The organism is Neobacillus sp., assembly GCF_031988165.1.
In the GTDB taxonomy this organism is placed as follows: domain Bacteria; phylum Bacillota; class Bacilli; order Bacillales; family Cytobacillaceae; genus Neobacillus; species Neobacillus rhizosphaerae.
The window spans coordinates 57672-98085 of record NZ_DALZYO010000018.1 but is presented as its reverse complement, the minus strand read 5'-3'; the positions used below and the strand labels follow the sequence as shown (position 1 = coordinate 98085).

The following is a 40414-nucleotide window of genomic DNA, read 5'->3' as shown; positions in this document are numbered from 1 at the left end:
TCGGTTCAGTCCAGCCCTTACGTCGCTGACCAGGGCGCTTGCGCTTTTCTTATTACTTCCCAACTGTTTGAGTTACCTGAGCTTTTAAGGCACGTCTTAAAATTTTCCCGGTAGTATTCTTTGGGAGCTCTTCAATAAACTCAATCGATGATGGAACTTTATATTTAGCTAAGTGCTCTTTACAATATTCAAGCAATTGCTCCTTGTTTAGTTCAGGGTTTTTACTGACTACATAGGCACTTACAGCCTCTCCTTGGTTAGGGTCTGGAACACCAACAACGGCCACTTCAACAACATCCGGATGTTCGTAGATAACTTCTTCCACTTCACGTGGATAAACGTTGTAACCACCAACGATGATTAAATCTTTTTTTCGATCAACAATATAGAAATATTCCTCTTCATCCATTTTAGCGATATCACCAGTATAAAGCCATCCATCCCGGATAGCTGCCGCGGATTCTTCAGGCATATTATAATAACCCTTCATAACGTTCGGGCCGCGGACGATAAGTTCGCCCGCCTCCCCAACCGGGACTACCTCACCAAGTTCATTAACGATTTTGTTTTCAACATTTAGAATTGAGGTTCCGATTGAACCGGGTTTGCGCGGACGGTCGAGCGGGTTAAAGCATGTAACGGGTGATGCTTCAGATAACCCGTATCCTTCGGAAATCATAACATTAAATTTTTGTTCAAAGTTCTTTAATAAGGCCACCGGAAGTGATGCCCCTCCTGAAATGCATAACCGCAAGGATTTTAGATCATCAGGATTTCCTTCTGGAAATTGATAGAGAAAATTATACATGGTTGGAACGCCGGCAAAAACAGTAGCCTCATATTCTTTTATTAGCGCAAAAATTTCCTTTGGACTAAATTTAGGTACAATTAACATGGTTGCTCCAGATACCAACGGTGCATTTAAGGAAACTGTTAAGCAAAAAACGTGGAACATCGGCAAAGCCGTAACAACTCTGTCATCATTATTCATTTTTAAATATACGCCGACATCCTTGGCATTACTGTATAAATTCTTATGAGTTAACATTGCACCCTTTGGTTTTCCCGTTGTTCCGGAGGTATAGAGGATAATGGCTGTATCATCCTCCTGCAGCTCAGGACCATGGAAAGGTAACACTCCTAAAGAAACTACTTCTGAAAACGATTTCATTTTTGGATAGACCGTAAGATTTTCAATTTCTGCTTGTACGATGCTATTTGGCTTCGTTTCACAAAAAACATAATGCTCAATTTTCGGCAGGAAGGCGTGCATTTTTTCAACTAATGGAATCGCTAAGTCAAGTGCTACGACCGCTTTAACGTCACCATTATTTAGAATATAGCCAATTTCATCTGCTGTATAAATCGGATTAATGGGAATGGCGGTTACCCCTAGCCGCAGTGCCCCATATAAGCTAATCACAAAATGTGGCGAGTTCCCTAGCAATAAGGCAACATGATCCCCTTGTTTGATCCCTAATTTTTCAAGACCTGAAGCAAATTTAGAAATCGCCCCATCCAATTCTGCATACGTACTTGACTGACCCATAAAATAATACGCTGGTTTTTCGGCAAATTTCTTCGCTGTTTCATGGAACTGTTCTGATAGATTCATAATTCCCCTCCCCTAGTGAATGAATCTTCATTCACTGATTCGTAAAAATTTTCTAAATATATTATATTGCTAGAATCTTAAGTATTCAAGCGATATAACAAAAAACACGATGATTTTTATCATCGCGCTTTGGTTGCCTCTTAGTAAATTAAGTTAATCAATTCTTCTTTTGAAATATTTCCGAAATAATAAGTCGTGTCAATATCCTTAAGTGCTGCTTCTAGCTCACTTTTTTCATAACGAGTATTTGTCAACTTATTCTCAAGTTCACTAACATCGCCTACACCAAAAAAATCACCGAATATTTTACAGTTTTCAATCAATCCTTTGTTAACCTCTAAGCAGACATCAATGAAACCAACTGGGAAACGGTGGGTGTGCCGTAGATTGAATTTCGGCGATTTTCCGTAGTTCCATTCCCAATTTTGATAACGCTCTTTTGATAGCTGTTGAATCTTTTCCCAATCGTCTTCTGTTAGCACATATTCTGGAATTTCTTCCTGACCTTCAAAAATGTATTTAAGAATCAGCGACCGGAATTCCTCGATTGTTATTTTCTCGGTCAGAAACTCAGAAATATTAGCAACTCGACTGCGGACTGATTTAATTCCTTTTGACTCGATTTTATCCTTCTTGACCTTCAAGGCTGATACAACATGATCCATTTCAGAATTTAACAGCAGGGTACCATGGCTAAACATTCGTCCCTTTGTTGAAAATTGCGCATTTCCGGAAATTTTCCTTCCCTCTACCTCGATATCATTCCTGCCACTGAGTTCTGCATTGACACATAATTTTTTCAGTGCTGCAATCACCGGTTCAGTGAATTTGCGGAAATTATGAAAGCTTTCCCCGTCATCTTTCGTAATAAAACTAAAGTTCAAATTGCCAAGGTCATGGTATACCGCTCCACCACCAGACAACCTGCGAACAACGTGAATCCCATTAGCCTCTACATACTCTGTATTAATTTCTTCAATCGTGTTTTGGTTTTTTCCAATGATAATCGAAGGCTCATTTATGTAAAATAATAAATATGTTTCATTAATATCAAGATTTTTCAATGCATACTCTTCGATTGCAAGATTCATGCGCGGATCGGTAATCCCTTTATTATCGATAAATAACATACGATTCTTTCCCTTCTTATAGTGAAATAGATTGAAATTCATCTGCAAGCTTAATTATACCAGTAAATTCACTGGATGCCTCGCTGATTAAATCAGATAAATTTCCGTAATGAGGCAGATGGGTAAGAATCAACTGTTTTACAACGGCAATTTTCGCAAGCCGTCCTGCCTCAATACTATTCATATGACCTGCCGACTTGCCGTTTTGATGTCCGTAAAAATTGCATTCACATAATAAAATATCAGCCCCTTTACTAAATTCTATTAATTCTTCTTTAAAGGAGCCGTCAGCAGTGTAGACAATCGTTTTACCTCCTACTTCGATTCTCATTGCATAGCAGGGGACAGGATGGTCTGTTTTGAGAAATGTTACTTGAAAAGGACCTACAGATAAAATGCTATTGGTATCATAAGCGATCCCTTTTGTGATAGTTTTATAAGTTAATTTAGTAAATTCATGTTGGTCATATTCATGGCCATAAAGTGGCAGTGTAGGGAATTCCTTTCCTAAAAATCCTTGAATTAATCTGGCATGCTGCAGGACACCAATATCGGCAAAATGATCGGGATGATAGTGAGAGATAATCACTGCATCCAGTTCTTCAGGTTGGATGATAGTTTGCAGCTTAGAAAGAACACCACTCCCACAATCGATTAATAATTGAAATCCTTCATGATCAAGTAAATAGCCAGAACTTGCCGCATTCTGCTTCGGATAACCACCCCAAAATCCTATAACAGTTAGTTTCATGTAAATACCTCCAAAATTTTTAAACATCTATTCCTAATATACGCAAAAATTGCTATCTTTTCATGATTCAATAAAAAATATGAAAAAAACCAGCCGAAATCAGGACGGCTGGTAATAAACTTATTCATTAACTAAATTATTATTTTGTAGTTTATATTGATGTTTGTGTTTCATTGTAAAATACGCTATTGTTCCAAGGGCGAATACAAGTAAGAAAGATAATAGAATCATGAAATTTTGCCACATGAAGCTAAAGTCACCACTCGAAATAACTGCCTTAAAGCCTTGAACCGAATAAGTCATCGGCAAGAATGCATTAAAATGCTGTAAGAAGTTTGGTATTAATTCAAGTGGGAAGGTTCCAGCACTTGTTGTTAATTGGAAGATTAAAATGATAATTGCAAGAAAACGTCCTGCATCAGCAAATACCGAAACAAGGAGCTGAATTAACGCAATAAACGTTAAACTTGTAATCACCGAAAACAGAATAAATTCCGGTATACTTTGTACATCAAGACCTAATCCTGCAAGGAGAATGATATCAGCAACTATGGCTTGGATAATCCCTACACCGGCCATAATGGAAAATTTGCTAAGAAACCAGTTAAATCCACTTGAAGGAACAACTGCCGTATCGCGAAGCGGGAAGACAATCGATAGAAGTAGTGCACCAACGAACAAACCTAAAGAAAGGAAGTATGGTGCAAATCCGGTTCCATAGTTTGGTACATGATTAATTTTTTCATTATCGAGTTTTACTGGATCAGCCATCATATTGTAAGTTTTTTCATCTGAATGAACTTTTGAAGCATCTTTTGCCCCATCTGCAAGCTTATCTGCCAGTTCCTTGGCACCTTCTGAAAGCTTTGTGGTACCGTCTTTTAGTTGGTCTGAACCAGCTGCTAACTGACCAGCCCCGCCTGTTAATTGGTTGGATCCATCAGACAATTGATTCATCCCAGCTGAAAGATCTTGAGAACCGGCAGTTAATTGAGTTGAACCTACATATAAGTCATGGATTCCTTGTTGTAAGGTTTTCTGACCATTATTAATAGTCCCAATACCGCCAATTAATTTATCAAAATAAGGGTTTGTTTGCGTTTTTATTTTTTCTTCTAGACCATTTGCTGCTCCAGATAATTTTTCATTCACCCCTGATTTAAATTGTTTGAAACCAGCATCCAGTTTTGGACTAAGCTCAGAGGAGATTTGTTGTTGAAGCTGTTCCTTCGTTGGTGCCTTTTGTTGTTCCGCCGTCATAATTCCGTTTACTAGCTGTGGCGAAACACCATTAGCCACTAATGTACTAGCAAGCTCTTTCATTTTAGCTGTTTGCTCGGCGATTGTTTGCTTAGCAATTTGGTCGGATAATGTTGCTGTTAATTGGGATTGGAAATAATCGATTCCAGTATTAAGTTCTCCCACACTTCCGTTCAATTGTTTACCAATTTCTGATGCTATTCCTGCAGGAAGGTCACGTTTCAACTGTTCAGCACCCGAAAATGCTTCCTGTGTACCTGCAATAAGCAATGGAATGTTGGAATCAGCTTTTGCTAATCCGTTTTTAAGATCCTTCGAGCCAGCAGCAAGTTTGTTTGCACCTGTGCCTGCTGATTTCATTCCATTATCAAATTCAATCGATTTCTTAGCCAATGTTGAAAGACCGTCATTTAATTCCTTGGAGCCTTTATTTAAATCTACTGAGCCATCACTTAGCTGACCTGCACCGTCGCTTGCTTTTACTACCCCATCAGCAACCTCGGAAATTTTGGTAAACATCGTTTCAGCGTAAGTCTCGGTTACTTTTTCAGCAACAGCCGTTTTGATTTTCTCTACAGCTGAGCCGCCGATTTGTGCTGAAAGGAAGTTAAAGCTTTCGTTTGGAGTATAGATCAGTTCCAGTTTTTTCGGCTTTTCATCCAATAATGTAGTTGCATTTTTGGAAAAGTCTTTTGGAATTTCGATGACCATATAATATTTTTCGTCTTTTAACTTTTTATAACCTTCATTCTTGTCTACAAATTCATAACCAAAATCTTTACTTTCCTTTAAGTTAGAAACTAAATCATCACCTAGCTTTAGGTGAATCCCATCAAGTGTTGCACCCGTATCATTATTAACGACCGCAACCGGCAGTTCGTTAAGCTTGTCATATGGATCCCAGAAAGCCCATAAAAACATCCCAGCATACAAAACAGGGACAAACATAACGGCGATAATGGGAATCAGCACTTTTTTATTTTTGAAAATCGTAAATAGCTCTTCTTTTAACAAGATGTTTTTCACCTCATTTGCCTCCTTTTTAATTATTGACCGTTTTGTTCATTTGGTCATTCGTGTTCTAAAAATAAGGATTATCTTGAGGGACAATCCAATTAACAAACCATTTATCTAGACTTAAAGCGCCTAATAATGACCATTTGAACAATTTGGTCAGTTAATACTTTAAGAGTATACATCTAATTTTATTTGATGGCAAGTAAAAAAAAGCGGAAAGCCCACGAAATCAAATTTTTAATTCTCTTATTTATAAAAAAACTATCATGAGCCTCAACTCCCAACCCTACCATGGATATAAATTTAGAGAACAAGACGTAGTCACCTAATAAAGGCGGTGAGAGCAGAGCTAGACTTCACATCTTTCGTCTAGTGAAATGGGTATTTCACTTTAACATTCATTTTTGCGGCGCTCCGCCCCTTTCCACAGAAAAGAAGCTGACATTAATGAACAGCTTCCTTAGATAAATCATTCAATTTTAAAAACTTTAACACAGATTGGACGGCGTCCTCTCCTTGATCAATGCAATCAGGAACACCAACACCACCGTATGAGGAACCTGCTAAGAATACCCCTGGTAACTCCGTATTTACTTGTTCCAGAATAGCTGCCAGCCGCTGTTTGTGCCCTACTGTATATTGCGGCATAGAATTATTCCAACGGGAAACAATCGAGAATTCTGGATTCATCGTTATATCCATGGTTTTCTTTAAGTCATCAAGCACAATCTTGATGATTTGATCATCAGAAAGGTCGACAATTGTCTCATCACCTGCTCGACCTACATAACAACGGAGCAATACTTTTCCTTTAGGAGTAGAATGAGCCCATTTTTTATGTGTCCAAGTGCAAGCAGTGATGGAATAATCGCTGTTTCTTGAAACAACAAATCCCGTTCCGTCTATATCTTTCTTTATTGCTTCCTGAGGAAAGGCTAAAGCTACAGTTGCAACGGAGGTTGAAGGAACTGTTTTAAATGGATCAAAAAAACTATATTCTGAAAACATCATTTGCGTTACTTTGTGAGGGGTGGCAGCAATAATACAATCTGCCTTTACCGTTTCCCCATTATTAAGGTAAATTTCGTATTTTTGATTTACCTTTGTAATTTTTTCAACTCGGTGTCCCTTTAATATAGACTTAGGATCCAGTTTTGCTTCAATCGCTTCAGCAAATGATTGAAGCCCGGTTTTGAAGGTTAAGAAACCCCCATTTGTTTTTTCCTTTTGATCGACTTTTTTTGGTTTGGAAGGACTAGATTTTTTCATGCCTATGATCAGGCTTCGGTATTTCTGTTCAACCTCATAAAATTGTGGGAAAGTGGACATTAGGCTTAATTGATCAATATCTCCAGCATAAATACCTGATAATAATGGTTCAATTAAATTTTCAACCACTTCATCGCCTAGTCTTCTTCTAAAAAACTCACCTAATGATTGGTCTTTTCCACTTTCTGACCGAGGTAGAATAAAATCAGCCGCAGCTCTTAGTTTACCGGGAATGGAAAAAAGACCTGTTGTTATAAATGGTCTTATCTCCGTTGGAATTCCCATGATCGAACCACCGGGCATTGAGTGAAGTTGCTCGTTAACGAGAACATACGATTTACCCGTGGAATTAGGAACTAATTTATCATCCATTCCGACTTCCTTTGCCAGTCTTATCATGCTTGTTTTCCGAGCCAGAAAGGAATCTGGGCCTCTCTCTATCGTGTAGCCATCCCGGACAACGGTTTGCATCTTACCTCCGAGACGGTGCGATGCTTCGATGAGTTCAATTTCGATGGGGAGTGAATGCTCTTGAACAGTTTTTTGAAGATAAAAAGCTGACGTGAGCCCAGTTATTCCTCCCCCAATAATGACAACCTTCTGTTTGCCTTCCGTCACGGACGTCACCTTCTTCCATTTAATTCCTTATGAAAACTCATTCCATTGTCATTTTGAGGACGACAGCTGCCAAGCACTCAACAAACTCTTCCTTGGCATTCGGCATTTCTGGACGATAATAGCTTGCTCCTATTTCGTCCGTTACATTTTTACATTCGAAATCATTATCATATAGCACTTCAAGGTGGTCACAGACAAACCCTACAGGTGCATAAACGAATGCTTTATAATGATGCTCTCTAAATAAATCCCTTGTTAAATCCTGCACATCGGGACCTAACCAAGGTTCTGGAGTATTTCCGGCGCTTTGCCAGCCAATTTGGTAATTTTTGATTCCAGCAAGTTCGGCAATTAAATCAGCCGTTTCCTGTAACTGTTTTGGATAAGGGTCTTGGAATTGTAAAATCTTCTCTGGCAAGCTGTGTGCCGAAACAATAAGTACAGCATCATCTTTTTCTTCTTCCGGCATCTGTTCGAAGATTTGTTTTACTTTCTCCGCCCAGTATCCAATAAATTTGGGTTCCTGATACCAGCTCTCAATCGTTCTTATTTTTAATTCGCCGCCCAACTTTTCTGCTTTCTCTAGAGCTCGTCCGTTATACGATTTTACGCTGAAGGTAGAAAAATGCGGTGCAAGAACTATACTTACAGCCTCTTTGATACCGTCATCATGCATTTTTTGAACAGCATCTTCAATAAATGGTTCAATGTGTTTTAACCCTAAATACATTTTGAATTCAATTTGATCTTGAATATTATTTAAATATTCTTCAAGCTTTTCTGCCTGTTCTAGGGTGGTTTTTGCTAGAGGAGATATCCCGCCTATCGCTTCATATCGATTACGAAGCTCTTCAATCATCTCAGGAGTTGGCTTTCTGCCATGACGAATATGCGTGTAATATCTCTCTAAATCATCTAATTTATATGGGGTACCGTATGCCATTACCAACAGTCCCATTTTCTTTTTTGTCATATTTCGCACCTCATTATAAGTCTCTTCGTGTTTGCCTTTTCCTTTTCAGTTAAAAAAGGGCCATTAATCCACAATCAGTAAATCTACTTCATTTATCCTAATGACCCATAAAAAGCAACTCATATTATTGTGCCAAAAAATTGGACTACTTACCAATTAAAACACTTATGAATGAGAACTTAACGACTTAATTTGGAAGCGGAATACTCATGAATAAATGAAGCTAATTTTTTCAATGTTTCTGGATTAACGGAAGGGAATACACCGTGACCTAAATTAAAGATGTAGCCATCCTGAGCCATTCCTTGATCTAAAATTGCTTTGGCTCTTTCCTCAATGACCTCCCAAGGAGCTAAAAGAATCGCTGGATCCAGGTTACCTTGAACCGTTTTATGAATGCCCATTGCTCTTGCTTGATGAATCGGCAGGCGCCAGTCTAAACCTACAACATCAAGCGGAAGGTCATTCCATTCTAATGCAAGATGGCTTGCTCCAACTCCGAACATGATTAACGGAACATTTTCTTCTTTTAGCGCAGTAAAGATTCGATTCATAACAGGCTTGATGAAATAACGGTAATCCTCTACATTCAATGCCCCTACCCAAGAATCAAAAATTTGGATTGCCTTTGCTCCTGCGCCTATTTGCGACTTCACGTATGTAATGATCATATCGCCTAGTTTATCCATTAATGCAAACCATGCTTTTGGCTCTGTGTACATGAAGGCTTTTGTCTTATTATAGTTTTTCGAAGGTCCGCCTTCGATCATATAGCTGGCAAGGGTAAATGGTGCACCTGAAAAGCCAATAAGCGGCACAGACAATTGCTCTTTAGTTAATAACTTGATTGTATCCAAAACATAGGGAACATCTTCTTCAGGATGAATTTCACTAAGTTTTTCAACATCGGCAAGAGAACGGATGGGATTATCAATAACGGGCCCAATTCCACCCTTAATTTCAACATGCATCCCCATGGCTGGAAGAGGCGTCATAATATCTTTGTATAAAATCGCTGCGTCAACGTTATACTGTTCAACAGGTAAACGAGTGACATAAGCGCAAAGTTCGGGCTGATGCGTGATTTCAAATAATGAATACTTTTCTTTAATCTCTCTGTACTCCGGTTGTGAACGCCCTGCTTGGCGCATATACCAGACAGGTACGTGATCTGTTTTCTCTCCTCTTGCTGCTTTTAAAAATGTTTCATTAATAGGTCTTGTCATGAATAAAGTCCACCTTTCAAAGACATGTCTGTTTTCTATTTTAATATATAAAACCTAAATTTAAAAACTCTGGTTATATGTAGACTGTCTCCACTATATCTATTAATCCTATTTGTGTATAGCAAACGATAATAACTGTCAAAAAAAAGTCGTTTTTAGCGTTATTAATTTGTTTGATTTAACAGTAAGCATACTGGAAAATAATTAGTATAGACTAGTAGAAAATCAAATATTAAGGGGGAATTTTCATATGAATGTCTATATGACCGCTGGAACGTTCGATTTTTTAAAAAGGATGGAAACCACCTATCCAAGTGAAATAATGGTGACAATGGTCAATGAAAATGGAGCGTTATTACTTCATGAAACAAAAGGGAAAACCTTATTTAAAGAACCACGTCGCTATGAATTGCTGGAAGGAAGCGGTGAAATTAAAAAAGATGGCTTTGTGGTCATACAAAATATTCCCGTGGCAGAAGAAGGTCGCCCCGTATTTGAACATCAGATGAAAAATTGCGTAAACAAAGTGGAGAATGAGTCAGGCTTTAAATTTTTCCGAGTCCTCCGCCCATTATCCTCCAATACATACGTCATCATGACTGTGTGGGACAATGAATTATCTTATCAAAAATGGCAAAATTCCAAGACTTTTTTTGTAGCCCAACAAACGAAAGATTTCGTGAAAAACCAGCAGCCAAAAATTTTCGAAAGCGCTTCATACGTAAGTAAATATTCGATCACTGAATAGGCGTTCGTACACCTCTGGTAAGACCAGATCTTGTTCCAGTTATGATAAGCCTCCTTGTAACCACGATAGCGTCGATGTTATTGATATAAATGATAAGAGGCTGAAAGTGTCAGCCTCTTTTTATAGGACAGTTGCGTTCTAACATACTTTTAAAAATAAAGACATAAAATAATCAAATGAATAGCAGAAAGTGTTAAAATAGTTTGAAAAAACAATTAAATGGATTGGAGGATAACAAATGCTAGACATGTTGTTTACTAAATTAGAAGCTTCTTATGAAGATATGGTCGCTATCCGGAGATACCTGCATCAGCATCCGGAATTATCCTTTCAGGAATATGAAACGGCAAAATATATCCAATCCTTTTACGAAAAATTGAATATAGAAGTAAGAGGTAGTGTAGGTGGCAATGGTGTTGTTGCAAGGGTATATGGCCGCAAGCCAGGTAAAACAGTTGCGTTGCGTGCAGACTTTGACGCATTGCCCATCCAAGATGAAAAGGATGTTCCCTATAAATCATTAGTCCCCGGTGTCATGCATGCCTGTGGGCATGACGGCCATACCGCAACTCTTCTTCTTCTGGCAAAAGCATTAAATGAACTTAAAGACCAGCTTGAAGGAACGTATGTCTTTATTCATCAACACGCAGAAGAATATGCACCGGGCGGGGCAGCAGCAATGATTGAGGATGGCTGTTTAGATGGCGTCGATGTTATTTTCGGCACCCATTTATGGGCCAGTGAACCAACCGGAACCATCCAATATCGGACAGGTCCGATCATGGCAGCGGCAGACCGATTTGAGATTGAAATCCAAGGAAAAGGGGGACACGGTGCCGAACCCCATAAAACGAAGGATGCGATTGTAACAGCTGCTCAGTTAGTAGTTAATCTCCAACAAATCGTCAGCCGCAGAGTCAATCCCGTAGAAGCTGCTGTCGTCACGGTTGCCTCCTTTACAGCCCAAAATGCCTTCAATGTGATTGCTGATAAAGCAAAACTTGTAGGGACCGTTCGTACCTTTAATGAAGAAATTCGAACATTCATTGAGGAAGAAATAGATAGGGTCATCCATGGTACTTGTTATTCGTCCGACAGTACCTATATTTATGATTTTGTAAGAGGTTACCCAGCTGTGGTCAATCATGAAAAGGAAACGGAGTTTCTGATTGGCTGTGCCAAACACGTGACCGAGGTAAAAGCAATCACAGAAACTGAAATGCACATGGGCGGGGAGGATTTCGCTTTCTATTTACAAAATGTTCCGGGGACATTTTTTTTCACCGGTGCGAAACCGCTTGGTGACGCAGGAGGATATCCACATCACCGCCCTAAATTTGATATTGATGAAAAGGCGATGCTAATTGCCGCAAAAACCCTTGGAACAGCAGCGATAAAAATCCACTCTTAAAATTTTAAAAACCCCTGAACTTTAGTCTTGTTCAGGGGCTTTTTGCAGCAATCTTAGGCGATAGGCATTCATAGCCGTTTCACCTAAATGCTTTAAAAGATTATTATTAGCATAGGCACCTACAAATGCGCCAATACCAGGGACAAGTTGGAGCATTTTTGCAAAATCAATATAATCCCGGTACTCTTGCTGGAACTTACGCCAATCCATTTCAACAAGAACCTGCTTGCGGCTTTCCCAATTTTCAATATCGGATAATGTTTTCCGCCGAATTTCATCACTGGAAAAAGCAAGCTGAAAAACATGAAGAATAAATAACCGTTCTCCATAATCCTTAGTATCGAAACCGTAAACGGATGCTGCTTCAAAAAGAAATTTCATCTTAATCGAAAGCAGTAACGGAAAGTCAGCAAGACCAAGTAAAATTCCCCCTGCTCCCGTACCTGCTCCCTCGACCACTGCTGTTTTCTGATAGGTAGAAATTTTTTTGCGCGCCAATTCATCTCTTTCTGCAAGCGTTAACCCACGAGCTTGATCTTTATTTGTAGTAGCCTGGGAACCGAACAATGTGGCTTTTACCATCGCTTTAATACTCTCCGTCATCACCGCATGAACTTTCTCAGGAATCCATTCATTTATTTTCCCTTGTGCTTTTTTCGATAAACGATTCATCATTCCTGAACGTCTCGTTAGTTTCCGTTTCCAATCCACTACTTCCTCGTACACCTTTAATTCATATTCATTCATTGTGCCCCACCTTTCTCAATAATCTATGCTTAATTACACGCTTGGACTCGGCCAATGTTTCAAAAAAATCTCCCTTCAACCTGAAAGGAGATTTTCCACTATACCTTTAACCGATTTTTGCTGTATAGATATACGAATAAATAGCTAAACAAAGCACCTGCCACTAATGCAAGCAGCGCAATGACCATTTCGCCTTTAATAAGGATAAACAAGGCAAATATGACAGTTTGAATGAATAAAATTATTATTAATAGTAAATGGAAAGCAGAAATTTTATACTTTGGGGCAACCGGATATAAGTCAACCCAAAGCTTGTTTTGGTGATGATTCCAAAGCGGTAACAGTTGAAACCCGGTCAAATATAAAAATAAAACGCTAAGCAAGATTTGACCCAAACCAAAGGATATAAAATAAATACCAAGTATCCCAATGATAGTTAAACGAATAAAGAGTCCTAAATAATCAGAAGAGCGCAAAAATGTTCGCGAAAACAAATAAAGATAGGTCTTGTCCTGAGAAAAGGCCATCTGATTAATAAAAATGTCAAGCCATTTTCGCCTTTTGACAGTAGCCTTTAATTGAGGCACATCAGTAAACAAGTTTGCAAGGCGATAAAAGGACGACATTCGTTTCTCTTCCCCATCAATTAATAAATCCCATTTGAGACCCATTTTTCTAGTTCGAACAAAAAATGAACGATAATAAAACGCCATCACAACAATTAACAACAGGATGAGAAGGTTTTCTTGTTTAAATAGAAGGAACGTAAACGTTGCATTAATGAAATAACGTACGACCATGTCCCAGCGGTAAACTGAGGGCTGAACGAAATAATGGATTCTCCAACTAGTAGCCATATTCCAGGATTTAACGATTAACAAGACAAGCAAAAAGAGAAAAAATAATCGAAAACCGCTGCTATTAATATGGGCATACATTGGCATTAGTACCGCTAGAACCATCAATAGAATATACCCTTGAAAGGCCAGACTTATTACACCAGAACGGAGGAAATATCCCTTTAATTTATTTTCCAACGGGATTAAAAATACCTGATCCGGTTCAAGCAGAAAGTTATAAACCGGACTGTATGTTAACAATACCCCGATAAGAATCGCGATAATGATTTCTGCAGGAAAATCTGTTGGGAGTGTTACAATCCATTTTTGATAATAAAAGGCTCCAGCTCCAATTAGAAATAACAACACAATGACAAGATGCCCGTTAAATATGTATCGTAAATATCTCCCTAAATCCTTTACACGACCGCCTGCCCGGTCCTTCCAAAGTTTGTTATCATCAAACATAATTTTCTTCCTTCGTCAATTGAATATACAAATCATCTAATGATGCTGATGGCATTAAGAATTGTTCTCTTAACTCCTCAATTGTCCCTTTAGCGCGGATTTTCCCCTCATGCAAGATAATAAAACGGTCACAATATTTTTCCGCCGTGGCCAGAATATGTGTCGACATTAAAATACCTGCCCCATTTTCTTTCATTTTTTTCATCAAATCGAGGAGCGATTGAATCCCAAGTGGATCAAGGCCAACAAACGGTTCATCGACGATATAAAGCGCGGGCTGAACAAGGAAGGCACACATAATCATCACCTTTTGTTTCATCCCTTTTGAAAAATGTGCAGGGAACCATTTTAATCGTTTTTCCATTCTAAATTCAGATAGTAGGGTAGTAACGCGCTCTTTATAAATGGACTCATCTAAACCGTAAGCCATAGCGGTAAGTCGCAAATGCTCTTCCAATGTCAGTTCCTCATATAAAACAGGTGTTTCCGGAACAAACGTAAACAATTTACGATAGGCTTCTTTGTCTTCGATAAAGGATTTCCCCTTTATTTTTATCACCCCTTGGTGCTGCTCCATTAATCCGATAATATGTTTAATGGTTGTACTTTTCCCCGCCCCATTCAAACCAATGAGTCCGACCAGCTCACCCTCCTGAACTTCAAAGGAAACATCCTTTAAAACAGGATTCCTTGTATAACCTCCAACAAGATTTTCAATTGATAATAAAGACATTTGCAACGTCCTTCCGTAGCATGATTATAATTTTCATTTTATCAAATTGTGGACGATAAAAATAGGAATTCACTTTTTCGATACTTTTTGTATATTTCTTTCACTAGCGGACATCATAATATTCGAAGGGGAAACAACTTACTTCGATGAAGAAATTCATCAAAACTTGAAATGAGGTGTCTGTTAAAGACAATTTCTTTTCAAACAAGTGAGCTTCCAATCGTTTCAGATAAGGGGATGGTTGTTTTGTACAATGTGCATGCTAACCATTTAGAGTTCAAATAACACCAACTGTTTATCTTAAAGTAAACTCGCTGACTGGCGAGCCCCTTAGGGCGAAGACATAGGCGTAGTTGCACTTATGCCTGAAAGGAAAGTGATACTTTCCTATCGGCTAAAAAAATAAACATAATAATGAGGTGTTTACCGCAGATCGCTACCCGTTTTTATAAGTTGGGAAACATATAAAAACTTAAATAGGGGATGGTCAGCTTGAACAATGATGTCTCTTTTATAAAAAACACTCTATGAAAAATGAGGTGTTTATCAAAGAACACTCCTAATTAAACGTACCTTTTGAAGCATTTCCCCTTCGAGAGGGCAGGATTCCATGCGGATCCTGCCTTTTTCTTTTTTACACCATTTTCGAGATGTGTGGTAAAATAATACAAACATTTCTAGAAAGGGTTGTGTATCAAATGAGTGATTGTATTTTTTGTAAAATTGTTAACGGAGAAATACCTGCAGCAAAAGTTTTTGAAAATGAGCATGTCTTAGCCTTTTTAGATATCAGTCAGGTGACCAAAGGACATACCCTTGTTATCCCCAAGATACATAAGGAGAATTTATTTGAATTAACTCCTGAAATTGCGAGAAATGTATTTGAAGTAATACCTACTATTGCCAATGCTTTAAAAAAGGAATTCGAACCTGTCGGATTAAACACAATCAATAATAACGGGGAAAAAGCAGGACAGTCAGTTTTCCATTTCCATTTGCATTTGATTCCACGGTATGGCAATGGCGATGGATTTGGAGCGGTTTGGAAAAATAACCAAAGTGATTATTCACCTCATTTACTGCAAGAAATGGCAGCTAATATTAAAAAGCAGCTATAAATCTTCGATAACAATAAATTATCAGAAAATTATATCTTTATTAAAATAATATTAATATGTTATAATGATTGTAAGTTTTTCGCTGCAGGCATGAGCGCACTGCAGGAGGAACTAAATCGCTTAGAAGAGCAGAGGAGAGATGAGAAATGAATACAAAAAACCTGGTAATTTTATCACTATTAGCGGGGATTGGGGTAGTTCTGCACACAGTAATGCCAGCATTCCTTACCATTAAGCCAGACATGATGTTAGCAATGATGTTTTTAGGGATTATTCTTATTCCAGAAATTAAAAGTGTTATGCTTTTAGCCATTGTGACTGGAGTATTGTCAGGCTTAACAACCGGGTTTCCTGGTGGAACAATTCCGAATATCATTGATAAGCCTGTGACTGCTTTAATCTTTTTCGGTTTGTTTTTAACTCTAAAAAAATACATCAACCCGATTGTTTGTGCTGGTGTATTAACAGCCGTAGGAACATTAGTTTCAGGTTCTGTTTTTTTAACCGCAGCCTATTTCCTAGTTGGTTTACCTGGTCCCTTCGCCGCACTATTTGCAGCAGGTGTTTTACCCGCTATCGCACTTAATACCGTAATTATGGTTATTTTGTATCCAATAGCTCAATCCATTTTTAAAAGAACTAAATTTACATCAGCTTCCGTCATTCAAAAATAATGTACGGGATCCTTTTTAAGAAAAGAACCCCTGGGGTTCTTTTCTTAAATTCAAATAGGATTGATTCTATTAAAAATAGGACAGTATGAAAGCAATTAGTAAGCATATCCCTCCGCCACCCGCTAAAGCTGCAACTCTCTTCTTTAAAACTTGTTTGGGTGGATAAACACCGGGTCTTTTTAGGTCAAAAATATATTTACATGTTCCCAAAAAGAGAGTCGCACTTAAGATAAAAAACATCACAGTTATACTCTTCATTTTTATCCTCCCAGTAGATTCAAAGATTCGAACAACCGTTGTAACTATATATATGTTTTACCGTCCATTCCTATGAGCAAGGTATCTTATACTCCCAGTGATTTACTAATATAAAAAGTACTCGGGATTGAAAGAAACTGTTCAAAAACGGAAGAAGAAATTAAAATATAATAAATATCCTAATGAATTAAGGAGGAATAAGCCATTTAAAGCGTAAGATTTCAAAAAAATTAAAATTTCAATATTAATTTTTACTGATTTCTAAAAATTTTGTGAATTTATATCTTTATTAATTTTTATTTTATTGGCATAATGATAATAGAGAAATAAAAAGTGGGTGAAAATGGGGATGACAGAGAAACAATATTCAATGAAGGAAGCTTTGCTCTTTAGTCAAAGAATTGCACAATTAAGTAAAGCCTTATGGAAATCAATTGAGAAAGACTGGCAGCAATGGATAAAGCCTTTTGATTTAAATATTAATGAACATCATATTCTGTGGATTGCCTATCATTTGAATGGTGCTTCTATCTCGGATGTGGCGAAATTTGGAGTTATGCATGTCTCAACAGCGTTTAATTTTTCAAAAAAGTTAGAAGAAAGGGGTTTATTGAAATTTTCAAAGAAAGAAAATGACAAACGCAATACGTATATCCAACTTACTGAAAAAGGTGAAGATATTTTACTTCAGTTACTGGAAACTTATGAACCAAACGGAAATGCTGTATTTTCGGGTGCTATGCCACTTCGAGAATTGTATGGTAAATTTCCTGATATAATTGAAATGATGGCGATTGTCCGCAACATTTATGGCGACGATTTTATGGAAATCTTCGAGCTGTCATTCCATAATATTGAAAGTGAGCTTGTTGAGGAAAATGGGAAACTAAAAAAAGCTGTAAAAGCCGAACAAGAACTTGCTTAAAGCTTTTTCTCGTATTTTCCTAACTCTTGAAATAGCGGCTCATAAAGATCTTGGATTATGCACGCCTTAATTACTTCTTTGACCGTCAAGTTTGCTGGTATGGACGTAGACAATTCATTGAAAAGCGGATGAAAGTATACATAACCTTCCGCTTTTTGTTCTTCTAATTTCATGCTCAATTCGTCACATTTAGTAAAGAACTTCTCAGTTTCTAGCTCGGTTATGCCGTTTTCAATAATAAGCTTATAAAATTCGAGTTTTGGATTGTTAAGCAACTTTATTATCAGCCTTTGGTGATATTCAAGAAGTTTAATTCTATCTAAAAGCAATTCATGTTCAATCATATATTACCCTCTTTTCACATTACCCTATGTACATTATTAACCTTTTAGAGACATGGGTAAACCCTTATTAAACAGATGTAAAATAAATATTTAATGTCTTGCTCTAATTTATCGATCATGATGGCTTACTAATTCTAAGATTCTTCCATTCTTTATTACTATCTTTTTTTCGAAATATTTGATATTGTATAAAGCATAACCCGAACAACAGGGAGGGAATCGGTGATGATCTCCGTTTTTATTGTCTTTGCTATTTTTATCTTGTTTTATGTAAATAAAATGACCAATTCTCTTTGTATTCAAAAAGAAATACCGGAAGAAAACCAACATAAAGTGTTTCGTACCATTAATGTTCTAATCACTATATTACTGATCTCTTCTTATCTGGAAATTTTATATACATAATCCAACTATTTAGCTAAAATTGAAGTAATGGATTTATGATTTAAGAAGCAATCCACTAAAAATGGAAGCGATGAGGTATATCTCATCGCTTTTAGTTTGCCTTTTTTATTAAAATACAAAAGAAGCGCCAATTATAATTAATAAGATGAAGAGAACCACGACTAATGCAAACCCACCACCATAACCTACTGCACCAGACATATAATCAACCTCCTTTCCTTATTGTAAAATTCCTATTAATAAATCCAGGATGCCCCAACAATAATCAGTAGGATGAAAAGGACTATAATTAGAGCAAAACCAGCTTCATATCCTTCGCTCAACATAATACCTCCTTTTTCATTTACTACGATATCCTATTCAAACCGTATTCATTTCGATTAGGCACTTGGCTTATTTTTTAGCTATTCCGATTTTATATCAAAAAATTCGGAACTTCTTAATACAATTTAGCCGCTGAGTTTTCCCTTTTCGACTTGTGTTTAATTTTGGAATAGTCCCGGATGTTTTTGAGTGATTTTCATTATCCATTCACAGTTTATTTTTTGCAGGAGTTCCCATTTATGTTATAGTTAACTTTGTGGACAAATTAACGCACAAGAAATTTACTATTTAGGAGAGATTCATCATGAAAAAATGGATATTAGCCCTTACATTAGCTGGCGGGGTTCTTGCATTAAGTGCATGTAATCAAAGCGGTTCCACTAAAGTGGCCGAAAGCAAGGTTGGAAATGTTACTCAAGAAGATCTTTACAACACAATGAAGGAGAAGTTTGGAGACCAAGCCCTTCAACAGCTAGTATTCGAAAAAGTTCTTTCCAAAAAGTACAATGTGACTGATAAAGAGTTAAATGATAAAATTAATCAGTTAAAAACAGAACTTGGTGCAAATTTTGATGCTACAATAGCCAAATATGGCTATAAAAACGAAGCGGATTTAAAGAAAACAATGAAGCTTGGCATGATGCAGGAAAAAGCAGCAATGAAAGGCGTAAAGGCCACTGAAAAAGAATTAAAGGATTACTATGATAACTTCCAACCAGATATAAAGGTATCCCATATACTGGTTAAGGATGAAGCAACCGCAAATGAAGTAAAGAAGAAGCTTGATGGTGGTGCCAAATTTGATGAAGTAGCAAAGGAATATTCAACTGATACAGCGTCTGCACAAAATGGCGGTGATTTAGGTACAATTAATAACACGAATAAAGAACAATATGATAAGGATTTTATGAAGGCTGCTTATGCACTTAAAGTCAATGAAATTAGTGCACCAGTGAAAACATCATTCGGTTATCATATTATCAAAGTAACAGATAAAAAAGAGAAAAAATCATATGCTGATATGAAGAATGAAATTGAATATCAAGTAAAGTCAGCAAAATTAACAAGCGATGCGATCAATAAAGCAATGCAGCGTGAACTAAAAGATGCAAACGTAAAAATCAACGACAAGGACTTAAAAGACGCTCTTAATCCACAAACAACTGCTGCACATCAATAAGTGAAAATGATATTAATTCTGGTGTATATATAAAAAGGGGGACTCATGTAATATGAGTCCCTCCTTTTTTATTCTGCATCTTCACGTCGTATTTCCTTTTCACGCTCCAGCCGTTTAATATAGATTTCTCCTTCTTCCTCGATATTTGCCATTTCTAATTGTCGCTCTTCTTTGCCTGTTTTAATTGCCATCAATGCACTGACGACGATTCCAACCACGACAGCATAAATCCAAATAGGTATAGTCAATTTCTATTGCTCCCTTCCTAGTGGTTGTCCACTTTTAATTACAACTTATTCGATTTATCCTAAAATATTCATTTCATATCAAAAAAAAATAACCCATTAGGGTTATTTATGGCCGATAGGAAAGTATAACTTTCCTATTAGGCATAAGTGCAACTACGCCTCTGTCTTCGCCTAACGGCGAGTTTTCTTTAAAAAACAGGCTTATAAAACGAGCGGTTATCCAAGGCAAAGATACGCTCAGAAAACTCACCAGGTTTAACTCTCTCTAAAGCCCGGTCGAGCATATTCATTTTCGCATCAAGGTTATCAATATAATGAAGCATCTCTGCTTCTTTAATTAATGGCGGCTTTGGACTTCCCCATTCAGCTTTGCCATGATGGCTAAGGACAAGGTGCTGGAGAATCAAGACTTCTTCGCCAGTTATCCCCAGCTCTTCAGCTGCTTTTCCGATTTCGTTAATCATAATGGTAATATGCCCAAGTAAATTCCCTTCAATCGTATATACCGTCGAAATCGGGCCCGATAATTCCATTACCTTCCCCATATCATGTAAAATAACACCTGCATACAGCAAGTCCTTATCAAGGCTAGGATATAAGGTAGCAATCGCCTTTGCTAAATCAAGCATGCTTACCACGTGAAATGCAAGACCGGAAACAAATTCATGATGATTTTTAGTTGCTGCGGGAAATTCCAAAAAGGCCTTTTGATGCTTTTTGATTAAATGACGAGTAATCCTTTGAATGTTTGGATTCTTCATCTCAAAAATATACTGGGTCAGCTTGCTAACCATCTCTTCCTGGCTTAATGGTGCCGTCTCAAGAAAATCATCCAGCTTCACACCATCAGAAGGCCCAGTTTTTCGTATCTGGCGAATTTTAAGCTGACTTTTTCCGCGATAATTTTGTACATCACCAATTATTTTCACAATGTTCTGGGCTGCGTAGTTCTTTTCGTCTTCTTCATGAGCATCCCAAAGCTTTGCTTCGATTTCCCCACTTTGGTCTTGGAGAATTAACGTCAAAAACGGCTTGCCATTGCTCGCAATCCCTTTTGTGGAACTTTTTATTAAAAGAAATAATTCAACTTGTTCCCCAACATCATAATTCAATATTCCTTTATTCATAGCTAATTTCACCGCTCCTTCCCACTAATAGAAGTATACCATAACCCACTATAAGTCTATGAAATAATCTCAACAGCACCTTTTGCTAAACTTAGAATATTTTCCTTTGGAAAAAGAGGAAGTAAATGACGATGACAAGTGAAAAACAAAATTTGATTTCGTTCGAGCTGATTGAGAAGCTCAATAATCTTTTCCGTTCTTCCAGCATCAAAATTAACAAAGCTATCATCGATGATAATGGGAAATTGATATTTTTCATAAAGAGTTGTCGCCAAAGCCAACCGAATCGATACATATAATTGTTCCGTCGTTGCTTGGCTTAGTTCATTTGCTTCAAAAAGAGTATGATCCTCACGTTCAACTAGGAAACCAGAACCTGACTTTTGAAGGTGAATCTTTCGATAACTACCCGTTGTAAGAAAAGCCAAGTATTCTTCGGCTTTGGCGAGCATCCTTGGTAAATGAACATTTTTGTACTTTTCAATTGTTTGCGACAGGAACTCTTGAGCCAAGCAATAAATAGACCACTCTTTTGCTGCCTCTTCTAGCTCAAATTTTTTCTGTTTGTAGTGATGAAGGATATCTGAATAAATGCCACCATCTTCGATAATTTGGATCTCATACTTTATTAAAGCATCTTCCTCTTGAAGCTTTTTTAATTCTGATTGCAGATACTGTGCTTCTTGGTTACATTCTGTAATTAATTCATCACTTTTATGAATTGGTAAATAGCTTTCCCTTTCCTGAATAGTGAGAATCGAGTACTGCAGCTGACTTTTGAGATTTTCGTGTCTTTCAAGGAGCCTTCCTTGTTTTTCAGCTCTTGCACCAAGTTCATAATATTTCTGCTCTGTTTCTACATTTGCAGCAATTAGGAGCCTATTATACTCCGCTTGTAAAATCTTTAACTCCTGAGATTTTTGCTTCAAATCCGCTTCAAGTTCAGCAAGCTTTCCCGTCCTCTCTTGACTCTTTATTTGCTTTTCATGCTCTTCCTTAAGCTTTTTTCGAAGAAGATAGGCTGAGTTATGTAAATCTAAGCCTTTTTCTTGTAAAAAATGATTCTCATAAGATTTAAAACCCTCCACTATTTGGGTCTGCTGCTGATTTATTTGTTCTAGTCTTATCTGCAATTGGTTTTTCTCTCTGCAAATAGATTTATATTGCTCAATTAACTCAAAAGCTTCGTCTAAAAAAGAAGTAGCAATATATTCGGGTATCTTTAATTCACTGCTTATGGACAAGAGCTTTTCTTTATTTTGAGCTGATTCTAATTCCCATTCTTCAAATTTTGAAATTGCCTTTTCATATTGAGATTGCTGTTGTTTTAGCTTCATTTTTAACATTTGCAGTTCTTCTCGTCGTCGATTATCAAGAACTAATTGATCCTCGAGTTTTGTAATATCCAAATATTCTGCCGATTGGAGTTTTTGTTTTAACTGTTTTTCCTTTTCTCTTAAACCATAAAGTGTTTGATCCATCTCTTCTTCTGTAAATTTCTTTGAGCTTTTCATCATAAAAATAGCAATGACAATACAGCCTAGCACACCTAGACACAACAGGACCCAATCCTTTGTAAACAAGCCATACAATGTTAGCCCGAATAAGATCAACTCAAAGAGAAAAAACTGGAGTTTTTTCTGCTGTTTACTTCTTTCATTTGAGGCTTTTTCCCGCTCATTTGTCTGCTGATAGAATTCTATTTTGTCTTGTAAGGCCGTTAATTCCCATCCAAGGCTTTTCTTATCATTTCCATGACTCATCTGCTCCTCGAGCAGTAACCTTTCCTGTTTAGCAAGAACTTGGCTCTCAGCCAATCGGACATCTTTTTCTATTTCTTCCAACCTATTTTTTTCTTCTTGATAACATTCCTCTAACTCTTCCTTTACTACTTCTAGCTTTTGTTTTTTTCGAGAAACTATTTCTACCTGTTTTTTCACATAAATATTTGTATTGATGTCAAAGATGTCTTCCTCATTTAAAGGCAAATGAAGCTTCTCCCTTGTAATGGAAAGCTTATCCTCATACTCTTCTAGTTTTGTTTCACCTTGCTGCTTCTCCAGCTTCAATTGTTCAATAATCGGAACTTGATCAAGCAATGTTAGGATATTGGACTCGTTTTCAAGGTAAGACAAATCCGGTTGGAGATTAGCCAATTCTTTTTTCAAATTTTCTTGTCTTTCGGATATACTTATTATCTCGGCATTGTAGGGGTGGATGAGCTGATTTATTTTTTCGATTCTTTCAATCCCGCGGACCGGGAACTTGATTTCTCCTAGCTCGTTAAGCTCTTTCTTTGTCCATTTTTCTTCTCTGACGATAGACTCTATTCTCTTCCATTCATTTAATTTTTCGACCTTTTCGCTGACTTCCTGAATCTTGCCGTTTATCACTGCCATTTGCTGCTGCATGAACTCTTTCTTTTCTAGCAGATTTTCATATTCTTTATTTTTTGCAGCTGCTTTTTTCAATTCTCCATTTAATTCATGAAGTTCCTGTAATTTTTCATTCAAGATTGGTTTCTTACCTGAAGGCTTGAAGCGGGTATCTAACTCTTTCTGCAGAGTCGATTCAGTTTTTGATAACTGTTCGGTGCCCAGGGTTCCCGCAGAAAATAAGAATTTCCCAATATCTTCGCCCTTCATTTGATGTATGTTCTGAAGACCATGTATATTAAAAGAAAAAACCGCTTGAAATAGGCTTTTATCAAAGTTTGCTACAAGATCTTTAAGAAACTCCTCGCCGCCAATTATCCCAGTATCCGTGACTACCTTAACATCGCCTGCTGCTTTTCCTTTGACACGTTCAATGACAGCAAATCCGAGCTCTTCATGATAAATTCTGATTTTGCCGCCATATTTTGTACTATGCTTTGGCTCGTAGCGAAGCTCTGATTGTTGCTTTGTAGGAAAACCAAATAGAATACCATGGATAAAGGCCATGATCGTAGACTTGCCAGCTTCATTTTCGCCATAGAAAACTTGAAAATCTTCTAGATTCGTAATTTTAACATTCTCTAATTGACCGTAGCCGTATATATGCATCTCAAGAATTTTCAATCGTCATCTCCTCCTTTCTATTAGGATTGATATAGTAATTCAATTAGCAATTGCTCCGCTTTTTCGATTAGTTCCTCTTGCTCGATTTTAGGTAAATGTGATAAATACTTTCTCCCTAAATGGTGCTCATATAAAGGGGCTAAGGCTTCATCGGCATCGTCATAATGTTTTATGGTTTCAAAGAGTTCTCCATAAAAATTGGCATCAGTTTTTAATTGTTCTTTGTCAATGGGCACACTTTCCGTAATGTTAAAGTCTACTACCCAAACAAAGGACTCCTCATCCTTTTCGTCTTCTAAAAGGAGATCAAGTAGTTCACCATCCAAGCTTCTTTTTTCACGATAATCATCTAATTGAATATTTTTCAAAAAAAGTGTTAATAGTGTTCCCACTTGATCTTTCCGTACACTGTTGATGGCAGTTTGGCATAAATGGAGGATATCATGAAAGCTGCTCGCGGAGGCTGCATCAATCACAGCTTCCTCCCAAATAATATCGGATGCTTCGATATAATCCATTTTTGCCTTATTATCTGCCAAAGTGACATGATAAAACCCTTTACTTCCAGACTCTTTCTTATTTCTCCCTTGGATGTTACCTGGATAAATAATTGGCGGGTTTTCCGACAATATTGCGCGTTTATGGATATGTCCTAAGGCCCAATAATCAAATGCTTTTTGCAGTAGATCCTTGACTGAAAATGGAGCATAGTTATCATGCTCAGTTCCCGCACTTTCATTAGCATGAAGAATGCCAATATGATAATCTGCCCCTTCAATCTTCTTATAATCGTCTATTTTTCGTTCAAACACATGCCTAGTTGCATAGCTAAAGCCGTAAAGATGAACGATTTCACCACTCTTTGTTCGTAGCACCTTTGTTTCAACCTCGCTATGAAACATATGAACATTGTCAGGCATGTTAAGGTGCACCCATGAACCGTTTAAATGGTCGTGGTTTCCATGAACAACATAAACAGGAATTTCTTTTTCTGCCAGCTTAAGCATTTCCTTCCGAAAGCGCGATTGTGCCCGAAGGCTGCGATCCTCTCCATCAAATAAATCACCCGCTAAGATGACAAAATCAACTTGATGGTCAATAGCCGCAGCTGTTAGCTTTTTTAAGGCTGTAAAGGTACTCTCTTTTACTCTTGTAAAGATGTTTCCTGGCAAATGCTTTAATCCGACCATTGGGCTGTCCAAATGGAGATCAGCCGCGTGAATAAACGATATTTTTCCCATAGAATTTTCCTTTCAGCGTTCTTTTCTTTATTGTACCATCCAAAAAACACGAATGCACGTTCTTGTTTAAAAATAAAGAAAACTCGCCGATTAGCGAGCCGTTAGGTGAAGACAGAAGCGTAGTTTCATTTATGCGTTCAGAATTAATAATATTAATTCTAATTAGCTAATAAAGAGCTTTACCAAATATGGTAAAGCCCTTACATCATTATTCGTTTTTTGTTAATTGTAAAGCCTTTTTAATATCTTTAAAGGAATTAGACTTGCCATACATTAGAACTCCGCCTCGATATACACGGGCACCAAAAATCGCTAACACAATGATCGTTGCGATAAGAATAGCAATTCCTAAGAATGCCTCCCATGCTGGGATTGTCAGCATTCCAACACGCAAAAACATAATCATCGGTGTGAAGAAAGGTATATAGGACGTAACGGTAATAAATGGAGCGTCTGGTTTACCAAGACCAAACATAGCAATCATAAATCCAGCCACGACCATTAACGTCATCGGCGTAATCATTTGCTGTACATCTTCAATCCGACTGACAAGTGAGCCCAAAAAGGCCGCGAGTGTGGCATAGAGAAAATAGCCTAGAATAAAGAAAATAACGGCATACACGATGGTCTCTAATGGGATGTCCCCAAATCCATATACACCAAAAAAACCCTCTTTTAATGTTTCCATATTTTTTGTGAACGAATAATACCCAACTATCAGAAATGCAGCTAATTGTGTCAGACTTAATAGGCCAATTCCCAATATCTTTGCAAACATCTGCTTAATGGGAGAAACACTTGAAATTAATATTTCCATCACTCTTGATGACTTTTCAGTCGCTACTTCCATTGCAATCATGGTGGCGTACATAATAACGGCGAAATAAATAATAAACAGCAGCACATATACGAGACCTCGTGCTTGATTAAGTTCCTCTTCTGTTTTGGCATTTTTCTCAAGCGCAAATTTCTCAAAGGAAACCGGTTCATAAAGCTTTTGCAACTGAGCTGGGGCCAAATTAATCTTTGATGCCGTTAGCATCGTTTTTACTTGCTGCAAGCTAGTTTGAAGATCTGTAAAAAGTGAAGAATCTGCGATGCTCATTGCTTTAAAGGTGGCTTCAGGTAATTTTTCTGCATTAAAATGCAACTGAATTACCCCTTTGAAATCGCCCTTTTCAACTGCTTTCTCCGCCTCTTTTTCACTGCCTTTGTAAAGAGTTAGTTTAATATCTTTGTTAATGGTTTTTAGTTGCTGTTTAAAAGGTTCGTAAAGTTCCCCAGTTTCATCCAGTACCGCAACATTTTCTTTCCCACCGTTTTTATCAAATAAACCTATGATATTATTAATATTTGTTAGAGCTAATACAATCAAAACGGTGATGACCGTCGTGATAATAAACGATTTGCTTTTCAATTTGTTTAAATAAGTATGAAACAAGATAATCCAAAAACTATTCATAGGAATTACCTACTTTCTCGATAAAAATATCATTTAAAGAAGGCTCTTCAAGGGCAAATTTCCGAATGAATCCATTGCTTACTATCTCTTTAAGTATACTTTCCGCAACCTTTTCTCCTTCAATCTGCAAAAGAATTCCTTCCATCGTCGGAGTTGCCTTTACAACACCCGGATATTTTTTCAATGAATCTAGAGGAAATTCAGCATGGATGATAAGATTCTTTTTGCCAAACTCACGCTTAATCTCCTTTAAGGAACCATGAACGACAGGTTTTCCTTTATGCATAATACAGAGATGCTCGCACATCTCCTCCACATGATGCATTTGGTGGCTGGAGAATACGATGGTCGCCCCATTTTGTTTAAGGGTTAAGACAGCTTCCTTAAGCATTTCCACATTTATCGGATCAAGACCGCTAAATGGCTCATCAAGAATTAATAATTTGGGTTTATGTACTACAGCCGCAATAAATTGGATTTTTTGTTGATTTCCTTTTGAAAGCTCTTCTACTTTCTTATTCTCATACTCTGGTATTTTAAAGCGATCAAGCCAGTATTTTAATTCTGTTAGTGCTTTATTTTTGGGCATACCTCTTAATCTGGCTAAATAGACAATTTGGTCGCGGACCTTTAACTTAGGGTATAAGCCTCTTTCCTCAGGAAGATAGCCGACCAAGTGGCTGGTAGAATAATCAATTGGTTGCCCATCCCAGGTAATTTTCCCGCCGCTTGAGTCCAGCAGACCTAATATCATTCGAAATGTTGTTGTTTTCCCGGCGCCATTGGCCCCCAAAAAACCAAACATCTCCTTTTCGGGAATCGTTAACGATAAATCGTCAACCGCGGTAAATTGTCCGAATCGTTTCGAGACATGTTCAAGCTTTAGAACCATTTCACTCACTCCTTTCCTACTTTGATACGAATATAACATAAAATGGTTTCATTTTCTTTTTGCACAATTTAGAGAATTATGTGAAAATAACGGTAGCAATCTTTAAAAAAAGGGGATTTCGAGATGAAAACTTATTCATTAACTGCCTTTGAAGCAAATGGAGAAAAGATTTTAGATGAATCCTTCCAAGCAAGCAATGATGATGCAGCAAAGCTGCAGGGTGAAAAATTACTATCAGAGAAAAATTTATTAGAAAAAACACATCGCTGTACCTCTCCAAACGGAAAGTTGCTGCTTTTTCATTCGTAAAAAAGCATAAAAACAAAGAAGCTGCGCTTCTTTGTTTTTATTTTCCGATAAAATTTGGCTTCCTTTTTTCCATAAACGCCTGAATTCCCTCGTGATGGTCCACCGTTTCCCGCATTTTTTGCTGACCGTACTTTTCTAATTCTAAAATCTTTAGTAATTGCGGGCGGTTCTTTTCTGCTAAAATCTTTTTCGTTTTAATCATCGCTTGAACAGGTCGACTTAACCAGTCTGATAATCTAGCATCTAATGTCTCTTGCAGCCCTTCACTTGCTACCTCCTGAATAAGCCCCAACTTTAATGCTTCTTCGGCGCCCATCATTTTCCCATCCCAGATGACCTGTTTTGCTCTTGTCTCTCCTAATCTTTTTTCCAAAAAGAAATGGGCACCGCCATCAGGGATTAATCCGATGCCGATAAAATTCATCGCTAGCTTGCTTGCTTTGTCGGCAATAATATAGTCCGTTGCTAACGCTAAGCTAAATCCCAAGCCTGCAGCTGCACCTGAGATGGCGCTGATTGTTAGTTTTGGAATGCTGTAAAGCGTAATAATTAATTCGCTGATACAGTCCATAACCGGGAAGAAATCGCTCTCGTTCATGTTTGAAAGCATTGTTTTAATGTCTCCACCTGCTGAAAATGCTCTTCCTTTCCCCGTTAACACGACAATATCAACATCATCAGATTCGCTTAGCTCTTTTAGTTTACATGCAAGGCCCCTAATCACGTCTGTATCCATGACATTTAATGCCTCCGGCCGATTCATTTCAACCGTTGCAACGCGGCCGTCCACCTTCAAATTCACCTTATCCGTGACAAAATTTATCGACATTTGAAACGCCCCCCATACTTTTTATTCACTTCCATTATATATGGTAATGGATTGAATAAAAACAAACTTTCTCAATATATTGAATTTTCTTCCTATCGTTTTAGTTTTATTTCAAGTGAAAAGGACAAGGAATTTTCCTTGCCCTCTTCACTTATCCTTTTCGGAGAACTTCTTGTTGGACCTGATCACGAAGGGCCATTTTTAGGAATTTACCAACTGAGGTTTTTGGAATTTCCTCAATGAACAGGATATCATCTGGGATCCACCATTTGGCAAACTGCGGTTTTAAGAAATCAAATAGTTCTTCCTTCGTTGTTTTTCCCTTATTGGCTTCTTTTAAAACGACGCAGGCCACAGGTCGCTCCTGCCATTGTTCATGGGGAACAGCCACAACCGCCGCTTCAAAAACTGCCTCATGTGCCATTAACGAATTTTCAAGATCAACCGATGAAATCCATTCACCCCCGCTCTTAATTAAATCTTTTGTACGATCGACGATTTTCACAAAGCCTTCCTCGTCAATCGTGACAACATCCCCAGTATGCAGCCAGCCATCACGGAAGGCCTCTTCTGTTCGCTCGTCTTTATAATATTCAGAGGCAATCCAAGGACCTCTAATACACAATTCTCCCATTTCCGCTCCATCCCAGGCGACTTCGCCGTCCTTACCGACGATTTTTATTTCAAGTCCAGGGACAAGGACGCCCTGCTTCGCTCTTAATTCTAATCTTTCTTCTGCATCCAGTTCTTCTTGGTAGCTTTTTAGCGTTGAGATGACCACCAGAGGACTGGTCTCTGTCATACCATAGGCATGCATAAATGGAATATTATGCCGTTGTTCAAATGCTTTAATTATCCCTTTTGGTGCTGCGGACCCTCCACATAAAACTCCCCTTAAGCTGCTCATATCATAGGAGCCTTCATCGAGTTCCTTTAACAAGCCAAGCCAGATAGTTGGAACCCCTGCCGTTACTGTAACTCTTTCTTGCTCAATGAGCTCTGCAAGCAATTTTGGCGTAAAATAAGGTCCCGGTAGAACTAAGGATGTCCCAAACCAGACGGCGGAAAATGGCATCCCCCAAGCATTTGCATGGAACATTGGCACAACTGGAAGTGCAATATCTTTTTCGCTTAATGCTGCACTATCCGCAAGACCTAGCGCCATACTGTGGAGAACAATCCCTCGGTGGGAATAAACAACTCCCTTTGGATTTCCAGTGGTCGCTGATGTGTAGCACATTCCTGCCGGGGCGTTTTCGTCAATATCTTCAGGATAATGATATTCTGGATTCGCTTCAGCTAATAGTTTTTCATAATGATAGACTGGAGAGAGAGTTGTTTCTGGAAGTTCTTTTTCATCAGTCATAATAATATAGGCCTTTACAGTCTTTAATTCAGGGGCACATCTTTCGAGTAGTGGCAGGATGTCTGGGTCAACAAGGAGCACCTTGTCTTCGGCATGATTGATAATGTAGGAAATATGTTGGGGTGTTAGGCGAATATTTACTGTATGGAGAACAGCGCCCATACAAGGGATGGCAAAATAGGCTTCTAAGTGACGGTGATGATTCCATGCTAAGGTTCCTACCCTCTCGCCCTTTGTAACCCCTAATTTCGTTAGGCTGTCGGCCAGCCTTCTCGTTCTTTCGGCAATTTGTTTGTAGGTGAATCGGTGAATGCCGCTTGCCGTTCTTGAAACTACTTGTTTTTTTGGAAAATACTTTTCTGCTCTCTCAATCATTTGCGTCATCGTTAAAGGTGTTTGCATCATTGCTAAATCCCCTCCCTAAATGAAAGCATATTAATACACTGTTGAATTGTATTAGACAATCCATATAATTATTCGATATTCAGCCGGGATAATCCTTTATTAAGAACAAATAAATCCAAAAATCCCCTGCCAAAATTTAGGCAGGAGAACCGTTTTCCGAGAATAACTCATCTAAAATTTTTAGTTTATCTTCTGTGTAGGCTGCAAATCCGTCATTATAGGATTTCGGATCCTTCGGATTGGCAAAGTGGGTAATCTTACCGGTAATCGGATCGATAAATTTGCTTGCTGCCCCGCAGCCTAGTCCAATAATCGTCTGCTGTTCCTCCATAATCATTATGTTATAGATACTCTCTTGAGTAGGAAGAGAATAGCCGACATTCTCAAGATTACCAAGAATGTTTTTTTGTCTGTATAGATAATAAGGTACATAGCCATGACCTTCTGTCCAAACCTCAGCAAGCTCCATCATTTTTTCAGCCTCATCACGACCCGCCACTTTATATTTCTCCTTGTTCTTGGTCATTTCAGATGCTCGCTTGAATGACAGGGTATGGACAGTTAAAGATTCAGGCATCAGCTTTTCTGTTTCCGCTAAAGAGTGGGTAAATTCAGGCACACCCTCACCAGGCAAGCCAATAATTAAGTCCATATTGATATTATTCATGCCCATGGAACGAGCCAAATGGTATTTTTCTACGGTCTCGGTAACTGTATGATGTCGGCCAATCGCTTTTAACGTTTCTTGTGTATACGATTGTGGATTGATGCTAATCCGGTCAATATTCCACTTCTTTAAGACTTCTAATTTTTCCGGTGTAATGGTATCAGGTCGTCCCGCTTCAACGGTAATCTCGCGAATATTCTCCACATCTGGAAACGAGTCATACATTTCTTCATAAAGCATATCCATCTCGTTTGCTGTAATACTAGTGGGTGTACCGCCCCCATAGTATACCGTGGTAATACGAACACCTTTTTCCTTTAACCATGCCCCGATTTTCTTCATTTCATAATGAAGTCCACCGAGAAAGGAATCCACAGAACCTTGGCGTCCGTTGATCGCATAAGCCGGAAAAGTGCAATACGCACATTTCGTTGGACAAAAAGGAATCCCAATATAAATGCTTACTTCTTTTTGAAGTGAGTATAAATCAGGGACAACCGATAACTGTCGATCAACAATTTGCTGCATCAATTTAATCTTTTCATCGGTGATTAAGTAATCTTCCTTTAGCTGCTGATGGGCAGCCTCTAAAGGGACACCTTCCTGCATTTTCCGATGGAGCAGTTTAGTTGGTCTCACCCCAGTTAAAATACCCCACTTTTGCGTAATCCCTGAAAAGTCCTGGAGAACAGTTAAATAAGCATGAGCCACAGCATTTTTTAGTTGTTTAAACCATTCCTTTTCGGAATCACTTGAAACCATTTCTTTTTGATACTCCGAAACATATTCTTTTCCATTGTTATCCTTTAGTTCAGCGAAAACCGATACATACTTATTGACTTGTAAAGTAAATTTTATCTGTAAATCAGCTTCTTCAGCATTTGCCGTTAATATCTGTGATTCTTCAAAAAATAAATTAGCAATCAACCTTAGTGGCCGATTAAATCTTTCATCCTCTAATCCTATTATCGAAATTCGCAATTAAATCACCTTTCAATAGTAAACTTCCTTAAGTGTACAAAATCGCGAAAACAAGGTCAATAAGTTGGAAATCATTCACATAGACCAGCAAAAACGGAAATGGTATTTCAACCCACCATCTTCTATGGAAAAACACTTCTTTATAAACCCCAGTCTAACTTAATAAAGGCGGTGTGAGCAGAGCTTGGCTTCAACTATTCAAAGTAAACAATGTATATTTTTCTCTTAAATTGAATATACTGATTCGTTTTTGCGACGCTCCGCCCCTTTTCCATAAAAAGAAAAGATACCACAGGTTGGGTCCCGTGATATCTTTGCCAATCATTTTTTTATGATATTCATCTTTTTTAAAAATTCAATTGGCTGCTGCTTGCGGAAGTGCTCCTTTACCATATAGGCAACACCATGCTCATTTTCTGACCTCGTTACCCAATCAGAAGCCTTTTTCACTTCAAAGACGGCATTCCACATTGCGACCCCAAGGCCTGCAGCTTCAATTAAAGAAATATCATCTAGAGCATCACCAATATAAACCATTTCACTTCTACGGATTCCAAGTTGGTTTCCTAAGTAAGTCAATCCGGTTAATTTTGAAACGCCAGCAGGAACAATATCCAGCCTTAGTGAATCAAGTTCGATTATGTCAATCTCATTAAACATTTTTCTAAGGATTTTCTTCACATCGATCAGGTCGCCTCTATCTTCAAAATAAACCTCTATTTTTGGTGGTGTAACTGGCTGGTCATGTAAATATTCACTTAGTGAAGAGACAAATTGCTGGGAATAAAATACCGGATCTCCAGATGTAAAAACTGTTTTTGCCAAAAGGTTATTATTCAGCTTTAACTTATTCGCTAATGAAAATTGTTCATGTACAAGACGGATTTGGCAGGGGATTGCCTCTAGGAGACGAACAGTATCATAGGTAATGTCTTCATTAATCCTTTTTACATAAATCGGCTTTTCTTCAGGACTTGCAATATAGGCACCTTGATGTGTAATAAGTGGTGATTTTATTTTTAACGCCTTTGCCACCTTTCTTGCTGATGGGAAACTGCGTGATGTTACAAGCGTTAGATAAATACCTTTTTGCTGAACATAATCAATGGCTTCTTTTGTTGACTTATGGATTTTTCCATTCGTTTGAAGAAGCGTGCCATCAATATTTAATGCAAGCAAGCGATAAATCATTATGTTGCCCCCTGTTCTTGGTGAAATTACCCTTATATCACTTTTATGACTTTTCACTCATTAATAGAACAGATGAGATGGCCTCACTATCGAAAAAGAAAAAAACCCTCGTTTTTCCGAGGGCTTAGCTTTGAAGTTTACAATTGTCCATATAAGTCTTCTAATGGTTTCATAATTACTTTATTTAATTCACCGATAATCATGCTCATTCGCTGTTCTGCTTGCATGAGATGGGCAATTTTTTGATTTTGCTGAACTAGTGCTACTGTTGATTGTGCTTGCTGTATTTCTTGTTCAGATATATCCTGACCCATCATTTGTTTTTGCTGTAGATTCATTTGGATTTGACGGAATTGATCAAACATTTGTTTTGCTGCCGGATCGGCATTCACTTCGCTATATGCCTGCTTTAATTGTGTATACTCATCACTTTGACGAATTGCGGTTTCTAAGGCATAGGCGGAATCATATAAATTTACTGCCATCGGGTTCACTCCTTTTCAGATAAGATGAAACGTCCATCAGTGGTGGTTATACAGATGGTTATTGAATCATTCGGTCTTTTACGGGCAGTGGATCCCAACGAAACCTTATGGTGTTTCCTCCTCTAAGAATGGAGTCGGGGCTCTTACTGCCGTTAATGCGAGATAAACAATTCTCCACAACTATAACAAACTATTCATTCAAATGCGAGAATGTTCAAATCACCAACCAAATTATTTTCACATACGATACTATATCAACGAATGCCCATAAAAAACGATTCTATACGTGTAAATGAGGAGTGATTATGTCATTTTCATTAACCCCAGTTAAAATTGTGCCCTGGATTCCCACTGTAAAAAATGATTGCCAAGTACAAATGTCCGAGCAATTGTTTACCCATTTACAATTAAAAGAGAATCTAGATTTGAAGATCACATTAGGGAAGAAAACAATCACAACTACCGTAAAAACTGTAGAAATGGCCGCTGACGAAATATTTTTACCGGAAAAGATGATAACTGAATTTTGTCTGCCACTTCAAAGCTACAAATTTCAGGCCATGTATCTAGCAGAAAGTCATACGCTGAAGCTAGGACCCATGGTCGGATTACTGACTAATTTCACCTCAAATAAGCATGAAGAGCCGCACTTTCGCACCATCCATTCCTTTTGTGAGGAACTGCATCACGGTATAACGATGCAAGGTGGTTTTTTCTACGTTTTTTCTTATGACAAATTTTTAAACGAAGGCTATTACCTTGATGACAGGAAATGGATTCCATTTGAGCCTCCACTGCCAGATGTCATATATAATCGCATCCATTCCAGAAGACTGGAACAAAAGGATTCCTATAAACATTTTCGCAAACGGCTGGAACAATTAATGATCCCGATATTTAATGATCGTTTTCTTTCTAAATGGGAAGTGTATGAGCAACTAAGCGAAGAAAGACATCTTTTCCCCTATATTCCCGAAACGAAAATTTTCTCAAAGGAACACCTGCATGATTTTATCCAAAAATACGAAACCGTCTTCCTAAAACCGATTCATGGGAGCCAGGGCAGGAACATTATTAAAGTAATAAAGGAAATGGAATACCTCTATACGTTTCAAACCTCGTTATCTGATCAGTCAGATCAGTTCGGGAATAAATATTCCTTAGACGAAATTTATCCGTTGATAAAACCAATCCTTCATAATCGAATTTATATTATTCAACAGGGCCTTTTTTTAGTTACACATCAATCATGTGCGATCGATTTTAGGGTTTTATGTCATAAAAATCAAACCGACCACTGGGAAATTACATCCATTGTGGCAAGGATTGCTGCTGAACAGGAATTTGTTTCTAATATCGCGAAAGGCGGAACGATTACAAGACCGTTAAATGTCTTGAGAACTTGTTTGGACCGAAGAAAATCTTTAGAAATACTTGCACAAATGAAGGAATTGGCGCTTGAAACGGCTTCCGTTATTAGCAGCCACTCAGCAGGCATAACGGGAGAACTTGGCATCGACATCGGTGTCGATCTTGATGGTAGGCTTTGGTTAATTGAGGTCAATTCCAAGCCCTCTAAAAATTTCGATGATGGTTTAGGAAAAATTAGACCATCTGCAAAGGCGATCATCCAATTTTGTACGAAGCTTGGATTTGAAACCGAGCCATTAAAGGAGTGACATTAAAATGATTACATTTGGCATTATGACGTTAACTATGGAGAGTGAAAATTCTTATATTAAAGAAATCGCCTGCCTTGCTGAATCGTGCGAGATGGAGGTTTTCCGCTTCCTTCCATCCAATATCAATCCACATACGCTTCAGGTAAAAGGGAAAAGGTTTGATTCAAAAGCTCAATGCTGGCTGGAAAGTGAACAGCCAATCCCAGCCATCATTTACGATCGCTGTTTCTACGGAGAGGATGAACATTCCAAACAATGCTTGCCGATTGTCTCTTGGCTGAAGAGCAGAAATGATATTACCTTTTTAGGCTATGGATTGCCTAATAAACTTGAAATTTATAAAACGTTACGGAACACTGGTTTAGTTTCCTATTTACCTGATACTCAATCAGTTTCGGATACAGGCATTATTCTAAAAGAATTAGCGATGAAGAAAAAAATTATCTTAAAGCCAATTAATGGATCTGGTGGGTACAGTATTTATTACTTGAAAAAAAACGACAAAACCTTTCATGTGAAAACAGAAAAACACAAGAAAATTATTTCACGTATATTTCCAAATGAGGCTAAGCTCCTTCAATGGTTGAAACCGTTAATCAATCAGCGTGACTTTCTGTTGCAGCCGTATCTAGAACTATCCAATAATGAACTCCAGCCCTTTGATATCCGTGTTCTCCTGCAAAAAAGTGTGCGAGGGGTCTGGGGCGAACTTGGCAGAGGGATTCGCATCGGAAGTACTGGGGGCATTCTATCAAACTTAAGTGCAGGAGGGGCCGTCATCGCGTTTACAGATTGGCTATCTTCACTTCCACCTGCAAAGGGGGAATATATACGCCAAGAATTAGACTACATTCTTACCAACCTCCCTGCCCTCCTTGAAAAGGAATTTATGCCATTGTTTGAGATTGGTGTTGATATTGGTATCGCAAAAAACGGATCCATTTGGATTCTTGATGTCAATTCCAAACCGGGAAGAAAGGTACTATTACAAACACGGCCAGATTTGAAGGAGATCATTCACATGAAACCGCTGCTTTATGGCAAATACCTTTCCGAAACGGATCCGCAAGAAAGGAAGAACTATTATGAGAAAACATTATCTCATTGAAGTTACTCAAAATGATCAAATGGTTGTGTTCTGTCCCCAGGCTGTCCTTCGGGATAAACAGATAAAAAAAATTGCTTTTGGCTCAAAATCAATTGCTGTTGATTTTTTCCCACATCCTGATAAAAATGACCGGATTGTGATAAGCAAGAAAATTCAAGAAGCCATCCAGTTCCCTCATTTTACTATCCCATTACATGCCTTTATCGAAAACCAAATTCTTTATATCGGTCCACTCGTAGGTATTTTTACAGCTGGGTTTACTTCCATTCCCCAGCAGCCAGTTGGCGAACGAACATTGTTTTTTTCAAAACTGCTATCTGTTAATAAACCGGTCGGTGCCTTGGCATTTGTCTTCGGGGAACAGCATATTGATTGGGAGCAAGGAACGATTGAAGGTTACTTTTTTCATAATCAGGCTTGGACAACGGTCGAGGTTCCCTTTCCAAATGTGATTTACGATCGCCTGCCCAATCGAAAAAGTGAGAACAACCCAAAATTGATCAAAGTAAGAGAGCGACTACAAAAGGAATATCTCATTCCATGGTACAATCCCGGCTTTTTCAATAAACTAGATATTTATGAGAGACTTCAGAAAGATCCATCGGTTACTACTTACTTGCCGGAGACCCATCCATTTACGTCCTTCTCCATCATGGAAACGATGCTGTCCAAATATGGCCATATTTTTATAAAGCCAAAAAACGGCAGCCTCGGTTTAGGTGTTCATCAGGTGATTTTTGACAAACAAACAGGCGATTATTATTGTCGATATCAAGACGATGGCTATATTAATCGATTACGAAAATTTGTCAGTTTAGAACGATTGTTTCATTCCGTATTTGCTCATCAATCACTAGAAAAAATGTTAGTGCAGCAAGGCATTTCCTTGCTTAGAAATGAACGGCGTTCCATTGATTTTCGTGTCCATACGAATAAGGATGACTATGGAAAATGGCAAGTATCAGCGATTGCCGCGAAAATTGCCGGTCATGGAAGCGTAACTACACATGCACGAAGTGGTGGTGATATCAAAACAATCGCAGAAATTTTCCCAAAGGAAGAATGTGATTTATATACCGAAAAGCTGATTAGTATTGCACTATTGCTTAGCAAATCACTCGACAAAAATATTGAAGGCATTATTGGTGAGATTGGTTTTGATTTAGGTATTGACCGAAACGGAAATGTATGGCTATTTGAAGCTAATTCCAAACCAGGCAGATCTATTTTTAGTCATCCTGAATTGAAGGAAGTTGATTTCCTAACGCGGAAATTATCAATCGCATTTGCCATTTTTCTAACCGAGCAAGCTTTATTACATCCTGAGGAATTGTTCAAATGATAAACAATACGACTGGTCCACTGATTGGGATTTTGACTTCTCAGAAGGAAAATGGTGACATAGCAGGTAACGGTCCGCTTTTTATTGAATTGCAAAAAAAGCTTATTTCATTAAATGGAGTAAGCTTTGTCTTTACAACTGAAGGAACAACAAATGATTTCATTATTGGCTATTCCTTTTCACTTGAGAAAAAATGCTGGATAAAGCGAAAATTTCCCTACCCGAGCCTTGTTTATAATCGAATTCCCTTTCGAAAATCTGAACAAAAGGAATCATTCCGACGTTTTATTTCCGTGTTAAGGGACAAAAATATCCCCTTTTTTAATCCATGTTTTATCGATAAATATGAGCTCTATGAGTTATTAAAAAATCATCCGGTGCTACAAAACTTTTTACCGCAAACAATCCTTGTACAGGAAAAAAAGGACTTGTTCTCTTTTCTGAAGAAACATAAAAGCATTTATTTAAAACCATCGCAAGCATCTAAAGGAATAGGTATTTTCCGTCTAAAGATGATGAATCCATCTGCAATTCAACTTCAAGGGGTTGATAATTATGAATCCTATCCTTCCTTTCATCGTTTTTGGGACATATGGAACAAGGAACTACTTGAGAAAAACTATTTGGCCCAGGAAGAAATTAATTCAGCCGAGTATGAGGGAAACCGCTTCGATTTTCGCATTCTTGCCCATGCAGAGGAGGATGGTTATAAAATAACAGGAGTCGGAATTAGGCAGGCCCAGACTCAAGAGATTACGACCCATATACCAACCGGAGGGAGACTGCTTCCATACGAGCTTTTCCAATCTACGGAACATGATCAATTCATTCAAACGGTTGTCCCACATATCGGAGAAGCATTATCGAAACAATTTGGCTTTTTTGGCGAGTTTTCTATTGATGCAGGCATAAGTAAAACTGGTCGGTATTCCATTTATGAAGTAAATTCAAAGCCGATGAGTTTTGATGAGACAGAGATTGAAGAAAGGAAAATAGAGCATCTTTGCCGCTTATTCCTTCAATTAGCAGATAATTAAAACTAATATGGGTTTAAATAATTCCCCAAACAAGGTAATCTAGAGATAGCATGTAAAAGGGGATGTTTACTATGTTGATGCATTTTCAGTTCAAACCATTATTTGAAAATAAAAATATTCCTGGCTGGAACTTTTCCTTTTACTATAAAAAGCAAAGGTTTACAGGAATCTATCACCAAACGGGAAAAATTGAATTCACAACAAATACTCCTGAACAAGAAGAAATGGACAAATTAACAAGCCAAATCCATGAATTAATGCTTTATCACGTCTATGAATAATTCTGCCTAAACTCCCTATGCATGAAAATTTATCCTTTCCACAAACTAAACATAGAAAGAGGAAAGGATTGATTGTCATGGAAAAAAATAAAGAAAATGGATCGAATCAAGGCTCAGTTCATGAAGGAAGAGATAAAGCCTATATGGATATTGACCGAATGATTAATGAAGGAATGTCCGGTGGAACAGTCCATGCTCGGCATAATTCAACAAATATTGAAGAAGCACATGACCTCACCGAGGAACTACCCCCTTATGAATGTGACTAATTCAATTCAGAGAAACAACTAGGCTAGCCAACATTCTATAGGCTCAGCCTTTTTAATTGTCACTCGATTACTGGTATAATGTAGTAGAATTTCTAGGTAGACGGGCGCCTTGCGCTTTTCTTAAAATATTTTGATAATGGGGAAAATGATCGATGCTACGAAAATTATTGTCCATATACGAGAATTCCATTTTGTTTCCCAATCAACCAGAGAATCCTTCTGAACAATTGTATATCTTTTGTAACGATGAAGAGAATGAGTGGATTGGCATTCCTAAAACAGACATCAGTGAAAAAGAATTAACGCTTTTAAAAACGATCTACCAACTAGTTGAGGTTCAAACATCATTTTACCTATCATCTAAAAGTGGCTGGTCAGAATTTTTATTTTTTGATGGTCC

General features: G+C 37.9%; 40 protein-coding genes (1 of these 40 running past the window's edge). 15 read left to right on the top strand and 25 right to left on the bottom strand.

The genetic code is table 11. From position 1 onward, the window contains the following. Positions 1 to 52: 52 nt before the first annotated feature. From RTR43_RS12890 to hemE, 7 genes are all read right to left on the bottom strand, one after another. Entirely contained in the window at positions 53 to 1615 is a 1563-nt protein-coding gene (locus RTR43_RS12890; RefSeq protein WP_312472442.1) for a fatty acid--CoA ligase family protein, read from the bottom strand. Between the two features lie 140 nt (positions 1616 to 1755). Beyond that, positions 1756 to 2745 carry a lipoate--protein ligase gene (gene lplA / locus RTR43_RS12885; protein ID WP_312472440.1) on the bottom strand — a complete coding sequence of 330 codons (990 nt, stop codon included), beginning with the start codon at positions 2743 to 2745 and terminating at the stop codon, positions 1756 to 1758. A 16-nt stretch (positions 2746 to 2761) separates the two neighbouring features. Further along, positions 2762 to 3496 (bottom strand): MBL fold metallo-hydrolase, encoded by a 735-nt coding sequence (locus RTR43_RS12880; protein ID WP_312472439.1) that lies wholly within the window; start codon positions 3494 to 3496, stop codon positions 2762 to 2764. 120 nt (positions 3497 to 3616) lie between these two features. Next, positions 3617 to 5782: a YhgE/Pip domain-containing protein gene (locus RTR43_RS12875; RefSeq protein ID WP_312472438.1), complete on the bottom strand. Its 2166-nt coding sequence runs from the start codon at positions 5780 to 5782 to the stop codon at positions 3617 to 3619. Positions 5783 to 6217: 435 nt separating this feature from the next. After that, positions 6218 to 7660: a protoporphyrinogen oxidase gene (gene hemY / locus RTR43_RS12870; protein WP_312472437.1), complete on the bottom strand. Its 1443-nt coding sequence runs from the start codon at positions 7658 to 7660 to the stop codon at positions 6218 to 6220. Between the two features lie 37 nt (positions 7661 to 7697). Beyond that, the gene (hemH, locus tag RTR43_RS12865) at positions 7698 to 8633 is read right to left on the bottom strand and encodes a ferrochelatase (RefSeq protein WP_312472436.1); all 936 of its coding nucleotides are present in this window, start codon (positions 8631 to 8633) and stop codon (positions 7698 to 7700) included. Between the two features lie 179 nt (positions 8634 to 8812). Continuing rightward, entirely contained in the window at positions 8813 to 9859 is a 1047-nt protein-coding gene (gene hemE / locus RTR43_RS12860) for a uroporphyrinogen decarboxylase (protein WP_312472435.1), read from the bottom strand. A 250-nt stretch (positions 9860 to 10109) separates the two neighbouring features. Between hemE and RTR43_RS12855 the strand changes: the two genes are divergently transcribed. Both RTR43_RS12855 and RTR43_RS12850 read left to right on the top strand, forming a co-directional pair. Beyond that, positions 10110 to 10607, top strand: a complete 498-nt coding sequence (locus RTR43_RS12855) for an antibiotic biosynthesis monooxygenase family protein (protein ID WP_312472434.1) — start codon at positions 10110 to 10112, stop codon at positions 10605 to 10607. Positions 10608 to 10845: 238 nt separating this feature from the next. Continuing rightward, the gene (locus RTR43_RS12850) at positions 10846 to 12018 is read left to right on the top strand and encodes an amidohydrolase (RefSeq protein WP_312472432.1); all 1173 of its coding nucleotides are present in this window, start codon (positions 10846 to 10848) and stop codon (positions 12016 to 12018) included. Positions 12019 to 12039: 21 nt separating this feature from the next. On the opposite strand, the gene RTR43_RS12845 is transcribed toward RTR43_RS12850, so the two are convergent. The 3 genes from RTR43_RS12845 to RTR43_RS12835 all read right to left on the bottom strand — a co-directional run bounded on the left by RTR43_RS12845 (position 12040) and on the right by RTR43_RS12835 (position 14805). Next, on the bottom strand, positions 12040 to 12765 hold the full coding sequence (locus RTR43_RS12845) for an EcsC family protein (protein WP_312472430.1): 726 nt from the start codon (positions 12763 to 12765) through the stop codon (positions 12040 to 12042). Positions 12766 to 12863: 98 nt separating this feature from the next. Then, positions 12864 to 14072, bottom strand: coding sequence for an ABC transporter permease (locus tag RTR43_RS12840; RefSeq protein WP_312472429.1), 1209 nt, complete (start codon positions 14070 to 14072; stop codon positions 12864 to 12866). After that, positions 14065 to 14805: an ABC transporter ATP-binding protein gene (locus RTR43_RS12835; protein WP_312472427.1), complete on the bottom strand. Its 741-nt coding sequence runs from the start codon at positions 14803 to 14805 to the stop codon at positions 14065 to 14067. Before RTR43_RS12835 ends, RTR43_RS12840 begins: the two co-directional genes overlap by 8 nt. Before the next feature lie 698 nt (positions 14806 to 15503). Here RTR43_RS12835 and RTR43_RS12830 point away from each other — a divergent pair. Further along, entirely contained in the window at positions 15504 to 15923 is a 420-nt protein-coding gene (locus RTR43_RS12830) for an HIT family protein (protein WP_312472426.1), read from the top strand. Between the two features lie 146 nt (positions 15924 to 16069). Further along, the gene (locus tag RTR43_RS12825; protein ID WP_312472424.1) at positions 16070 to 16597 is read left to right on the top strand and encodes a tryptophan transporter; all 528 of its coding nucleotides are present in this window, start codon (positions 16070 to 16072) and stop codon (positions 16595 to 16597) included. A gap of 69 nt (positions 16598 to 16666) precedes the next feature. Here the strand turns inward: RTR43_RS12825 and yhzF are convergent, their stop codons facing one another. Continuing rightward, a complete protein-coding gene (yhzF, locus tag RTR43_RS12820; protein ID WP_312472423.1) occupies positions 16667 to 16855 on the bottom strand; it encodes a membrane protein YhzF in 189 nt (62 codons plus the stop codon). A 349-nt stretch (positions 16856 to 17204) separates the two neighbouring features. Here yhzF and RTR43_RS12815 point away from each other — a divergent pair, with 349 nt between their 5' ends. Then, the gene (locus RTR43_RS12815) at positions 17205 to 17780 is read left to right on the top strand and encodes an HTH-type transcriptional regulator Hpr (protein WP_312472422.1); all 576 of its coding nucleotides are present in this window, start codon (positions 17205 to 17207) and stop codon (positions 17778 to 17780) included. Here the strand turns inward: RTR43_RS12815 and RTR43_RS12810 are convergent. After that, the gene (locus tag RTR43_RS12810; protein WP_312472421.1) at positions 17777 to 18124 is read right to left on the bottom strand and encodes a DUF1878 family protein; all 348 of its coding nucleotides are present in this window, start codon (positions 18122 to 18124) and stop codon (positions 17777 to 17779) included. The genes RTR43_RS12815 and RTR43_RS12810 overlap by 4 nt on opposite strands. 225 nt (positions 18125 to 18349) lie before the next feature. Between RTR43_RS12810 and RTR43_RS12805 the strand changes: the two genes are divergently transcribed. Then, positions 18350 to 18529 carry a hypothetical protein gene (locus RTR43_RS12805; RefSeq protein ID WP_007084261.1) on the top strand — a complete coding sequence of 60 codons (180 nt, stop codon included), beginning with the start codon at positions 18350 to 18352 and terminating at the stop codon, positions 18527 to 18529. A 108-nt stretch (positions 18530 to 18637) separates the two neighbouring features. Here RTR43_RS12805 and RTR43_RS12800 read toward each other — a convergent pair whose 3' ends face one another. Both RTR43_RS12800 and RTR43_RS12795 read right to left on the bottom strand, forming a co-directional pair. Further along, a complete protein-coding gene (locus RTR43_RS12800; RefSeq protein WP_312472420.1) occupies positions 18638 to 18730 on the bottom strand; it encodes a YjcZ family sporulation protein in 93 nt (30 codons plus the stop codon). A gap of 35 nt (positions 18731 to 18765) precedes the next feature. Beyond that, a complete protein-coding gene (locus RTR43_RS12795) occupies positions 18766 to 18855 on the bottom strand; it encodes a YjcZ family sporulation protein (protein WP_248733900.1) in 90 nt (29 codons plus the stop codon). A 302-nt stretch (positions 18856 to 19157) separates the two neighbouring features. Between RTR43_RS12795 and RTR43_RS12790 the strand changes: the two genes are divergently transcribed. Then, positions 19158 to 20033, top strand: coding sequence for a peptidylprolyl isomerase (locus RTR43_RS12790; RefSeq protein ID WP_312472419.1), 876 nt, complete (start codon positions 19158 to 19160; stop codon positions 20031 to 20033). 68 nt (positions 20034 to 20101) lie between these two features. Here the strand turns inward: RTR43_RS12790 and RTR43_RS12785 are convergent, their stop codons facing one another. From RTR43_RS12785 to RTR43_RS12760, 6 genes are all read right to left on the bottom strand, one after another. After that, on the bottom strand, positions 20102 to 20281 hold the full coding sequence (locus tag RTR43_RS12785; RefSeq protein ID WP_312472418.1) for a sporulation YhaL family protein: 180 nt from the start codon (positions 20279 to 20281) through the stop codon (positions 20102 to 20104). 188 nt (positions 20282 to 20469) lie between these two features. Further along, positions 20470 to 21408 carry a 3'-5' exoribonuclease YhaM gene (gene yhaM, locus RTR43_RS12780; protein ID WP_312472447.1) on the bottom strand — a complete coding sequence of 313 codons (939 nt, stop codon included), beginning with the start codon at positions 21406 to 21408 and terminating at the stop codon, positions 20470 to 20472. Positions 21409 to 21464: 56 nt separating this feature from the next. Beyond that, positions 21465 to 24467: an ATP-binding protein gene (locus tag RTR43_RS12775; RefSeq protein ID WP_312472417.1), complete on the bottom strand. Its 3003-nt coding sequence runs from the start codon at positions 24465 to 24467 to the stop codon at positions 21465 to 21467. 20 nt (positions 24468 to 24487) lie between these two features. Continuing rightward, entirely contained in the window at positions 24488 to 25708 is a 1221-nt protein-coding gene (locus RTR43_RS12770) for a metallophosphoesterase family protein (RefSeq protein ID WP_312472416.1), read from the bottom strand. A gap of 208 nt (positions 25709 to 25916) precedes the next feature. Then, positions 25917 to 27170: an ABC transporter permease gene (locus RTR43_RS12765; RefSeq protein WP_312472415.1), complete on the bottom strand. Its 1254-nt coding sequence runs from the start codon at positions 27168 to 27170 to the stop codon at positions 25917 to 25919. Next, complete coding sequence (locus RTR43_RS12760) at positions 27163 to 28062, bottom strand: ABC transporter ATP-binding protein (RefSeq protein ID WP_312472414.1); 900 nt, start codon at positions 28060 to 28062, stop codon at positions 27163 to 27165. The genes RTR43_RS12765 and RTR43_RS12760 overlap by 8 nt, the downstream gene beginning before the upstream one ends. 123 nt (positions 28063 to 28185) lie before the next feature. Between RTR43_RS12760 and RTR43_RS12755 the strand changes: the two genes are divergently transcribed. Further along, a complete protein-coding gene (locus tag RTR43_RS12755; RefSeq protein ID WP_312472412.1) occupies positions 28186 to 28371 on the top strand; it encodes a YhzD family protein in 186 nt (61 codons plus the stop codon). Positions 28372 to 28408: 37 nt separating this feature from the next. On the opposite strand, the gene RTR43_RS12750 is transcribed toward RTR43_RS12755, so the two are convergent. The 5 genes from RTR43_RS12750 to RTR43_RS12730 all read right to left on the bottom strand — a co-directional run bounded on the left by RTR43_RS12750 (position 28409) and on the right by RTR43_RS12730 (position 34295). Beyond that, on the bottom strand, positions 28409 to 29200 hold the full coding sequence (locus RTR43_RS12750) for an enoyl-CoA hydratase (RefSeq protein WP_312472410.1): 792 nt from the start codon (positions 29198 to 29200) through the stop codon (positions 28409 to 28411). A gap of 151 nt (positions 29201 to 29351) precedes the next feature. Beyond that, positions 29352 to 30971 carry a long-chain fatty acid--CoA ligase gene (locus RTR43_RS12745; protein WP_312472408.1) on the bottom strand — a complete coding sequence of 540 codons (1620 nt, stop codon included), beginning with the start codon at positions 30969 to 30971 and terminating at the stop codon, positions 29352 to 29354. 136 nt (positions 30972 to 31107) lie between these two features. After that, the gene (locus tag RTR43_RS12740; protein ID WP_312472406.1) at positions 31108 to 32619 is read right to left on the bottom strand and encodes a coproporphyrinogen III oxidase; all 1512 of its coding nucleotides are present in this window, start codon (positions 32617 to 32619) and stop codon (positions 31108 to 31110) included. A 321-nt stretch (positions 32620 to 32940) separates the two neighbouring features. After that, on the bottom strand, positions 32941 to 33810 hold the full coding sequence (locus tag RTR43_RS12735; protein WP_312472405.1) for a Cof-type HAD-IIB family hydrolase: 870 nt from the start codon (positions 33808 to 33810) through the stop codon (positions 32941 to 32943). A gap of 137 nt (positions 33811 to 33947) precedes the next feature. Next, positions 33948 to 34295, bottom strand: a complete 348-nt coding sequence (locus tag RTR43_RS12730) for a YlbF/YmcA family competence regulator (protein WP_248733913.1) — start codon at positions 34293 to 34295, stop codon at positions 33948 to 33950. Between the two features lie 305 nt (positions 34296 to 34600). Between RTR43_RS12730 and RTR43_RS12725 the strand changes: the two genes are divergently transcribed. From RTR43_RS12725 to RTR43_RS12695, 7 genes are all read left to right on the top strand, one after another. After that, positions 34601 to 35974 (top strand): YheC/YheD family endospore coat-associated protein, encoded by a 1374-nt coding sequence (locus tag RTR43_RS12725; RefSeq protein WP_312472404.1) that lies wholly within the window; start codon positions 34601 to 34603, stop codon positions 35972 to 35974. Between the two features lie 7 nt (positions 35975 to 35981). Then, positions 35982 to 37085 (top strand): YheC/YheD family endospore coat-associated protein, encoded by a 1104-nt coding sequence (locus RTR43_RS12720; protein ID WP_312472403.1) that lies wholly within the window; start codon positions 35982 to 35984, stop codon positions 37083 to 37085. After that, positions 37063 to 38427 (top strand): YheC/YheD family endospore coat-associated protein, encoded by a 1365-nt coding sequence (locus RTR43_RS12715; protein ID WP_312472402.1) that lies wholly within the window; start codon positions 37063 to 37065, stop codon positions 38425 to 38427. Before RTR43_RS12720 ends, RTR43_RS12715 begins: the two co-directional genes overlap by 23 nt. Beyond that, positions 38424 to 39464 (top strand): YheC/YheD family endospore coat-associated protein, encoded by a 1041-nt coding sequence (locus RTR43_RS12710; RefSeq protein WP_312472400.1) that lies wholly within the window; start codon positions 38424 to 38426, stop codon positions 39462 to 39464. Before RTR43_RS12715 ends, RTR43_RS12710 begins: the two co-directional genes overlap by 4 nt. Before the next feature lie 71 nt (positions 39465 to 39535). Next, entirely contained in the window at positions 39536 to 39745 is a 210-nt protein-coding gene (locus RTR43_RS12705; protein ID WP_312472398.1) for a YheE family protein, read from the top strand. A 77-nt stretch (positions 39746 to 39822) separates the two neighbouring features. Continuing rightward, entirely contained in the window at positions 39823 to 40014 is a 192-nt protein-coding gene (locus tag RTR43_RS12700; protein WP_312472395.1) for a hypothetical protein, read from the top strand. Positions 40015 to 40166: 152 nt separating this feature from the next. Next, positions 40167 to 40414 carry the start of a PucR family transcriptional regulator gene (locus tag RTR43_RS12695; RefSeq protein WP_312472394.1) on the top strand. 661 nt of this gene lie beyond the right edge of the window, so the window shows 248 of its 909 coding nt (coding positions 1-248); the start codon lies at positions 40167 to 40169; the stop codon falls past the right edge of the window.

Coding starts and splice junctions, on each gene's coding strand:
- RTR43_RS12890 (WP_312472442.1), bottom strand. CDS start 1,615: ATGAATCTATCAGAACAGTTCCATGAAACAGCGAAGAAATTTGCCGAA.
- lplA (WP_312472440.1), bottom strand. CDS start 2,745: ATGTTATTTATCGATAATAAAGGGATTACCGATCCGCGCATGAATCTT.
- RTR43_RS12880 (WP_312472439.1), bottom strand. CDS start 3,496: ATGAAACTAACTGTTATAGGATTTTGGGGTGGTTATCCGAAGCAGAAT.
- hemH (WP_312472436.1), bottom strand. CDS start 8,633: ATGACAAAAAAGAAAATGGGACTGTTGGTAATGGCATACGGTACCCCA.
- hemE (WP_312472435.1), bottom strand. CDS start 9,859: ATGACAAGACCTATTAATGAAACATTTTTAAAAGCAGCAAGAGGAGAG.
- RTR43_RS12855 (WP_312472434.1), top strand. CDS start 10,110: ATGAATGTCTATATGACCGCTGGAACGTTCGATTTTTTAAAAAGGATG.
- RTR43_RS12850 (WP_312472432.1), top strand. CDS start 10,846: ATGCTAGACATGTTGTTTACTAAATTAGAAGCTTCTTATGAAGATATG.
- RTR43_RS12845 (WP_312472430.1), bottom strand. CDS start 12,765: ATGAATGAATATGAATTAAAGGTGTACGAGGAAGTAGTGGATTGGAAA.
- RTR43_RS12840 (WP_312472429.1), bottom strand. CDS start 14,072: ATGTTTGATGATAACAAACTTTGGAAGGACCGGGCAGGCGGTCGTGTA.
- RTR43_RS12835 (WP_312472427.1), bottom strand. CDS start 14,805: ATGTCTTTATTATCAATTGAAAATCTTGTTGGAGGTTATACAAGGAAT.
- RTR43_RS12830 (WP_312472426.1), top strand. CDS start 15,504: ATGAGTGATTGTATTTTTTGTAAAATTGTTAACGGAGAAATACCTGCA.
- RTR43_RS12825 (WP_312472424.1), top strand. CDS start 16,070: ATGAATACAAAAAACCTGGTAATTTTATCACTATTAGCGGGGATTGGG.
- yhzF (WP_312472423.1), bottom strand. CDS start 16,855: ATGAAGAGTATAACTGTGATGTTTTTTATCTTAAGTGCGACTCTCTTT.
- RTR43_RS12815 (WP_312472422.1), top strand. CDS start 17,205: ATGACAGAGAAACAATATTCAATGAAGGAAGCTTTGCTCTTTAGTCAA.
- RTR43_RS12810 (WP_312472421.1), bottom strand. CDS start 18,124: ATGATTGAACATGAATTGCTTTTAGATAGAATTAAACTTCTTGAATAT.
- RTR43_RS12805 (WP_007084261.1), top strand. CDS start 18,350: ATGATCTCCGTTTTTATTGTCTTTGCTATTTTTATCTTGTTTTATGTA.
- RTR43_RS12800 (WP_312472420.1), bottom strand. CDS start 18,730: ATGTCTGGTGCAGTAGGTTATGGTGGTGGGTTTGCATTAGTCGTGGTT.
- RTR43_RS12795 (WP_248733900.1), bottom strand. CDS start 18,855: ATGTTGAGCGAAGGATATGAAGCTGGTTTTGCTCTAATTATAGTCCTT.
- RTR43_RS12790 (WP_312472419.1), top strand. CDS start 19,158: ATGAAAAAATGGATATTAGCCCTTACATTAGCTGGCGGGGTTCTTGCA.
- yhaM (WP_312472447.1), bottom strand. CDS start 21,408: ATGAATAAAGGAATATTGAATTATGATGTTGGGGAACAAGTTGAATTA.
- RTR43_RS12770 (WP_312472416.1), bottom strand. CDS start 25,708: ATGGGAAAAATATCGTTTATTCACGCGGCTGATCTCCATTTGGACAGC.
- RTR43_RS12765 (WP_312472415.1), bottom strand. CDS start 27,170: ATGAATAGTTTTTGGATTATCTTGTTTCATACTTATTTAAACAAATTG.
- RTR43_RS12760 (WP_312472414.1), bottom strand. CDS start 28,062: ATGGTTCTAAAGCTTGAACATGTCTCGAAACGATTCGGACAATTTACC.
- RTR43_RS12755 (WP_312472412.1), top strand. CDS start 28,186: ATGAAAACTTATTCATTAACTGCCTTTGAAGCAAATGGAGAAAAGATT.
- RTR43_RS12750 (WP_312472410.1), bottom strand. CDS start 29,200: ATGTCGATAAATTTTGTCACGGATAAGGTGAATTTGAAGGTGGACGGC.
- RTR43_RS12745 (WP_312472408.1), bottom strand. CDS start 30,971: ATGATGCAAACACCTTTAACGATGACGCAAATGATTGAGAGAGCAGAA.
- RTR43_RS12735 (WP_312472405.1), bottom strand. CDS start 33,810: ATGATTTATCGCTTGCTTGCATTAAATATTGATGGCACGCTTCTTCAA.
- RTR43_RS12730 (WP_248733913.1), bottom strand. CDS start 34,295: ATGGCAGTAAATTTATATGATTCCGCCTATGCCTTAGAAACCGCAATT.
- RTR43_RS12725 (WP_312472404.1), top strand. CDS start 34,601: ATGTCATTTTCATTAACCCCAGTTAAAATTGTGCCCTGGATTCCCACT.
- RTR43_RS12720 (WP_312472403.1), top strand. CDS start 35,982: ATGATTACATTTGGCATTATGACGTTAACTATGGAGAGTGAAAATTCT.
- RTR43_RS12715 (WP_312472402.1), top strand. CDS start 37,063: ATGAGAAAACATTATCTCATTGAAGTTACTCAAAATGATCAAATGGTT.
- RTR43_RS12710 (WP_312472400.1), top strand. CDS start 38,424: ATGATAAACAATACGACTGGTCCACTGATTGGGATTTTGACTTCTCAG.
- RTR43_RS12705 (WP_312472398.1), top strand. CDS start 39,536: ATGTTGATGCATTTTCAGTTCAAACCATTATTTGAAAATAAAAATATT.
- RTR43_RS12700 (WP_312472395.1), top strand. CDS start 39,823: ATGGAAAAAAATAAAGAAAATGGATCGAATCAAGGCTCAGTTCATGAA.